Origin of the sequence: Mycobacterium celatum (assembly GCF_002101595.1) — a bacterium.
Classification (GTDB): domain Bacteria; phylum Actinomycetota; class Actinomycetes; order Mycobacteriales; family Mycobacteriaceae; genus Mycobacterium; species Mycobacterium celatum.
Map to the genome: position 1 here is coordinate 1 of NZ_LQOM01000004.1, position 46,806 is coordinate 46,806.

Annotated in this window: 50 protein-coding genes and 1 pseudogene; 14 read left to right on the forward strand and 37 right to left on the reverse strand. The window is 66.3% G+C overall.

The features are described 5' to 3' along the window. Window positions 1–351 precede the first annotated feature (351 nt). The 14 genes from AWB95_RS00045 to fadD5 form a co-directional block, all read right to left on the reverse strand. Window positions 352–1,041: a YoaK family protein gene (locus tag AWB95_RS00045; protein WP_062538216.1), complete on the reverse strand. Its 690-nt coding sequence runs from the start codon at window positions 1,039–1,041 to the stop codon at window positions 352–354. 28 nt (window positions 1,042–1,069) lie between these two features. Further along, the gene (locus tag AWB95_RS00050; protein WP_062538215.1) at window positions 1,070–1,882 is read right to left on the reverse strand and encodes a hypothetical protein; all 813 of its coding nucleotides are present in this window, start codon (window positions 1,880–1,882) and stop codon (window positions 1,070–1,072) included. Continuing rightward, window positions 1,849–2,463 (reverse strand): mammalian cell entry protein, encoded by a 615-nt coding sequence (locus AWB95_RS00055; RefSeq protein WP_084706882.1) that lies wholly within the window; start codon window positions 2,461–2,463, stop codon window positions 1,849–1,851. Before AWB95_RS00055 ends, AWB95_RS00050 begins: the two co-directional genes overlap by 34 nt. After that, complete coding sequence (locus AWB95_RS00060; RefSeq protein WP_062538213.1) at window positions 2,460–3,437, reverse strand: RDD family protein; 978 nt, start codon at window positions 3,435–3,437, stop codon at window positions 2,460–2,462. The genes AWB95_RS00055 and AWB95_RS00060 overlap by 4 nt, the downstream gene beginning before the upstream one ends. Beyond that, on the reverse strand, window positions 3,434–4,138 hold the full coding sequence (locus AWB95_RS00065) for a hypothetical protein (RefSeq protein ID WP_062538212.1): 705 nt from the start codon (window positions 4,136–4,138) through the stop codon (window positions 3,434–3,436). The genes AWB95_RS00060 and AWB95_RS00065 overlap by 4 nt, the downstream gene beginning before the upstream one ends. Beyond that, window positions 4,108–5,673, reverse strand: a complete 1,566-nt coding sequence (locus tag AWB95_RS00070) for a virulence factor Mce family protein (RefSeq protein ID WP_062538211.1) — start codon at window positions 5,671–5,673, stop codon at window positions 4,108–4,110. The genes AWB95_RS00065 and AWB95_RS00070 overlap by 31 nt, the downstream gene beginning before the upstream one ends. Further along, window positions 5,667–6,812 carry a virulence factor Mce family protein gene (locus AWB95_RS00075; protein WP_085167374.1) on the reverse strand — a complete coding sequence of 382 codons (1,146 nt, stop codon included), beginning with the start codon at window positions 6,810–6,812 and terminating at the stop codon, window positions 5,667–5,669. Before AWB95_RS00075 ends, AWB95_RS00070 begins: the two co-directional genes overlap by 7 nt. 8 nt (window positions 6,813–6,820) lie before the next feature. Then, entirely contained in the window at window positions 6,821–8,473 is a 1,653-nt protein-coding gene (locus AWB95_RS00080; protein WP_085167359.1) for a virulence factor Mce family protein, read from the reverse strand. Beyond that, entirely contained in the window at window positions 8,470–10,074 is a 1,605-nt protein-coding gene (locus tag AWB95_RS00085; RefSeq protein ID WP_085167361.1) for a virulence factor Mce family protein, read from the reverse strand. The genes AWB95_RS00080 and AWB95_RS00085 overlap by 4 nt, the downstream gene beginning before the upstream one ends. After that, window positions 10,071–11,111, reverse strand: coding sequence for a virulence factor Mce family protein (locus AWB95_RS00090; RefSeq protein WP_062539384.1), 1,041 nt, complete (start codon window positions 11,109–11,111; stop codon window positions 10,071–10,073). Before AWB95_RS00090 ends, AWB95_RS00085 begins: the two co-directional genes overlap by 4 nt. Continuing rightward, window positions 11,108–12,418 (reverse strand): MCE family protein, encoded by a 1,311-nt coding sequence (locus tag AWB95_RS00095; protein ID WP_062539383.1) that lies wholly within the window; start codon window positions 12,416–12,418, stop codon window positions 11,108–11,110. The genes AWB95_RS00090 and AWB95_RS00095 overlap by 4 nt, the downstream gene beginning before the upstream one ends. 16 nt (window positions 12,419–12,434) lie before the next feature. Next, the gene (locus AWB95_RS00100; protein ID WP_085167363.1) at window positions 12,435–13,304 is read right to left on the reverse strand and encodes an ABC transporter permease; all 870 of its coding nucleotides are present in this window, start codon (window positions 13,302–13,304) and stop codon (window positions 12,435–12,437) included. After that, window positions 13,301–14,107: an MlaE family ABC transporter permease gene (locus AWB95_RS00105; protein WP_062539382.1), complete on the reverse strand. Its 807-nt coding sequence runs from the start codon at window positions 14,105–14,107 to the stop codon at window positions 13,301–13,303. Before AWB95_RS00105 ends, AWB95_RS00100 begins: the two co-directional genes overlap by 4 nt. Window positions 14,108–14,322: 215 nt before the next feature. Further along, window positions 14,323–15,963 (reverse strand): fatty-acid--CoA ligase FadD5, encoded by a 1,641-nt coding sequence (gene fadD5 / locus AWB95_RS00110; RefSeq protein WP_062539381.1) that lies wholly within the window; start codon window positions 15,961–15,963, stop codon window positions 14,323–14,325. A 96-nt stretch (window positions 15,964–16,059) separates the two neighbouring features. Between fadD5 and AWB95_RS00115 the strand changes: the two genes are divergently transcribed. Further along, complete coding sequence (locus AWB95_RS00115; RefSeq protein ID WP_062539380.1) at window positions 16,060–16,752, forward strand: GntR family transcriptional regulator; 693 nt, start codon at window positions 16,060–16,062, stop codon at window positions 16,750–16,752. Here AWB95_RS00115 and AWB95_RS00120 read toward each other — a convergent pair. Beyond that, window positions 16,749–17,192: an SRPBCC family protein gene (locus tag AWB95_RS00120; RefSeq protein ID WP_062539379.1), complete on the reverse strand. Its 444-nt coding sequence runs from the start codon at window positions 17,190–17,192 to the stop codon at window positions 16,749–16,751. The genes AWB95_RS00115 and AWB95_RS00120 overlap by 4 nt on opposite strands. An 87-nt stretch (window positions 17,193–17,279) precedes the next feature. Continuing rightward, window positions 17,280–17,753 carry an acyl-CoA thioesterase gene (locus AWB95_RS00125; protein ID WP_062539378.1) on the reverse strand — a complete coding sequence of 158 codons (474 nt, stop codon included), beginning with the start codon at window positions 17,751–17,753 and terminating at the stop codon, window positions 17,280–17,282. Between the two features lie 14 nt (window positions 17,754–17,767). Here AWB95_RS00125 and AWB95_RS00130 point away from each other — a divergent pair, with 14 nt between their 5' ends. Continuing rightward, a complete protein-coding gene (locus tag AWB95_RS00130; protein WP_062539386.1) occupies window positions 17,768–18,874 on the forward strand; it encodes an alcohol dehydrogenase catalytic domain-containing protein in 1,107 nt (368 codons plus the stop codon). On the opposite strand, the gene AWB95_RS00135 is transcribed toward AWB95_RS00130, so the two are convergent. Then, complete coding sequence (locus AWB95_RS00135) at window positions 18,871–19,380, reverse strand: hypothetical protein (protein ID WP_062539377.1); 510 nt, start codon at window positions 19,378–19,380, stop codon at window positions 18,871–18,873. The genes AWB95_RS00130 and AWB95_RS00135 overlap by 4 nt on opposite strands. Before the next feature lie 69 nt (window positions 19,381–19,449). Then, window positions 19,450–20,619 (reverse strand): CaiB/BaiF CoA transferase family protein, encoded by a 1,170-nt coding sequence (locus tag AWB95_RS00140; RefSeq protein WP_085167365.1) that lies wholly within the window; start codon window positions 20,617–20,619, stop codon window positions 19,450–19,452. A 154-nt stretch (window positions 20,620–20,773) separates the two neighbouring features. Between AWB95_RS00140 and AWB95_RS00145 the strand changes: the two genes are divergently transcribed. Together AWB95_RS00145 and AWB95_RS00150 are read left to right on the forward strand one after the other, a co-directional pair. After that, on the forward strand, window positions 20,774–21,274 hold the full coding sequence (locus AWB95_RS00145; protein WP_062538384.1) for a TetR/AcrR family transcriptional regulator: 501 nt from the start codon (window positions 20,774–20,776) through the stop codon (window positions 21,272–21,274). After that, window positions 21,271–21,999 carry a DUF427 domain-containing protein gene (locus tag AWB95_RS00150; RefSeq protein ID WP_062538385.1) on the forward strand — a complete coding sequence of 243 codons (729 nt, stop codon included), beginning with the start codon at window positions 21,271–21,273 and terminating at the stop codon, window positions 21,997–21,999. Before AWB95_RS00145 ends, AWB95_RS00150 begins: the two co-directional genes overlap by 4 nt. Window positions 22,000–22,017: 18 nt before the next feature. Here AWB95_RS00150 and AWB95_RS00155 read toward each other — a convergent pair whose 3' ends face one another. Further along, entirely contained in the window at window positions 22,018–22,899 is an 882-nt protein-coding gene (locus AWB95_RS00155; protein ID WP_062538389.1) for an acyl-CoA thioesterase, read from the reverse strand. A 60-nt stretch (window positions 22,900–22,959) separates the two neighbouring features. On the opposite strand from AWB95_RS00155, the gene AWB95_RS00160 reads away from it, so the two are divergent. The 3 genes from AWB95_RS00160 to AWB95_RS00170 are packed head-to-tail and all read left to right on the forward strand — an operon-like array spanning window position 22,960 to window position 24,804. After that, window positions 22,960–23,154 carry a hypothetical protein gene (locus AWB95_RS00160; protein ID WP_062538386.1) on the forward strand — a complete coding sequence of 65 codons (195 nt, stop codon included), beginning with the start codon at window positions 22,960–22,962 and terminating at the stop codon, window positions 23,152–23,154. 8 nt (window positions 23,155–23,162) lie between these two features. Continuing rightward, entirely contained in the window at window positions 23,163–23,981 is an 819-nt protein-coding gene (locus AWB95_RS00165) for an SMP-30/gluconolactonase/LRE family protein (RefSeq protein ID WP_062538387.1), read from the forward strand. Window positions 23,982–23,991: 10 nt separating this feature from the next. Beyond that, complete coding sequence (locus AWB95_RS00170) at window positions 23,992–24,804, forward strand: thioesterase family protein (RefSeq protein ID WP_062538388.1); 813 nt, start codon at window positions 23,992–23,994, stop codon at window positions 24,802–24,804. 3 nt (window positions 24,805–24,807) lie between these two features. On the opposite strand, the gene AWB95_RS00175 is transcribed toward AWB95_RS00170, so the two are convergent. Then, window positions 24,808–25,437: an SDR family NAD(P)-dependent oxidoreductase gene (locus tag AWB95_RS00175; protein ID WP_169714616.1), complete on the reverse strand. Its 630-nt coding sequence runs from the start codon at window positions 25,435–25,437 to the stop codon at window positions 24,808–24,810. Window positions 25,438–25,534: 97 nt separating this feature from the next. On the opposite strand from AWB95_RS00175, the gene AWB95_RS00180 reads away from it, so the two are divergent. Beyond that, window positions 25,535–26,062 (forward strand): TetR/AcrR family transcriptional regulator, encoded by a 528-nt coding sequence (locus AWB95_RS00180; RefSeq protein WP_062539888.1) that lies wholly within the window; start codon window positions 25,535–25,537, stop codon window positions 26,060–26,062. Window positions 26,063–26,101: 39 nt separating this feature from the next. Here the strand turns inward: AWB95_RS00180 and AWB95_RS00185 are convergent, their stop codons facing one another. Beyond that, on the reverse strand, window positions 26,102–27,433 hold the full coding sequence (locus tag AWB95_RS00185) for an FAD-binding oxidoreductase (RefSeq protein WP_085167366.1): 1,332 nt from the start codon (window positions 27,431–27,433) through the stop codon (window positions 26,102–26,104). Beyond that, window positions 27,424–29,220, reverse strand: coding sequence for an acyl-CoA dehydrogenase (locus tag AWB95_RS00190; protein ID WP_062541449.1), 1,797 nt, complete (start codon window positions 29,218–29,220; stop codon window positions 27,424–27,426). Before AWB95_RS00190 ends, AWB95_RS00185 begins: the two co-directional genes overlap by 10 nt. 57 nt (window positions 29,221–29,277) lie before the next feature. Here AWB95_RS00190 and AWB95_RS00195 point away from each other — a divergent pair, with 57 nt between their 5' ends. Beyond that, window positions 29,278–30,177: an alpha/beta hydrolase gene (locus tag AWB95_RS00195; protein WP_062541450.1), complete on the forward strand. Its 900-nt coding sequence runs from the start codon at window positions 29,278–29,280 to the stop codon at window positions 30,175–30,177. Between the two features lie 54 nt (window positions 30,178–30,231). Next, complete coding sequence (locus AWB95_RS00200) at window positions 30,232–31,041, forward strand: class I SAM-dependent methyltransferase (protein ID WP_062541448.1); 810 nt, start codon at window positions 30,232–30,234, stop codon at window positions 31,039–31,041. Here the strand turns inward: AWB95_RS00200 and AWB95_RS00205 are convergent. Then, a complete protein-coding gene (locus tag AWB95_RS00205) occupies window positions 31,004–31,660 on the reverse strand; it encodes a TetR/AcrR family transcriptional regulator (protein ID WP_062541447.1) in 657 nt (218 codons plus the stop codon). The two genes, AWB95_RS00200 and AWB95_RS00205, sit on opposite strands and share 38 nt — an antisense overlap. Window positions 31,661–31,800: 140 nt before the next feature. Here AWB95_RS00205 and AWB95_RS22815 point away from each other — a divergent pair, with 140 nt between their 5' ends. Then, window positions 31,801–31,932 carry a hypothetical protein gene (locus AWB95_RS22815; protein ID WP_099539755.1) on the forward strand — a complete coding sequence of 44 codons (132 nt, stop codon included), beginning with the start codon at window positions 31,801–31,803 and terminating at the stop codon, window positions 31,930–31,932. Window positions 31,933–31,958: 26 nt separating this feature from the next. Here the strand turns inward: AWB95_RS22815 and AWB95_RS00210 are convergent, their stop codons facing one another. The 4 genes from AWB95_RS00210 to AWB95_RS00225 all read right to left on the reverse strand — a co-directional run bounded on the left by AWB95_RS00210 (window position 31,959) and on the right by AWB95_RS00225 (window position 35,411). Continuing rightward, on the reverse strand, window positions 31,959–33,383 hold the full coding sequence (locus AWB95_RS00210) for an NAD(P)(+) transhydrogenase (Re/Si-specific) subunit beta (protein ID WP_085167368.1): 1,425 nt from the start codon (window positions 33,381–33,383) through the stop codon (window positions 31,959–31,961). Then, the gene (locus AWB95_RS00215; protein ID WP_045375487.1) at window positions 33,380–33,706 is read right to left on the reverse strand and encodes an NAD(P) transhydrogenase subunit alpha part 2; all 327 of its coding nucleotides are present in this window, start codon (window positions 33,704–33,706) and stop codon (window positions 33,380–33,382) included. Before AWB95_RS00215 ends, AWB95_RS00210 begins: the two co-directional genes overlap by 4 nt. Beyond that, window positions 33,707–34,810, reverse strand: a complete 1,104-nt coding sequence (locus AWB95_RS00220) for a Re/Si-specific NAD(P)(+) transhydrogenase subunit alpha (RefSeq protein ID WP_062541205.1) — start codon at window positions 34,808–34,810, stop codon at window positions 33,707–33,709. Window positions 34,811–34,949: 139 nt separating this feature from the next. Beyond that, entirely contained in the window at window positions 34,950–35,411 is a 462-nt protein-coding gene (locus AWB95_RS00225; protein ID WP_062541204.1) for a nuclear transport factor 2 family protein, read from the reverse strand. A 57-nt stretch (window positions 35,412–35,468) separates the two neighbouring features. Between AWB95_RS00225 and AWB95_RS00230 the strand changes: the two genes are divergently transcribed. Together AWB95_RS00230 and AWB95_RS00235 are read left to right on the forward strand one after the other, a co-directional pair. Continuing rightward, a complete protein-coding gene (locus AWB95_RS00230; RefSeq protein ID WP_169714617.1) occupies window positions 35,469–36,680 on the forward strand; it encodes an acyl-CoA dehydrogenase family protein in 1,212 nt (403 codons plus the stop codon). A gap of 1 nt (window position 36,681) precedes the next feature. Further along, window positions 36,682–37,494 carry a tyrosine-protein phosphatase gene (locus AWB95_RS00235; RefSeq protein ID WP_062541202.1) on the forward strand — a complete coding sequence of 271 codons (813 nt, stop codon included), beginning with the start codon at window positions 36,682–36,684 and terminating at the stop codon, window positions 37,492–37,494. A gap of 85 nt (window positions 37,495–37,579) precedes the next feature. On the opposite strand, the gene AWB95_RS00240 is transcribed toward AWB95_RS00235, so the two are convergent. The 9 genes and pseudogenes from AWB95_RS00240 to AWB95_RS00280 all read right to left on the reverse strand — a co-directional run bounded on the left by AWB95_RS00240 (window position 37,580) and on the right by AWB95_RS00280 (window position 45,856). After that, window positions 37,580–38,548: an NADPH:quinone oxidoreductase family protein gene (locus AWB95_RS00240; RefSeq protein WP_062541201.1), complete on the reverse strand. Its 969-nt coding sequence runs from the start codon at window positions 38,546–38,548 to the stop codon at window positions 37,580–37,582. Between the two features lie 10 nt (window positions 38,549–38,558). Further along, window positions 38,559–39,419 carry an SDR family oxidoreductase gene (locus AWB95_RS00245; RefSeq protein ID WP_062541200.1) on the reverse strand — a complete coding sequence of 287 codons (861 nt, stop codon included), beginning with the start codon at window positions 39,417–39,419 and terminating at the stop codon, window positions 38,559–38,561. Between the two features lie 43 nt (window positions 39,420–39,462). After that, on the reverse strand, window positions 39,463–40,863 hold the full coding sequence (locus AWB95_RS00250; RefSeq protein ID WP_062541199.1) for an aldehyde dehydrogenase family protein: 1,401 nt from the start codon (window positions 40,861–40,863) through the stop codon (window positions 39,463–39,465). A 45-nt stretch (window positions 40,864–40,908) separates the two neighbouring features. Continuing rightward, the gene (locus AWB95_RS00255) at window positions 40,909–41,838 is read right to left on the reverse strand and encodes a class I SAM-dependent methyltransferase (protein ID WP_099539756.1); all 930 of its coding nucleotides are present in this window, start codon (window positions 41,836–41,838) and stop codon (window positions 40,909–40,911) included. A 5-nt stretch (window positions 41,839–41,843) separates the two neighbouring features. Next, window positions 41,844–42,788: a class I SAM-dependent methyltransferase gene (locus AWB95_RS00260; RefSeq protein ID WP_062541197.1), complete on the reverse strand. Its 945-nt coding sequence runs from the start codon at window positions 42,786–42,788 to the stop codon at window positions 41,844–41,846. A gap of 58 nt (window positions 42,789–42,846) precedes the next feature. Then, entirely contained in the window at window positions 42,847–43,476 is a 630-nt protein-coding gene (locus AWB95_RS00265) for a TetR/AcrR family transcriptional regulator (protein WP_062541196.1), read from the reverse strand. A gap of 226 nt (window positions 43,477–43,702) precedes the next feature. Further along, window positions 43,703–44,239: pseudogene (locus tag AWB95_RS00270) on the reverse strand (pirin family protein); the annotation flags it as partial. A gap of 81 nt (window positions 44,240–44,320) precedes the next feature. Beyond that, window positions 44,321–44,869, reverse strand: coding sequence for a Dps family protein (locus AWB95_RS00275; RefSeq protein WP_062541195.1), 549 nt, complete (start codon window positions 44,867–44,869; stop codon window positions 44,321–44,323). Between the two features lie 75 nt (window positions 44,870–44,944). Beyond that, entirely contained in the window at window positions 44,945–45,856 is a 912-nt protein-coding gene (locus AWB95_RS00280) for a DNA-3-methyladenine glycosylase family protein (protein ID WP_085167370.1), read from the reverse strand. A gap of 60 nt (window positions 45,857–45,916) precedes the next feature. On the opposite strand from AWB95_RS00280, the gene AWB95_RS00285 reads away from it, so the two are divergent. Continuing rightward, window positions 45,917–46,312 (forward strand): nuclear transport factor 2 family protein, encoded by a 396-nt coding sequence (locus AWB95_RS00285; protein ID WP_099539754.1) that lies wholly within the window; start codon window positions 45,917–45,919, stop codon window positions 46,310–46,312. A 10-nt stretch (window positions 46,313–46,322) separates the two neighbouring features. Here the strand turns inward: AWB95_RS00285 and AWB95_RS00290 are convergent, their stop codons facing one another. Next, complete coding sequence (locus AWB95_RS00290; RefSeq protein WP_085167372.1) at window positions 46,323–46,703, reverse strand: DUF427 domain-containing protein; 381 nt, start codon at window positions 46,701–46,703, stop codon at window positions 46,323–46,325. Window positions 46,704–46,806: the final 103 nt, after the last annotated feature.

Here is a 46,806-nt window from a genome sequence, read left to right on the forward strand (position 1 = left end):
CCCCAGCCGTGCATCCCGGCAGGCACGCGCCGAGGGGGTACGCGTCTTGGCGGCATAGTAGGTGCTCGGGGCCACCGGTCATTGCGACCCGGCGCATGCGTCCGCACTCGCGAATTTCCTCGATGAGCGGGTAAATGTCGGTCGCCGGATCGATGTCGATTCTCACCAGCCGCGACAAGGGATCACCGCGCCGAGCTTTGCAGTTTCCACACCGGACGCAGCACTCCATAGCCAACCGCCCAATGCGTCCACTCCCGGACGAGCACCGCCTTGTGCTCACTCCCTGCCAATCGGCTTCACATCAGCCTAATGCCACGCAGCCGACCTGGCCCAGCAAAAAAGGGAGCGTCGCTACGAGCAGGCCGGCGTCCGCGGCTTGCCGAACCGGAAGATCAGCATGCTGACCGCGATCACCGCGGCGGCCAGTGCGATTACCGGGGCGACGGTGATCCGCGACAACGTCGCGCCGACAATAGCGCCGCCGCACATCGCGGCGATGACGCTGTAGCGCAGCTTTTCCCGCTCACCGGTGCCACCGGCCAGCCTGCTGTCAAAACCGATACCGACAATCGTCGAGGTCAGCACCGTGGTACTGAGTTCCTGGATCCCGAACTGGCGTGCCGCGACGTTCTGCGCGCCGAAAGTCATTGCCAGCCCGGCAATCAGGATGAGCTTGGTGTTGTCGTGATAGCGCAGCACACCGATGCCTGCCAGTATCGACAGGGCCACTAGCATACCGATCTCGATACTCAGCGCCACGGTGAGCCACCGTCGGGTCTGGTCCCCAAGTATGCGGGTCAGTCGGCCGCCGATCACCGTTCCGCACAGGAATCCCAGGAACGCGACGACGGCAGCAGTCAGGTCGATTCCGGAGCCGGGAACAAACCAGAAGCCCAGGAAGATGACGTTGCCCGTCATGTTGGCCACGAACACGTGGCCGAGGACCAGCACGCTGATCGCGTCCACCAAACCCGTCGCAAACGTCAGCAACAGCAGCGCCACGACAGTGAGCCGGTCGGACACCGGCGAGGCAACTGCCATGGAGTCCAATACCTTTCGGCAGGCTGCCCTATATCTGCGGCGTCAAATCCAACGACGTGATGGTCGTCATCTTGGTCACCAGCCAGCGCGCGTGATCGCGTTTCATGGTCAGCCGGTAAGACAAATACCTCAGCGCCGGAACGTTTTTCGACAGCGGGCTGGTGGATGTCGTGTTGGTGTACACGATCGCGGTAGCGTTGTTCGCATTCAGTGACTCCACCGCCGCCCCGGTTACTTCGGTGGTGTTGGTGATTTGGGCCTGCTTGTTCGGCGCCACAATTGCGTCGATGTACTTGCGATACTGCGCTTCAAAGTCGCCGCTGAGGTACTGGGCCGCCCGATCGGCCAGCTTGTCCATGTTGTCTGGGTTGTAAGTCCACAACGTGGTGATGGCGTTGGCAGCGGTGCTTGCGACTCGCAGCTTGGTGTCCACGGTGGCGCGGTCCTTCACATACGGCTGAACCATCGCGCCGGCGAACGCCGCGGAGGCCACGAACAATACGGCAGCGGCGCCCACCACGATGGCGAGCCGACGACCGACAGGTCGCCTGGCCGCGTCGGTCTCCGTGACCGCCGCTTCCCCGGCTTCGTCGACGGCGGCCCCGTCAGAATCGCTGGCCTCGTCAGAATCGCTGGATTCGGCCGTTGCCGTGTCGCTTTCAACAGCATCGTCGGTCGGCGATTCAGACGCTTCCACCTCAGACTTGTCGGAATCCGGCTCGACGCCCTCGGTCGCAGCAACCGCGGACTTGTCGCGTCCTCGGCTAGGCCACCAGCGGCGCTTCCGCGGCGGCTGCTCGGCATCGGTCAGATCACCTGTTGCAGGCTGCTGATCTTCCACTGGTCGCCTTCCCGCTGAGCGGTTAACACCCAACGATTTGTGCTCTCGATTGTTTGCTTGCCGTCGGGAGTCTTGTAGGTGACTTCGGTAGCCACCAGCACGCTCGCGCTGCCGTCGTCATTCCACCGCTCCACCCCGGCATCCAGAGCTGTGCCTTTGGTCGGCTCCGCTTGCGCGACGTTGAGGAGGACCTCGTTCACTTTGTCCCGGTACTGCTTGGCGAAATCACCTGTGCCGTTGGCTAATATCCGGTCGACGTAGGCGTTGGCGTGAAACGGGTCCAGCGACGTGAACGTTGTCATGAACGATCGAGCGAACCCAAGCACGTCGACTTCCTTCATGGCCAACTCGTGATGTCTGCGATGGTTGACCAGGATGACCGACGACGCGGTGATTGCGCCTGCCGCGACAAATACGGCGACGGTCATTGCCAGCGGCATGACCCACTGCCGGGACGGCTTCCACCACTGGCGCGGTAATTTCCACTTTCGCAACGACATCCGCGACCACAACGGAGTTTTCGGTATCCGCTGGGATAGCAGCGGCTGTTCGCCAGGCTGAACGCGGCGGCGCGGGCTCATTTTTGACCCTTCGCTGGTTTGGGTTTGGTCACCACGGTCAGGTCGTCGACGAGCCAGCGCGCGTCTGGGCTCTTGGCGAACGCAACTCGGACGGTGGCGGTGATGAATCGCTGCTGCTTTTCTCCGCCGCGATGACCCTGCAGAAATAACAGCATCTCCGCCCGATCCGGTGTTGCGGACTTGACCGCGCTGTTGGTCACCCAGTACTCGTTCACCACGGGCTGGCCCTTTTGCACAACCTCCTGTTGTTTGGCGAGCTGGTCGCGGTATTTATCGGTCGTTAGTGAGCGGGCCCGTGCGAAATCCTGCTGCAGTGTTTTCGGGTCGTAGGTCAACATCTCGGCGACGATCTTCGGCCCCTGCGCCTGGATCGCTGCGCGTGTCTGGTCGGAAGCCCGCTCGTGCAAGAACACCACCGTGAAGCTCAATGCGGCACCGCCCGCGCACAGCGCCGCCGCGGTCGCCACGACGATTGCGGCAAGCCGGCGCGCGACCGCGGGGCGCTGATTCGGTTCGACCCGGCGCACCTCGGTGCGCAGCAGCAGGTCGGCAAAGGTCCGTCGGCGCGAATCCCACAGCGGCCAAAGCCAACCCACGAATACGGCTAGGGTGTCCAGCACGTGGGCGAGGTCTCTCAGCAGCAGCCGCCCCACCCCGGGGCAGTTCCCGTCGCGGCGTACCACGGTGATGCCCACCAGGGCACGGCCCAGGCTCCAACCGCGGTTCGCCGGCCACACCGTCCGGTTGATCAAGGTCAGCAGGATCACCGTCGCCGCAACCGCAACGCACAGCGACCACCACGCGCTGCGTAGCGGTACCGCCAACGAGCCCAAAATCATCGTCGCCACCACGGCGACGCTGGGAAGCACGTCGACGGCGAACGCAGCCGCGCGGATGTGCCAGCGCGCCAGGCTATACGGCGCCGTCGCTTCGACTGCCGGCACGGTGTCGGTTTCGGCGACCACCGCCGTCACTTGGCCACCTGGTCGAGCTTGGCAATCCGGTACTGCCCTTCGTCGGGCGCCATCTTCGCCCGCAAGCGGTAGCCGATTTCTCGGTTCTGCGTTTCGGTGTTGGACATTTTGACGCGGAGGGCCACGAGGACGTCGAACGAGCCGTCCGGATTGCGCCGTTCTACCGCCCCGCGCAGATCGGACACCTGGACCTGAACGTTGGCAACCTGATACGCCTGGACGAACAGGCTGCTGTACAGCACCGCCTGGGACCGGAAATCTCCGGTGCTGCAGTCGATGATCTTCTGCGCCCCGGCCGACATCGCCTCGACATCGGGCGCCTGGGTTGCCGCGATGCAGTCCTTCGCGGCCGCTACGGCCTGCGCCTCATGGCGCGCGATAGCCTGGCTCTCCTGATTGGACCGCAGCGCGAAATATCCACCGGTGCCCATGCCGGCGGCCACCAGAAGAAGCGCCGCGGCGATGCCGATCCACCACCTGCGTCCCAGCCGCGACGGATTCTGGTCGTCAACGGAAGCGCCTTCAGCGGCGGGCTCATCCTCGGATTCTGGCGAATCCTCGGCGGCCACCTCCGAACCCGAATCCTCGGCCGTCGTCTCCGACGACGAGTCTTCGCTTGTCACCTCGGTGCTGGTCTGGTCTGACGACGAATCGTCTGTTTCGGCGGGATTCAGCCGGCTGGCGCCAGCATCTCCTTCCATCCGTCGTCTCCTGTGTTGCTCGAGTTGTTGACGGAGTATTTGACTCCGTCGGGGCCCGTCACCTCACCGCTCTGCGGACTATAGACCGCGGTGGGAGGCCCGCCCGGGGTGTAGATGCACGGGTTGGGCTGTTGCCCGTTGCACTGGACGGTACCCGAACCCGGCCGCTGCAGCGGGTCGCTGATCGGTGGCGGCGTCAGCCCTCCCGGCGGGAGCTTACTGGCGGGCAGCGGGTTGAGTCCGTTGTTGATCGACGGCGCCGGTATCACCTGTCCCGGATTCACCGGCTGATCACAGCGGGCGCCGGGCGCCGGGCAGTTGAGGATCTGGTTCGGGTCGCCGTACCAGGGGTTGGTACCGGCCGGCTCGTAGGGCTTGTTGCTGCGGCACTCCTTCGGTGTCGCCGCGCGTTTACCCGGAACGTCGACACACGGAATGTTGCGCGCTCCGCGCACCACGTTGGCGGGAGTCTCCTGCGGGATCTTGCAGTACGCGCCTTCCGGCAGGGGCGCCAGGCTGACATCCGCCGGCGACCGCCACTCCGCTGCAGCAGGCCACCCGGTCAAACACGGCGGCGGCTGGTTAATCGCCACGCCGAGGTCCAGCACCGCGTTGTGTTCTTGCTCGTACGGGGTCGAGATCGTCTGGATGATCGAACCAGCCTGGGGCAACAGCACCAGCACCTGCTCGACGCCGGCGTGGTAACGCTTGAGCATCTCGATCACGACCGCGAGATTGGCCAGAGTCTGCGGCAGTGAATCCCGGACGTCGCTGAATACCGAGTTCAGATCGTCGGCGGTCGGCGCCGCCTTCGGCAGCAGATCCCTGAGGTTCTGGTCCTTCTCGGCGGCCTGTGCACCCAGAACGTTCAGGTTGTGCGCCCAGCGCTCGATCTGCGGGCTGGACGTGGCCTGGCTGTCCAGGATCGGCGCGGAGTTCTGGATGATGTCGTCGACGTCGCGGATATTCGTTCGGAAGTCACCGACGATCGCCTGAGTGGAGTCGACCAGCCGCTGCAGCGCCGGGCCCAACCCGCCGACCGATTGCGCCGTCTCGTCGAGCAACTGGCCGATCTTTTCCTTGGGCAGCACTTCCAGCCCGCGGTTGGCGGTGTCCAGGGCCGGCCCGATCTCACTGGGCACCGTGCCCTTGGTGATGGTCTGGCCGGGCGAGAAGAACCTGCCCGGGTTGCCCGGCGACACCAGGTCCAGGTATTGCTCACCGACCGCCGACACCGAATGCACGTTGGCCGACGCATCGGCGGGGATCTTGTAGCGACTGTCGATGCTCATCGTCGCCTGGGCGCCGTGCTCGGTCGGCTCGACATCGGTGACCTTGCCGATCGTGATACCGCGATAGGTGACGTTGGCGGTGGGGTACAAGCCACCCGACGCGGGCAGGTCGGCCTTCAGCTGGTACTGGCCGATACCCATCAAGGTCGGGATGCGCAGGTAGTACCAACCCAGCACCAGCAGCGCCACCACGGTGATGATGCCGAACAGGACCAGCTGGCGTTTGATCAACCGAGTTAGCATGTCGCCCTCTCCACCAATGGTCCGCCGGGGGCGTCGTTCGGGTTCGGCGTGTAGCGAACGTCGGGAATCATCGTCGCCGGATCACGACCGTACGACTGCTCGAGTGCCCGCAACGCACCGGACAACCCGGTTCCGGTGAGGAACGCGTTGTCGACCGTCGACAACGTCGTGTCGAGATTGAGCGACGCGTTCATGAAGTCGCCGCGAATCAGCTTCGGCGCGGTGTCGATGTCGAACGGGATGGTGGCCAGGATCTTCAGCGTGCCGAGCAGATACGGCGCGGCTCGGCCCAATTCCCTCAACGGGCACTGCAGCAGCTGCAGGTTCTGATGCAGCGGACCCCGCGTTTCCGAGAGGTATTGGTCGGCCGCCAGGCTAAGCCGGCCCAGCGCATTGGTGGCGTCGATCAGCAGTTGCTGCTTTTCGGCGAAATGCTTGATCAGAGGCGGGAATTCGGTCAGCACCCGATCCAGCACATCCGCGCGGTTGCCCGCGTATGCCAGCAGCCGGTTGGTGGAATCGATGGCGTGAGTGATGTCGTCGCGCTGTTGGTTGAGTTCGCGCGTGAAGGTGTCCAGCTTGCCCAGGAACGCGCGGATCTGCGGTCCACGACCGGCCAGGATGTTGTTGACCTCGTTTTGAATCACCTCGAGGTTCGAGATACCGCCGCCGCGCAAAATCATTGCGAGACTGGCCAAGGTGCGCTCGATGTTGGGCCACGCCGACGAATTCTTCAGCGGAATGGTGTCGCCGTCCTTCAGCAGTTGCGGCGACGGGTTGGGCGGTGCTGCCAACTCGATGTGCTGAGTGCCCAGCAAACTGGTCTGTCCGATCTTGGCGGTGGCGTTCTTCGGCAGCTTGACGTTTCCGTCCACTCCCAGCGTCAGGGTGGCCACCCAGTTCTTCAGCTGGATGTCGCGGATCTTGCCGACGAACACGTCGGCGACCAGCACCTTGCTGTTGCCGTTGATCGCCAGCGTGTCCGGCACCTGCACGTAGAGGGTGTAGGCGCCGGCGCCGCTGCCGGGGCCGCCGGGCAGCGCCACGTTCGCGATGCCGCGCCACCCGCACGAGCTCAGCATCAGCGCAGCCAGCACCAAGGCCAACCCCTGCCAGGCCCGGTGGCGGGCCAGGTGAATCACGCGGCTCACGAGCCCCCTCCTGTCGAAGAGGCTGCCTCAGCGGGCAGCGGTGGTCCGCCGGGACCGGGCGCAGGCCCGGCCGGTCCCGAAACCGGCGCCGGGGTCGGCGCGACCGGTCCGGGCACCACGCCGGGTGCGGGCGGCGGCGGTGGTATCGGCTGCGGATTGCCGGGTACACCGACGAACGGCAGCGGACCGGGCTCTTCGTTGTACGCGTTCGGCGGCCCGGGCGGGGTTTGGTACTGCGATTGGACCGGCTCGATGTTCGGGCCGCCCATCAGTTCGGCCAGCGATTCCGGGGTCAGCAAGCCTTCCGTGATCGGGCCGACCTGCGTCCCTTGCATTCCGGGGGCGACGATCCAGCCCGGCTGCGTGTTGCGGTGCGACGTCGGTGTGTCGGGCACCCAGATCCCCGGCACGGTGGTGTCCTTGTAGCCCGGTGGCGGCTGCAGCCGCGGCTCGGAGTAGGCGACCTCCTTGGGCAGCGTCGCGGCGGTGCTGAAGAAGTTCAACCCGAACGGGATGTAGTTGAACTTGATCGCGTCCAGGATCGGCGCCAGGTACTGCGCACACAGTTCGGCGGATTCCTGATAGCCCGCCCGGCTGAAGGCCTGAATCGTGCTGCAGATCAACTGCATCGGGTTCGCGAAGCCGATGCCGCCGAGGATCGACACCGGCTGGCCGACGACGGCGCCGATCGACGGGTGGTAGATCTGGTTGAGGTTCGCCAGCGCCGTCGGTGCCACGTGCAAAACGGTTTCCAAACCATTCAGCGGATCGGGCTGCAGCAGCGTGTTGGTTGCGGTGGCGAGGTTGTTGACGTCGTGCGTCAGCACCTCACGGTTCTTGGCCAGGAACGGCCGAAGTGTGGTGAGCAAACTGTCGAACTGCTGAATGGCGTTGGCCAGGTCCCGGTCGGAGCCGGCCAGGCTGTCGGTGAACTGGGCGAGGTTCTTGTTGAGCGCGACGAACTTCTGGTCGTCTTCGTGCAGCGCGTTGACGAACAGCGCCAGGCTGCGCACCACGGCGAAGAAGTCGCCTCGGCCCTCGTTGAGCGCGTTCAACGACCGCGACAGGGCGTCCAGCGTGGTGTTGATCTTCTTGCCCTTGCCGGCCAGCCCGTTGGCGAACGATTCGATGATGTCGCCGAACGGCCCCTTGGGCTGTTCCTTGGTGGGGCCGAGTTTGGAGATGATGTTGGTGACGGTGTTGCGCAGCTGGTCCCACTCGGTGGGCACCTGGGTGCGCTCGATCGGGATCACCGCGTTGTCGCCCAGCACGGGGCCGCCCTTGTAGGGCGGATCCAACTGGATGTAGCGCGACGCCACCAGGGTGGGGTTGAGGATCTCCGCCGAGGCGTTGGCCGGGACCTTGTACTTGTTGGCGTAGTGGAAGGTCACCTTCATCTTGTCGCCGGCCGGCTCGATCTTGTCGATGGAGCCCACGGGCACACCCATGATCCGGACCTCGTCGCCTTTGTATAGCGCGTTGGCCTCGGGGAAGTATGCGACGACGGTGTTGTTGGTCAGCTTCTTGAAGAGCTGAATCCCGACATAGCCTGCGACCAAGGCAAGCACGATCACCAGCGAGCCGATGATCACCGCCGCCCGCGACAGCTTGGGTAGCCGCAGGTTGCGGATATCGAAGACGGTGCTCAACCTTCTCTACCTCCCAAGCTTCCTCCCCCACCGCCTGGCTGGCTGTTTCCGCCTTCGCCCGGCGGGATGAACGGCGCCGGCAATTGGTTGCCGGGCCCCGGCGGCGCCGGCGGTCCGGGAGCCAGAGGTGGTGGCGGCGGCGCGGCGGCGGGATTCGCAGGCGCGGGACCCGCCACGGGCCCGGGCGGCTCGGAGCGTCCCCCGGGCGGACCCGGTGCGATCGGCACCGGCGTGCCCGGAACGTCGGGTGCGACCTCGCCCGGCCGCCCGCCGATCGAGATCCCCGGAGTGGGCGGCAGGCCGTTGGGGTTCGGTGGCGACGACAACACGTCGGGCAACGCCGGGTACGGCCCGTTTGGCCCGAACGGACCCATGTTCTGGTCGACGCCCGCGCACGGCATCGGGTTCCACGGCCGCGGCAGCAGGTCCGGCGTCGGCGCATACGAGCACGGCGAACCCGGCGCCACGGCCGGTCCCGGATGATCCGGCGTGCCCTCCAACACCGGGGGAGCCGGCGGCGGCGCACCGTTGGGGAATCGGGTGCCGTTGGGGTCGGGGAACCGGAACGCCGGCAGCCCCGCGCTGCGCCAGAACTCCTCCGGATCGAGGCCGCGCTTCTTGAACGCCGCATCCACCCACGGCTGCAGGATCCAGCCCGGCGTCAGCAAAAAGTTGGCCAGCGACACCTTGAAATACGGTCCTGACGCGACAGTTTCGTTGAAGGCGGCGATGGTCTTGGAGAGCAGGGTGACCGCAGTAGCCAGATCGTCCTTGCGTGCCACCAGCAGGTCACTGACGGTGCGCAGCTGCTCGAGCACGTGATTCAGGTTGGGGTTGTCGTTGATGACGCCCTGCAACTGCGTCGAGAGGGCGGAGACATTACCCAGCAGGGCGCCGATGGCCCGGCTTCGTTGGTTGAACGCCGCCAGCAGCGTGTTCGAGTTCACGAACAGGCGGTCGATTTGATCGCTGCGGTCCCCGAGCACACTGGCCACCTGGTTGGCCTGCTTGAGCAAGTGCGTGACCTGCTCGTCGCGCTTGCCGATGGTGTCGGAGAACTTGGCCACCCCGTCGAGGGCCTCACTCAGGTGCGGATAGGTCTCGTCGATGGTCTCCGACAAAACGTTCAGAGACCGCTTGACGGTGTCGATGTCCCAGCCCGCGGCGGCCTTGGTGACGTCGAAGAACGCGTCGTAAATCTGGTACGGGGTGGTGCTTTGCCCCAAGGGGAGTGTGCCGTTAGGACGCAGCGTCTGGGTGCCTCGCGGGTCGATCTCGAGCACTTTGCGGCCCAGGATGGTGTCGGTCTTGATCGCGAGCCGGCTCTCGGTGCCGATGGTTTGGGTGCCGGTCGAGAACCTCATTACGATGTGGTCGCCGTCAATCTTGATTCCCTCGACCTTGCCGACGTTCATGCCGGCGATGCGCACCTTGTCACCCTTGGCCAAGCCGCCCGAATCCGGGAACTGCGCGAAATAGATCGGACTGGCGAACAACATCGGGACACTGGTCAACGTTTGGCCCACGCCGACCACGAGCAGCGTGACGACAATGCCCATCAGGCCGATACGAAGCCGGTTGGCGGGTTCGAGCGTTCTCATTGCGGCGTGCACCTACCCGTCGGCTGCGTCCAGATCCTGACCGTGCGGACCGGCCCGCCTGGCTGTAACCCGTTGGTCTTCAGCGTCACATCGCACAAGTAGAAGTTCACCCAGTCTCCGTAGCTACCGACCGCGCGGCCCACTGTGTTCACCCCGGTCGGCGCGCGTTTCAGCAGATCGTCGTACTGATCGCGCTGATCGATGATCGCCTGCTGGATCGGGTCCAGGTAGTTGATGGTGTCGTGCAACAGGGCCCGGTTCTCAGCCAACAGATCGGCCACTGTTCCCGCGGCGTCACTGATGTGCGCGGTGTTGGCGGCCAGCGAGTCGGCGTGATTGTTCAGCCCGCTGATCAGTTTCTCGAAGTTGTCGACGGTCTCGTCGAACTGTTTGCGGTGCCTGACGGTGGTGTCGAGCACGATGTTGAGGTTCTTGATCACCTCGCCGATGGCCTGGTCACGCTCGGCGATGTGAGAGGTCAGTTGTGCTGTCTGGTCGAGGATGTCGTTGATGGTGCCGCCTTGGCCCTGGAAGACCGTGATGATGGACGAGGCGATGTTGTTGACCTTGTCCGGGTCCAGCGCCCGAAACAGCGGCTTGAAACCACCGATCAACGCGTCGAGGTCCAGAGCTGGCTGGGTGCGCGACAGCGGGATGAATCCACCGGGCGGCAGCACCCGATCGGAACCTTCGCCCTCCCCGCGCTTGAGCTCCATGTAACGGTCACCGATCAGGTTCAGGTAGCGGATCTGCGCGGTCGTCGACTGGTACAGCGGCACCCCGCGGTCGACGTCGAAGTCCACATGCACCTTGTGGCCGTTGTCGACCAGCTTGATCTTCTTGACCTTGCCGATCTCCACCCCGGAGGCGCGGACGAACTGCCCGTTGCGCAAGCCGCTGGCATTGCTGAATTCCGCAGAGTAGCTGTAGGTCCGGTCGAAGCGCATCTGACCGAACACCACGACGAGGAGCGCCGTGAATGCCAGCAACACCGTTCCGATGATGCCGAGCTTGATGACAGTGCCTCTGATACTCATGGGTTGATCGTGTTGTCCCCTACTTGGCGGCCCCAGACGTACTCGATTGCGTACGGCGACCCGACGTCCACGTGGTTGTACGGTGCCAAGCTGACGCCGGTATCCACCACCAGATACGGCGCCGGCCACAGCTCACGCGTGATCTTCTGCCAGCAACCCGGCGCACCGCCGGGCCCACCGCGAGCGTTGATACGCGGCAGGTTCTCCGGGTAGATATAGGGATTCGGCGACCCACCGACGAGTCCAGCCAACCCTGCGAGCCCCTGCGTAGCCGCTAACATCCCGATCCCCGGGAGAGACGCCAGGAGTCCCAACCCGGAAAGCAGCGCGACGTTGGTTCGCAGCTCGTAGCCGCCGAAGCCGCCGGTAAACGCGGCGACCTTCGGTTCGGCCTCGCTGATGTTGCGGACGGCACAGAAAACCTCCGGGGCGTAGGTGCGCAGCAGCTGGGCGCTGGGCACCAGATCGGCGGCGCCCCGGGCCAGGTACGGCCCGCCCCGGTTGACGACGTCGGCGCCGGTGTTGCCAAAGCCCGTCGCCGCCAACAACGCTTGATCCAGGTCCTTTTCGTGCTGGTGCAGTGTGCGCGCGGTGACGACCGCGTTGTTGAGGAAGTCGAACAGGTCCGGCGAGGCGTTGGCGTAGGTGTCGCCGAGGGTGGCCAGTTGCTGAATGTCGTGGCGGATGGTCGGCATCCGTGGGTTGACGTCGTCGAGGATGGCGTTGCCGTTGACGATCGACTGACCGAACTTGTCCCCCAACCCGTTCAACGCCTCCGCGGCCGCGGAGAGGGTCAGGTTCACCTTGACCGGATCAACCTTCTCCGAGATCGACATGATCGTCTGGAACAAGGTGTTGAACTCGGTGGTCACCGACCTGGCGTCGATCACATTATGTGGGGTGATCCGTTGCGGCGTGGGGTTTTTCGGTGATGTGAGCGAAACATACTTCTGGCCGAACACGGTGGTGGCTTTGATGTTGGCATCCACGTTGGCCGGAATCAGCTTGAGGTAGCGCGGGTACACGTCCAGGGTGAACTTGGCCGTTGGCCGACCGTCATTCTGGATCTCGGAGATGCTGGCCACCCGGCCGATCTGCACGCCGTTGTAGGTGACCTTCGCTCCGGGGTCCATCACCAAACCCGCCCGGCCCGACAGCATCGTCAGCTGCGTCTTGGCGGTGAAGTCTCCCTTGTATTGCAGGTACACCAGCCACAGCACCAGTGCACTGACCAACGCAACCACCACACCGGCCAACCTGTACGGCTGCGCCGGTGGCTTGTTTACCTTGCCTTGCAGAGTCGTCATGGCGTATCCCGTTGCCTTACACCGTGAATGCGAAGTTCGGGTCGACGCCGTAGAGCGCCATTTCGGCCAACAGCATGACGACGGGCGTCGAGACCAGCGAGAAACGCATCGAGCGGCCGACTGCCTCACCGACCCCGACCGGACCGCCGCTGGCGTTGTATCCGTAATAGCAATGGGTGAGCATCACGACCCCGGCGATGATGATGACCTCCACGAATGACCAGAACACGTCGTTGGGGCGCAAGAACGTTCGGAAATAGTGCTCGTAGGTGCCGGACGACTGTCCGTACAACACGGTCGTAAGCGCCTGCGGGGACAGGAAGGACAAGATCAGGCCCACCGAGTAGAGCGGGATGATCACCACGAGCCCGGCCAGCGCCCGAGTGGACACCAGGTACGCCATCGACTTGATGCCCATCACCTCCAGCGCGTCGATCTCTTCGCTGATTCGCATGGCGCCGAGTTCGGCGGTGGCGCCGGCGCCGACCGTGGCCGCCAGAGCGATGCCGGTGACGATTGGCGCGACCAGACGCACGTTGATGAACGCGGCGAGGAACCCGAGCAGGGTCTGCAGTCCGATGTGGCCCAGTGACGCGAGGCCTTGAATGGCGACCAGCGAGCCGGCGGACAGCGACACGAACGCGATGATGACCGCGGTCCCGCCGACGACGGCCATGGCGCCGGTGCCCATGCCGATCTCGGCGATCAGCCGCAGGATCTCCTTGCGGTAACGCGTTACCGCCCAGGCCATGTCGCGGCCGCCGATGACCGCGAACCAGCCCAGCTTTCCGGCTTCGTCAAGTGGTCGGGTGACGCTGCCGCCGTAGCGACGAAGGTTCGCGGATGCCCGCGGGAAGCGGGTCCGCAGGACTTGGGCCATGCTCATCCCAGGGCCCCCGTTCCGAATCGCACACCGATGGTGGTCAGCACCACGTTGACAGCGAACAGCGCCACCACACACAGGACCACAGTCTCGTTGACCGCGGTACCCAGACCCTTGGAACCGCCGCGCACCGTCAGCCCGCGGTAGCAACCGACCAGGCCCGCAATGAGTCCGAAGGTCAACGCCTTGACCGTCGCGATGACCACCTCGGGCAGTCCCGTCACCAGTGTCAGCGAGGACAAGTAGGCGCCGGCCGAGATGTTCTGCATGTAGACGCCGAACAAGAAGCCGCCGACAAGGCCGACCATGCACACCAGGGCATTGAGCAACATCGAGGCCAACGCGCAGGCCAGAACCCGGGGAACCACCAACCGATGGATGGGGTCGATGCCCAACACTTCCATCGCGTCGATCTCTTCGCGGATGGTGCGCGCACCCAGGTCGGCGCAGATGGCCGTGGACACCGCTCCGGCGACCACCAGCACCGTGTTGATCGGGCCGATCTGCGTGATCACGGCGATCCCGGCGCCGGCGCCGGAGATATCGGCGGCGCCGACCTGGATCAGCAGGATGTTGAACGTGAAGATGAAAAGCGCTGTCACCGGGACCGAGACCGCCATGGTCGGCAACAGCGCAACCCGCATGATGAACCAGCACTGCAGGATGAACTCGCGCCATTGAAATGGCACGCGGAACAACGCCTTTCCGGTCAGCGTGCACATCCGGAAGAAGCCACCGACGAGCACCAGCGGTGGACCGAGTTGGTCGCGAACATAATCGTGAAGCCGTGGCTGCGTCGTCGTCACCGGAGTCCCCTTACGACGGAACCGCGCGCCTTGCGACGTCGCGGCGGATCATGTCGCACGCCTCCTCCTTGCCCCATCCCAACGTGTGTGACCGCCGCCTCGTTACCCAGGGGTAGTAAGCGAGACCACAGGACCATACCCGATGGCACGCTCGCTGCGCACCGCATCCGCACTATTGACCTTTCGTCAGTTTGACCTGGGACCTTATTGTTATGTCAGCCTCCCGGGCCGCTGGCAGAATCACTTGATGCAGACGCGGTTTGGGAGGCTTTCGGCGCACCGTAGCGAGCCCGCAGTTCGGTCTTGAGCACCTTGCCCGCCGGGTTGCGCGGCAGAGCGTCGACGATCTCCAAGCCTTTCGGATGCTTGTAGCGCGCGAGCCGCTCGGTGAGGAACTCGTCGAGGTCCTTGAGGCTCAAGTTGTTTTGCGAGTGGTCCGCCGCGACCGCGGCCACCGCAATTGGCACCTCACCCCACTTCTCGTCCGGACGACCGATCACAGCGACCTCGACGATCGCGGGATGACTGGCCAGTACGTTCTCCACCTCGGCGCAGTAAATGTTCTCGCCGCCGGAGATGATCATGTCCTTCTTGCGGTCGACCACCCACACATAACCGTCCTCGTCCATCCGGACGAGGTCACCGGAGTGGAACCAACCGCCGGCAAATGCCTCCGCCGTAGCTTGCGGGTTGTTCCAATAGCCGCTCATCAATGTCGGTGCGCGGTAGACAATTTCACCCACTTCGCCGACAGCAACGTCGTTCATGTTGTCGTCGACCACCCGCGCGGAGACGGTCGGAATCACTTTGCCGACCGATCCTCGCTTACGAATCGCATCGTCACCGAGCAGCATGCAGGTGACCGGCGACATCTCGGTCTGACCGAACGCCGCCAGGATCTGGGTGCCCGGGAACGTTTCCGACATCTGGCGCAGCAGGGTGTCCGACGCAGGTGCAGCACCCCACGACATCACCCGCAACCGGACGTCGCGCGGATTCGCCTGCTGCGCAGCGCAAACCGCCTGCCACTGGGCCGGCACCAGGAAAATCCCGGTCACCTTCTCTGCGGCCAGGACGTCGAGCAACTGTCCGGGATCGAACGCGCCCAGTGGATGGATCACGGTCGGGATGCCGAGCAGCATCCCGGTCAGCATGTTGCCGATCCCGGCGATGTGAAAAAACGGCACCCCGATGAACCCGACGTCGTTGTTCAGGTCCGCGCCGCTGGTATAGAGGGCCGTCATTGTCTGCCCGGTCAGATTTGTGTGGGTCAGCACCGCGCCCTTGGGCCGTCCCGTGGTGCCCGAGGTGTACATGATCAGCGCCGGCGAGTCGTTGGGAATGTCGACGGGGTCGGGTGCGTCGCCGGATTCGTTGACCAGTTCTTCGTAGCCGACCACGCCGTCATCGCCGGCGGCCTCGGCGACGATGATCATGTCGAGTACCGGGGTGATGTCGCGGACGCCGGCGGCGACGGCGGCAAGCACGGGTTCGGTGACCATCGCCCGCGCCTGGCAGTCGTCGACCAGGAATGCGAGCTCGGTCGGCGTGAGCCGGAAGTTCACCGGGACCGCGATGGCGCCGAGCATGTTGGCGGCCAGCACCGATTCGACGAACTCGGGCCGGTTCAGCATCAGGATCATGACCCGGTCCCCGAACGCGACCCCGCGGCGGCTCAGCGCAGCGGCCAACGCGGTGACGCGGTCTCGAAGCTGGCCCCAGGTGATGGTTTTGCCCAGGAAACGCAACGCTGTCGCACCGGGCTGCATCAGTGCATGGCGCTCGAGTTGATTCACCCAGTTCTGCCGGCGGGACAGGTAGGGCTGTTCGGTGGTGGCGGTCAACTGCGCGGTCAACTAGCGGTCCCTTCGTCTTGTGGCGAAGTTGATATTTGATAAAACTTGGTGTTGTCTGGGTCACATTATGGTCTTGACGCCGCGAAGACAAGTCCCGTGAACGCGCCCGCTTCCGCGCATCCGCGTAGCCGTCCCCCGCTACGCCGGGCGCAGCTGTCCGACGAGGTCGCAGGGCATTTGCGGGCCGCGATCATGTCGGGCGCCCTGGCGCCGGGGACGTTCATCCGGCTCGACGAGACCGCTGCCAAGCTAGGCGTCAGCATTACCCCGGTGCGCGAGGCGCTGCTGAAGCTGAGCGGCGAGGGCATGGTGCAGCTGGAGCCGCACCGCGGTCATGTGGTGGTGCCGCTGACCCGCCAGGACATCGACGACATCTTCTGGTTGCAGGCCACCATCGCCAAGGAGCTCGCCGCGACGGCTGCGCAACGGATCACCGACGCGGAAATCGACGAGCTTGAACGGATCAACCAGTCGCTGGCGGCGGCGGTCGCGTCCGCCGACGTCGAGGCGATCGCGACCACCGAGTTCGCGTTTCACCGGGCCTTCAACCGGGCCACCGGGCGGATCAAGCTGGCCTGGTTTCTGTTGCATGCCGCGCGGTACATGCCGCTGCGGGTGTACGCCGCGGACCCGAGTTGGGGTGAGGCGGCGGTGGAGAACCACCGCCAGTTGATCGCCGCGTTGCGCCGCCGAGACGCCGCCGGCGTCGTCGAGCACACCAACTGGCAGTTCGTCGACGGCGCACGCCGGCTCACCGAGAAGCTGGACGACAGCGGGATCTGGGACTAAGAGTTGGCGGCGAGCTGCTCGGCGCGTTTTTTGAGATTCTCCGCCAGGTAGTCCAACACGTTGTTGGCCATCGACTTGACCATCGGTTTGGGCACCGACATCTCGGTCTCCACATCCATATCCACGGTCAGCAGCGATGTCGGTCCCATTTCGACGACGCTGAACAACTGCTCCTGTTTGGTGAACAAATCGCCCTGCTGCATGACGGTCTGAATCTGGTTCGGGCTTGGGTAGTACACCGCCTGGATGTAGGTGCCCTCGATGCCTTGCCATGCGGCGTCGAGCCGTAGCTGGCTGGGCCGGCCGTCGTCGTAGCGGGCCAGCACCCACAGACCTTTGATCTCCTCGTTCCATTGGGGATACGACTCGAAGTCGGCGACGATGGCCATGATCGAGGCCGCGTCGGCGGCGACTTCGACGGTCTTGCTCACGATCGGCATTGGGCTAGGTTATCCGACGCGAAACAGAAGCCATGGTCGTGATTTCGCAGGCTCCACAGCCTTGGCTTCTGTTTCGCGGCGGCGGCGCTACTCGACGCAGGCCGTCGAAAGCAGTGCCCTAATGGGGTCGGGTATCGGGTGCGGTTTGCGGCTGGTGCGGTCGACGTAGACGTGCACCCAGTGCCCGAGCGCGGCGATCGCCTGGTCTTCGCCGTCGGCGAGTTCTTCACCGGCCCGGAACACGCCCAGCCGATAGGTGACGCTGCTGCGCCCGAGTCGGGTCACGGCCAGGCCGACGACCAGACGCTGCGGGAAGTGCAGTTCGGAGAAGTAGCGGCAGCCCGATTCGGCGACGATGCCTTGCACCGGCGTCGTGACGGGATCGACGTCTGTGATGGTCGTGTTGATCCAGGCGTTGATCGCGGTGTCGAAGAGCTGGTAGTAGACGGCGTTGTTGAGGTGGCCGAACATGTCGTTGTCGGCCCATCGGGTGAGCACGGGCCAGAGCACCGGAAAGTCGCGGCTGGTCAGATTGTCCGGTGTGGGCGGTACCGACGTCATGGTTGTATTCGAACATGCTGCAAATCCGGGGCGCCGTGCTGGAGCGCATCGGATTGCCGCGGCCGTACGCGCAATCTCGGCCGATCAGTGTCACCGAGGTCGAGCTGGCGCCGCCCGGCGCCGGTGAACTCCAGGTGCGCATCGAGGCAGCCGGCGTATGCCACTCCGACCTGTCGGTGGTCGACGGCAACCGGGTGCGGCCGGTGCCGATGCTGCTGGGCCACGAGGCGGCCGGGATCGTCGAACGGGTCGGCGACGGCGTCACCGACGTCGAGGTGGGCCAGCGGGTGGTGATGGCGTTCCTGCCGCGCTGCGGTCGGTGCGCGGCGTGCGCCACCGACGGGCTGACGCCCTGCGAGCCGGGTAGTGCCGCCAACACCGCCGGGACTCTGCTGGGCGGCGGCATGCGGCTTCGTCGTGACGGGAAACCGGTGTATCACCACCTGGGGGTGTCGGGGTTTGCGACGCATGCGGTCGTCCATCGCGCCAGCGTCGTTCCCGTCCCGGACGACATTCCGCCCGGTGTGGCGGCGCTGCTCGGTTGCGCGGTGCTGACCGGCGGCGGCGCGGTGCTCAACGTCGGCAAACCGATCGCGGGGCAGACGGTTGTTGTCGTCGGCCTCGGCGGAGTGGGCATGGCGGCGGTGCTGACCGCGCTGGCGCACGACGACGTCCGCGTAGTCGCCGTCGACCAACTACCTGAGAAGCTCACGGCCGCAGAGGGTCTCGGCGCGCACCAGACCTACACGCCGAAGGAGGCCGCCGATGCCGGCGTCAAGGCGCCGATCGTCGTCGAGGCCGCCGGTCACCCCGCCGCGCTGCAGACTGCCATCGAGTTGACCGCTCCGGGCGGCCGCACCATCACGGTGGGGCTGCCGCCGCCAGAGGCCCGGATCACCGTGTCGCCGTTGGGTTTTGTTGCCGAAGGCCGGTCGCTGATCGGCAGCTACCTGGGCTCCGCGGTGCCGGCCCGTGATATCCCGCGGTTCGTGCAACTATGGCGTGCGGGCCGGCTGCCGGTGGAGGCGCTGGTGTCTTCGACGATCGCCTTGGACGACATCAACGAGGCGATGGATCGCCTCGCCGACGGCACAACCGTGCGTCAGCTGATCGCCTTCTAGGCGTGGCGATCGCTCCGCAATGTTTCGATCGGGTCGACCACCGCCGAAATCCCCGCCGCGGCGAGCGCATGGCGTTTGAACACGCGCGCCGCGGCGCTGAGCCGATGGTGGACAGCCGTCGTCGCGCGATCGACGCCTAGCGGCCACTCGTCGCCCCACAGCGTCACTTCGGTCAGGCTGTGGTCCAGCGCCTTGAGCACCATGTCGCGGATGCCCGCATGGGCCGCGAAAGCCTCTGCGCCGACGGCCAATCCCGCGCTGCCGTCGAGGTCCGCTTGCCACTGAAGAGTCCGGACGCCCAAGATCCGCAGCGGCAGGGCATCGGAAGGCTCGGGAAGTAGAACGCTGACCTCCCAGCCGGCCATCGCGCGGTCGAACAGCCATCCTCCGGCTGACAGCACGACGTCGGCGACGTCGACGGCCACGACGTCGAGCCGATAGTTCAGGTCACGGCTGCGTGAGCTGCTGGCCGGTGCAGCGGCGAAGGCCACAGTGGACGTCGTCATCGCATCATCCTCGGTGCGTAGCGGGCTGAGCGGCTACAGCGTGACATTCTCGCGCTAATCTGTAAAGTCCTAGTCGCCCCGGGGGGCCGCAAGTTCGGCCCGGATCTCGTCGGTGTGCTCGCCGAGGGCGGGCGCGGTGCAGCGCGGCTCCCAGGGCGTGCCGTGGAAGTCGGCCGGCGTCGCGACCATCGGCACACCGCCGTCGCCGTCCGGCACATGCACGAGGCCGCCGGCCGCGTGGAACTGCTCGTCGGCGATCACGTCCTCGACCGAGTTGATCGGCGACCAGAAGAAATCCGGTTCGGCCGCAAAGGTTTCCGCCCACCCGTCCAGCGGTTTGGTGGCGAAGATCGCGTCCAGTTCAGCGATGAGCTCGGCGGCGTTGGCCGCGCGCGCCCGCGGCTGCGCGAAGCGGGGATCGGTCAGCCATTCGGGGCGGCCCACCGCCCGGCACAGCGGCGGCCAATGCCGCTCGCCCTCGAGCCCCACGATCCAGAACCGCCGCCCGTCGCCGGCGGTGTAGTTGTTCATGCAGGGGTTGCCCATCGACTCGCGCTGCCCGATCGCGATCTGGTGGCCGGTGAGCAGGAAGGTGTTGAGGTCGAAGCTGACGGTGTAGGCGCCCTGCCGGTACAGCGAGGTGGTCACCAGTTGTCCGGCCCCGGTGCGGGTGCGGGCGATCAGCGCCGCGCAGATCGCAGCGGCAAGCGTCATGCCGGCGGTGTGGTCGCCCATCCCGCCGCGCTGGAACGGCGGCGTGTCGCCGGGACGGGTGAGCAGATGCGCCAGCCCGGCGCGGGCCCAAAACGCCGCGATGTCGTAGGCGGCGCGGTCGGCATCCGGTCCGGTCAGCCCGTAGCCGGTGATCAAGCCGTACACCAGAGCGGGATGGCCCGCCGCCACGCTCTCGTAGTCCAGCCCGAGCCTTCGCAGTGCACCGGGACGCACGTTTGTCAGGAAAACATCTGCGTCGCTGAGCAATTCGAGTGCGGTAGTGCGGTCGTCGTTGCTGGTGAGGTCCAGCACGATGCTGCGTTTAGAGCGGTTGTCCATCTCGAACGGCGGACTGGTCCCGTCCTCGACCCCTAGCATCCGGCCGAACATCCGGGCCGGATCACCGGTCGGCGGCTCGATCTTGACGACGTCGGCGCCCCAGTCGGCGAGGATGCCGCCGGTGGCCGGAGCCGCCACCCAGACGCCAAGCTCGATGACCCTCGTGCCTTCCAGTGGTCCCACCACGCAGGCCCCCAATCGTATTTACACTTTTGCTTGGATTTGTAAGCTAACCGGGTACGCTAGCGGAATTAGGAGGCTATCGACCGGTGGCGAGCAATTCCGCGGTTTCGTTGGTGGCGCCGGTTGAGGTGGCGCCGCCCGAGAAGTCGCTGTCGTCATGAGCACCCGGGACCGGATCCTGATGGCCACCACCGAAGTGCTCAGCCGCAACGGCCGGACCAAACTCAGCCTGTCCACTGTTGCTCAGCAAGCCGGGGTTTCGCGGCCGACGCTGTATCGATGGTTCGCGTCCAAGGAGGAGCTGCTCGACGCATTCGGTGACCACGAGCGCCAGATGTTCGACACCGGCATCAGCCGTGCAACCGCCGGCTTACACGGGACTGACAAACTCGACGCCGCATTGCGCTTCATCGTCGAGTACCAACAGTCCTATTCGGGTGTCCGGCTCGTCGATGTCGAACCCGAAGTCACCATTGCCCAACTGTCCGAAGTGATTCCGGTGATGCGGGCACGCCTGCAGCGGCTGCTTCCCGGGCCCAATGGAGCGGTCAAGGCAGCGACCGCAATCCGGGTGGCGGTTTCGCATTACCTGGTGCGTAGCGACGACGGCGACCAGTTTTTAGCACAGCTTCGCCACGCGGTAGGGCTCAAGCCATGAGTCTGGTGGCGGGTAGAGGACCGTTGAGCCCCGACCCGGCCGGCCGGTTCTCGAAGCCGCTGCCGGACGATCTGGTGTACGTCGAGCCGCATCATCGTCGCGTCCAGGCTGTCAAAGGCGGGCGCACGGTCATCGACACCGAGCGGGCATTGCTGGTGCACCGCGCCAATTGCCCGCTGTCCTATGCGTTTCCGGCCGAGGTGGTCGGCGAACTGCCCAGCGAGCCCGAGCCGGAGGCGCCGGGCTACGTCCGGGTTCCTTGGGATGCGGTCGACACCTGGGTCGAGGAAGGCCGCAAGCTCGTGCACTACCCACCCAACCCGTATCACCGGGTGGACTGCCGGCCGACGCGACGCCGGCTGCGTGTCGAGGTGGCCGGCACGACGCTGGTGGACACCGACGACACGGTGATCGTGTTCGAGACCGCACTGGCGCCGAGGCTCTATGTCGAGCCGTCGTTGGTCCGCATCGATTTGCTACGACGCACCGAGACGTCGACCTATTGCAATTACAAAGGGACAGCGACGTATTGGGCGGCGGTCATCGGCGACACGGTGGTCGACGACGTTGCGTGGAGCTACCCGGACCCGCCGCCCGAAAGCCTGCCGATCAAGGGGTTTCTCAGTTTCGACGCGACGCGGGCCGATGTCGTCGCGGAGCTGCCGTCCGCCACCTACTTCCGAGGAGCGTCATCAATTGATGACGACGCCAGGCGGAGACGGTAGTGGTGTTGTCGCGACCCGCTATAGCCGCGACTGGACCGCAATTGAGCTGTCAGTCTGTCGCATCGGGCGGATCAATGCCTCCTGCGTAAACGAGGCCAGCAGCTCGCCCTCTTCGGTGTGCACGGTGCCGCGGATGTACGACATCCCGGCACCGACCTGCGTGCTTTCATGCGAGTACAGCAGCCAGCCGTCCCAGCGCACGGGCTCATGGAAGCTGACCGTGACCGTCATCGGCGCCGTCGACACCGTCAGGTGTGACTGGCTGGTACCGATGCCGGCGTGCGCCCGCATCGTGGTCGAGATGCCCAGGTGGCCGGTGAAGTACGCAAGCAACGCCTTGGCCAGGTCGTCGCGCGCCGGGATCGGGTCGTAGTGCAGCCACGCGTACAACTCCGGCGGCCCCACCTCGTCGGGGCTGTTGACGTCGACGACGTCGACCAGCCGCAGTTCCCGCCCGACCATCGGCATCTCCGAGACGTTGGCCTCCGCGGGCCCGACGACCTCCGGCCGCGGGATGTGGTGGCGGATGACGTCCGGCGACGGGACGTCGGCCAGCACGGTCACCGTCACGCACCGCCGCCCGTTCTGCATGGCCGTCACGACCGCGGTGGCCGTCGACCGGCCCTCGTGCACCACGTCGACCTCGAATTCGACCGGCGGTCCGACGGCGACGGCCCGGGCGAACACCGCGTGCGCGGACCGCACCGATTTCTCCGGAAACCGTTTGGCCACAGCGACAATCGCCTGCGCCAGCACCTGGGTGCCTTCCACCACCTGACGCTCGTCGGCCCCGGCGAGTCCGGTGTCCGCACTGAATCGGCTATCACCGTCGGCGCGCGCGTCGAACAAATCAAGCAGGCCCGTCACGGACCACTGGGTCTGATCGGCATCGGTGCTCATGCCCTCCAGCGTGACACTTTCGGACATATATGTAAAGTTAACGGCGGCGAGCAGAGAGGTATGAGATTGGGCATCGTCACCACCAGTTCCCAGACCGCGTCCACCGACCTGGCCAACTGGACCAAGACCTACCCGGGCCAGGGCGTCACACTGTTCGGGCGCACGATGACGATCGACGCCTACCACGCGGCCGTCGCGCGAGAACTGTGGGCGATCGCAAGCGCGGCGAAGCCGGGCGCCGCGGGTCGCCCATGAGAACTCCGATGAAGCCCACTCCGCTGGCCAAAGGGTTCTGCTTCGGGGAAGGCCCGCGCTGGTTCGAGGGGCTGCTGTGGTTCTCCGACATGCTCGACGAGGCCGTGCACACCGTCACCCTGGGCGGTTCGGTCACCACCTTGCCGCTGCCCAATCACACGCCATCCGGGCTCGGGTTCCGTCCTGACGGATCGCTGCTGATCGCCTCGGCCGAAGACCGGCAAGTGTTGCGCTACGACGGCGAAACCGTCACTCCCGTCGCCGATCTCGCCAACGTGGCGCCCGCCAACCTCGGGGACATGGTGGTCGACGACGCCGGGCGTGCCTACATCGGGTCCCAGGCGTTCGAGGGCGGCGTCATCGTGCGCGTCGACCCCGACGACTCGGTCACCGTCGTGGCCGACGGCCTCGACTTTCCCAACGGGATGGTGATCACGCCCGACCGCAGGACGTTGATCGTCGCCGAGTCGATCAGCCGGCGACTCACCTCATACACCATCGACGAAACGGGCGCCCTGCATGACCGCCGCGTTTTCGCCGACGGCCTCGACGGCCCGCCCGACGGCATTGCGCTCGACGCCCAGGGCGGCGTGTGGACGTCGATGACGCTGGCGCATCAGTTCGAGCGAATCACTCCCGGCGGCAACGTAACTCACCGCATCGACATCGGTGAGCGCTCCGCGATCGCCTGCACGCTCGGCGGCCCGGGACGCCGCACCCTGTTTCTGCTGTCCAGCGCCGACGCCTACCCCGAACGGCTAAAAGGAACCCGCGTCTCCCAGCTCGACACCGTGACCGTCGACGTCCCGGGCGCCGGCCTGCCATGAAAGGCGCAGCATGAGCGACTCGTACTACGAGCTGATCGACGCCGACGACCAGCTCGGCGAAAAGTTCAGGGCCACGGATCTGGTACGCAGCACCTGGTCGGCGGCCATCCAGCACGCCGCACCGGTGTCGGCGCTGTTGGTGCGTGCCCTTGAGCGCTGCGCGCAGCGCGACGACACCCGGCTGAGCCGGGTCGTCGTCGACCTGCTGGGACCGGTTCCCGCCGAGGGAGACATCTGGGTGCGCGCACAAGTCGACCGCGCCGGCAAGCAGATCGAGTTGGTCGGCGCCGAGATGCTGGGCCTCGGGCCGGACGGCCGGCCGCGGCCCGTCGCCCGCGCCAGCGGCTGGCGGCTGCAGCACCTCGACACCCTGGAGATGGCTCACGCAGCGGCGCCACCGCTGCCACCGCTGAGTAAGGCCAAAAGCCGTGACCTCGCAAAGGATTGGGACCGCAACTACGTGCACAGCCTGGACTGGCGGTGGCTGACCGAACCGCTGAACGACGGCGCCGGCGAGTCCTGGATCAGCCCCACCGTCGACCTCGTCAAGGGTGAGACCATGACGTCCCTGGAGCGGCTTTTCGCGGTGGCCGACGATGCCAACGGCATCGGCTCGAAACTCGACATCACCAAGTGGACGTTCCTCAACACCGATCTCGTCGTGCATGTGCACCGAGTTCCCGACGGGCAGTGGATCGGTATCCGCGCCGAAACCAGCTACGGCCCCGACGGGATCGGCACGACGATCGGCACGCTCTTCGACGAACAGGGCGCGGTCGGCGGCATCCAGCAGTCCGTGCTGGTGCGCCGGCGTCCGGACTGAGAGCTATCGAACGTCTGGCTCCTTGCTCAATCTCGGCGCGGCCACTGGCGGGACGATCTCGACGTGCCGCAAGTGCATTCGGCCGCGGGACCCCACCATGGCGGCTAGCAGACGCCCGACGTCGTGCGGCACCGCCCGACTTCCGACCGGTGCCGAGCGGATCAGCGAGGCTCGCACGCCGGTGCCGACGAATTCGGCGTCCAGCGCCGACATCCACGTGTCCAGGTCTCGCCGCGCCCCGCACGGCGGCGCCCCGAAGAGCTCGGGGCCTACCAGGATCACGTCGCCCTGCCCCGCGTCAACCATCGGTGGAATGAGTTGTGCCGCAAGGTGTTGCGCACCGATCCAAGAGCCGTCGGTGAGACCGGCGCCCGTGACCAACACGTCAGCCTCGCCGATCAGATAGCGTGCGGCCTCGACGAATCGGTCGATCGAGGAGGTGTCGGCCAGATCCAGCTGGGCCGCGAACGCCGCCGCGCCGCACGCCCGCAACCGGGCAGCCAGCCGCTCACAGACGTCGGCGCGGCGGGCGCCCATCAGCACCAGGTCGCCGCGGCGGGCCAGTCGCGCAGCGGTCGCGAGCGCGACGGGCGACGCGGCCTCGGTGACCACTACGGCGCGAAACTCGGTCATGACCTGCTTGTCGTGGCTAAAATCTGGGGGTCGACAGCCGTTGACGGTGGCACCAGGCCAGCGTGACATTTCAACGGTATTTTGTAAAGGTTCGGATGTGAGCACGACGTCTGTGGGCGACACCTCCACACAGGAGCGCATCCTTGCCGCCACCGCCGAAGTGCTCGGCCGTAACGGCAAGCGCAAGCTCAGCTTGTCCGACGTCGCGACCCAGGCCGGTGTCTCCCGCCCGACGCTGTACCGCTGGTTTCCGTCGAAAGAGGACCTGCTCTCGGCATTTTCGCGCTACGAGCGGCAAGTGTTCGACAGCGGTTTGGCCCAGGCGACGGCGGGCCTGAAGGGCGTCGACAAGCTCGACGCCGCGCTGCGCTTCATGGTCGAGTACCAGCACTCGTACACCGGTGTGCGGATGGTCGACATCGAACCCGAGCACGTCATCGCCGAGCTGTCCCGGATCATGCCGGTCATGCGGGCGGGGCTGGAGCGGCTGATGCCCGGGCCCGGCGGCGCGGTGAAGGCGGCGACGGCGATCCGGGTGGCAGTCTCGCACTACATCGTGCGAAGCGACGACGCCGACCAGTTCCTCGCCCAGCTGCGCCACGCGGTGGGCATCAGCCACCGCTAATGCCCTGTTCCTCCTCGGGCCGCTTCACGGCCCGCATCGTCACAGGGGCGCGGGACTGAACAGCACCGCCGCGTTGAGGTAACCCGTCGGGTCGAAAGCGGCTTTGATCCTTCGCATCGCCGCGACGTCGGCCGCTTCACGCGACATGCCGACGTAGCCGCGTTTGCGGCTACCGACCCCGTGTTCGGAGCTGACATTGCCGCCACACCTCGCGATCAACTCCATCATCGCCGCGTAGAGCGCGGCTTCCGCGTCCGATGTGCAGCGCAGCACGTTGAGATGCAGATTGCCCTCGCCGATGTGCCCGAACAGCACGGGAAGCGCATCGGGCGCATGCCGGCGGATCAGCTCGTCGGCTGCCGCGGCGAACCCGTCAACCGCCGAAAGCGGGAGGGACACATCGAACTTCAGCGGCGGGCCGTACGCACCTAGCACCTCGGCGACCGATTCCCGCACCCGCCACAGCCGCTGCTGGGCGGCCGGGTCCACGCCGACGGCCGGCTCGCTGCACATCGCCACGCCCGCCAGCGCGCCGGCCAGCCGCTCGGTCTGCTCGTGGTCGGATGCCAGCTCCACCAACAGCAGCCAGTCACCGTCTACCGGCACGGCCGCCGTGGCCCGCCTGTCGATCAACTCCAGCGCGGCAATGCCGTCGAGGTCGCGGAACAACCGCCCGGCGTCCACCAGTGCTGCCAGGTCGGAAAACCCGCACACCGCTGTCACCCGGTGCGTCGGGGTGGGGTGCAGCCGCAGATCCAGTCCGGTGATAACACCCAGGGTGCCTTCGGCGCCGACGAACAGCGCCGGCAGGTCGTAGCCGGTGTTGTCGGCCCGCACTCGGCTGTGCCGGCGCAGCACCGAGCCGTCGGGCAGCGCGACGTCCAGACCGACGACCTGCGCGCTCATGGTGCCGTATCGCACGGTGCGCAGGCCGCCGGCATTGGTGGACGCCATGCCGCCGAGCGTGGCGGTGTCACGCGCGGTGAGGTCGACGCCGAACACCAGGCCCGCGTGGGCCGCGGCGCGCTGCACCGCGGCCAGCGTTGCGCCGGCGCCCACTTCGATGCGGCGTTCGGCGGTGTCGACATCGCCGACGGCGCTGAGCCGTTCGGTGGACAGCAGCACGTCGTCGTGCTCGGGCACGGTGCCGGCCACCAGCGAGGTGCGGCCGCCCTGGATTGTGACGTGCGCTCCCGCGTCGCGGCAGATCCGCAGCACCTCGGCCACTTCGCCGGCCGACCCCGGCCGCACGAGCGCGCTGGCCCGTCCCCGGTAGCGGCCGGTGTGGTCGACGCTGCGGCCGGCCAGCACGTCGGGGTCGGTGCTGACGTGGTGGGGGCCCACCACCCCCGCGAGGCTCGCTAGAACCACCGCGGCTGCATCTCCAGCGTGGTGCGGTCCAGGCTTTCCAGCAGATCGAGTTGCGGTGCGGTCCTGGGTAATTCGTAGCGAAAGAAGTAGCGGGCCGCTTGGCGTTTGCCGTCGTAGAAGTCGCCGGTCTTGCCGTGGGCGGCCAGCAGTTGCTCCAGCCACATCCAGGCGATGACGATGTGGCCGAAGGCTTCGAGGTAGATTGCGCTGTTGGCCATCGCTGCCTCGATGTCTCCCGACGCGAACATCGCCGTGGTCACTGCGGTCAACCGTCGGCGCACCGCGTCCAGTTCCGCGGCGAAGCCCGCCAGGTCGCCGCCCGCCGCCTCGGCCGCAGCGATGCTCTGCCCTACCGCGTCGTTGAGGGCCAGCAGGCTGGCGCCGTTACGTTGAGTGACCTTGCGGCCCAACAAGTCCAGGCTTTGTATGCCATGGGTGCCCTCGTGGATGTGGTTCAGGCGATTGTCACGGTAGTGCTGCTCGACGTCGTACTCGCGGGTGTAGCCGTAGCCACCGTGTACCTGGATCGCCAAGTCGTTGGCCGCCAAACACCACTGCGACGGCCAGCTCTTGGCGATGGGCGTGAGGATGTCCAGCAGCAGCGTGACGTTGTCGCGCTCTTCGGCCGACTCCGCGCTGTGCTGGAGGTCGACAAGCCTGGCGCAGTACAGCGCCAACGCCAGCGCGCCTTCCACATAGGACTTCTGCGCCAGCAGCATCCGTTTGACGTCCGCGTGCTCGATGATCGGAATCTGCGGGACTGCCGGGTCTTTCGACGTCACCGGGCGGCCTTGGGGGCGCTCGCGGGCGTACTGCAGCGACTTGAGGTATCCGGTGTAGCCCAGCGCGATTGCGCCCATACCCACGCCGAGCCGGGCTTCGTTCATCATGGTGAACATGTAGGTGATGCCGCGGTGCGGTTCGCCGACCAGGTAGCCGACGGCCCCGGCTTCCCCGCCGGGCCGGAAGGCTCCTTCACCGAAGTTGAGGACGGTGTTGGTGATTCCGCGGTACCCCATCTTGTGGTTGAGCCCGGCCAGCACGACGTCATTGCGCTCCCCGAGCGAACCGTCCGGCCCGACAAGGAATTTGGGCACGATGAACAGCGAGATACCCTTGGTGCCCGCCGGCCCGCCGGGGATCTTGGCCAGCACCAGATGCACGATGTTGTCGGTCAGTTCGTGTTCGCCGCCGGATATCCACATCTTCGACCCGAACAGCCGGTAGCTGCCGTCGTCGTGAGGTTCGGCGCGGGTGGTGATGTCGGCCAGCGACGATCCCGCCTGGGTTTCAGACAGGCACATGGTGCCGAAGAACCGGCCGGTCAGCATCGGCTTGACAAAGGTCGAGATCTGGTCGGCGGTACCGAATTTCGCGATCAGATTTGCGTTGGCCATCGTCAGCATGACGTAGCCGGCGGTGCTGACGTTGGCCGCCGCCAGCCAGCCGAAGCCGGCTTGCGCCACGGTCGCCGGCAGTTGCGCTCCGCCGAGTTCGGTGTCCATCGCCATGCCGAGCAGATCGGCGGCAGCGAAGGCGTCCAGCGCCTCCTTCACCTCGGGAATGATCGTGACCGTCGCGCCGTCGAAGCCGGGCTCGTGCGCGTCACTCTTCTTGTTGTGCGGCGCGAAGTATCGGGTCGCCAACTGCTCGCACAACTCGAGCACGTCGCAAAACGTCTCCCGGGAGTGCTCGGCAAAGCGTTCCCGCTTGGTCAGTTCCTCGACCCGCAACCACTCGAAGAGCAAGAAGTCCAGGTCTCGCCGCGAGAGCAGTGTCGACTTCACCCGCGTCCTCCACCGTCGGTCTTTCGTGTCACCTCACCGTACGGAATGATGCGGCACATGGCGCAACGGGAGGACGTTTGGTTCAACTCCGGTCACGACCGGATCAGCGCGTGGCTCTACCGACCGGACGGCACCGGCGATGCGCCGCTGCTGGTGATGGCTCACGGGCTGGGCGCGGTGCGCACCATGCGGCTGGACGCCTACGCCGAACGGTTCAGCGCCGTCGGGTATGCGTGCCTGGTGTTCGACTACCGCAACTTCGGCGACAGCGAGGGCCAACCGAGGCAGCTGCTCGACGTGGGTATGCAGTTGCAGGACTGGACCGCCGCCGTTGCCTACGGTCGCACCTTGCCTGGGATCGATGACAGCCGGATCGGCCTGTGGGGCACGTCTTTTGGCGGCGGGCACGTGATCGCCACCGCAGCGCAGCTGCCCGGCATCGCGGCCGTCGTCGCGCAATGTCCGTTCACCGACGGGATCGCCTCGGCGCGGACCCTCAGCCCGCGCGTCACCGCACGCCTCAGTGCGCTGGCGATCCGCGACCTCGTAGCGGCGCGGCTTGGCAGGGATCCGGTGATGGTCGCGACGGCAGGCATGCCGGGCGAGGTGGCGCTGATGAACGCCTCCGACGCGTATGCCGGCTATCTGCGGCTGATGCCCGACGGAGCACAGCCGCCCAACGAGGTCGCGGCCCGGATCGGAGTCAAGATCCTGGCATATCGGCCGGGCCGGCTCACCGCGAGAATCCCGTGTCCGATCCTGTTCTGCGTCTGCGAAACCGACTCGGTGGCGCCGGCCGGCCCCACGCTGCGCTACGCCGCCAAGGCGCCCAAGGGAGAGGTCAAGCTCTATCCCGAAGGCCATTTCGCGATCTACGTCGACGACGCCTTCGAGCGTGTCGTCGCCGACCAGATCGCGTTCCTCGACAAGCACCTGAAGGCCGGCAAGGCGAATTAACGGACGGTGCTCACCTGTCGCTCGGCAATTACTACCGCGCCAAAGGAGGAAGCGGTGACGGACAAGGTCGACTTTTCCGGGGTGCGCTGGGGTTCGGTGGAATGGACGAACCTCTGCACGCTGTACCTGCGCGCCTACGAAAGCCGTTTGGCGCAGCCGATTCTCGGTGACCGGGCGGCCGCCGACGCCGTGGACCGGATCGACTACGACTTTGCCCGCGTGCACCGCAGGGTCCAGCCGTCAGTCTACCAGTTCTTGGTTGCGTTGCGCGCCAAGCAACTTGACGATTGGGCGGCGGACTTCCTGGACCACAATCCGGACGCCGTGGTGCTGCACCTGGGCTGCGGGCTGGATACCCGGTATCTCCGGCTGCAACCGACACAGCAATGGTTCGACGTCGACGTCCCGCAAGTCATCAGCTTGCGTCGCCAGTTGTACGACGACACCGACGGCTACCGGATGATCGGGTCCTCGGTGACCGATCCGCAATGGGTCGACCAGATACCGGCCGGCCGTCCCGGATTGATCGTCGCCGAAGGACTGCTGATGTATCTGAGCGAGGCCGAGATACGGGCTCTGCTGCAGCGGCTGCTCGATCGCTTCGACCACGGCGAACTGCTGGCAGACCTCGAAGCGCCGTGGGCGCCGCGACTGTCCAAGATCTTCACGAAGGGGATCGTCAAATCAGGCACGCGCGACGGCCGCGAATCCAGCGAGTGGAACCCGCGGCTGAAACTCGTCGAGATAACACCGATCGTCGACCCGGCACAGATCCCGTTGCGGCCGCAACGCGCGTTCTACCGGCTCGTCGGCGCGATCCCGGTCGTCAGGAACTTTGACCGGCTGTTTCGATTTCGGTTTTGACCCCGAGCGGTGACTCCGCACGGATCGTCTCGTCACGGATCAGGCCGCGCAGCAGCGCGGTGCTGAACTCGGCGGCGATCTCCTGTGCCGTGCGGCGGCCGTGTGGCCGCAGCCACCGGTAGGCGCCCAGCGTCATCCCGATGTAGCCGAGTGCCAGCACATGGGAGTCGCATTCGTAGAATTCGCCGCTGGCGATGCCGCGGTCGATGAGGCCGTGCACGTGTTCGTAGACCTGGACCTCCTTCTCCCGGACAGCCGCAACCTGCTCCTCGGTGAACCACTCGGTGATGTAGGGCTGCTCCTGGAAGTACACCGCGGCGCCTTCGGGGTTGGCGGCGATCTGGTCCAGTAGCCGGACGGTGTACTGGTACAACGCCTCGCGCGCCGAAATCGACGGGTCGTCGTGCACAGCGGCCAGCGTGCGCTCGGCCGCCTGCTGGTAGATGTCGTAGAGGATCAGCGACTTGCTGGCGTAGTAGTGATAGACCGTGGCCTTGTTCAAGCCGACCACGTCGGCGACGTCGTCCATCCGGGTACCGTGATACCCGCGTGCCGCGAACAGCTTGGTGGCAACGGTCAGCAACTCTTCGCGGCGGGAGAGCCCGTTCTCGGATGGCATGCGTACTCCCTGTCGGCCGGCCGGGTCCACGTGCCGGTATCAATCAACTGGTTAGTAGTCTAGGCAACTACTGTCGCGCCGTCGTGCGATGGGACTAGACTTGCCTGGCGAACCGCGTCGTCAAGTCGAGAGGTGCTCAGATGAATCCCGATCCTGACCCGAGCTACGACGTTTCCGACGAACTCGAGTTCTTCTTCAAGTACATGCCCTGGGGCTTGCGCGGCGTCGTCGACGGCAACGGCTACCCACCGCCCGCGTACCCCCCGGTCTAGGCAGCGCGGGTCTCCGCGTCTGCCCGTCAGAGAGCCTTGAGCTCCTCGGTCACTTCTGACACCGACTTCTTGGCGTCGCCGAACAGCATCGTGGTGCCCTCGGCGTAGAACAGCGGGTTGTCGATACCGGCAAACCCAGAATTCATCGACCGCTTGAGCACGATCACCGACTTGGACTTGTCCACGTTAAGGATCGGCATGCCGTAGATCGGGCTGGACGCCTCGTTGCGGGCCGCCGGGTTGGTGACGTCGTTGGCCCCGATGACGATCGTGACGTCGGTGCGGGCGAACTCGTCGTTGATGTCGTCCATGTCCTTCATCGCGTCGTAGTCGACCTCGGCCTCGGCAAGCAGCACGTTCATGTGGCCGGGCATCCGGCCGGCAACCGGGTGGATCGCGTATTTCACCGGCACCCCACGGCTTTCCAGCAGCGTGGCCATGTCCTTGACCGCATGCTGGGCCTGCGCGACCGCCAGCCCGTAACCCGGCACCACGATCACCTGGTTGGCGTAGGCCATCTGGATCGCGGCATCGGCGGCCGAGGTGGCCTTGACGTGCTTGTCGCCGCCGTCGCCGCCGCCCGGGGCCACCCCGCCGCCGCCGAACCCGCCGGCGACGATCGCCGGGATGGAGCGGTTCATCGCCTTGGCCATCAGGTTGGTCAGGATCGAACCGGACGCGCCGACGATCATGCCGGCGACGATCATCGCGGTGTTGTTCAGCGCCAACCCGGCAGCGGCCGCCGACAGACCCGTCATCGCGTTGAGCATCGAGATGACGACGGGCATGTCGGCGCCGCCGATCGGCAGCACCACCATCAGACCCAGCACACCGGCGGCGGCCAGCAGCCCGATCATCCACCACAACGACGCCCCGCCGCTGCCCGGATGGGCGCCGAGCCCGATGACCACCGCGGCGGCGATAGCGCCGGCCAGCAGCAACATGTTCAGGGGTTGCTGCGCCTTGCCGATCCCGATCGGCCGGCCGGAGATGATCTCCTGCAGCTTGCCGAACGCCACCAGGGAGCCCCAGAACGAAATCGACCCGATGATGGCGCCGAACAACGACGCCACGACGACGTGTGCGGTTGGCGACTCATCCGCCGGGAACGCCGAAAAGCCTTTTGTGTCAATGAATTCCGAGAGCGCGATCAACGCGACGGTGCCACCCCCGACGCCGTTGAAGAACGCCACCAGCTGTGGCATCGCCGTCATCTTGGTCAGCCGCGCCGGCGGCACACCGAGCACAACGCCGAGCACCAGGCCGGCGATGATCAGCGGCCACTGATGGGTATGACGGATCAGGATCAGCGTGGCGGCCACGGCGATCGCCATGCCGACCGCAGCGATCAAGTTGCCGCGCACGGCGGTCTTGGGCCCGGTCAGGCCCATCAGCCCGTAGATGAACAGCGCGAACGAGATGATGTAGAGAACCGTGACGAGGTAGTTCATTTCGCCACCGGCTCCTCTGATTTCACCGGAGCGGGCTTCTTGCCCTTGAACATGCCCAGCATCCGGTCGGTGACGATGAAGCCGCCGATCACGTTCAGTGTGCCGAACACCAGCGCAACGAACAGGATGATCTGCAAAGCCAGCGACGGGTGCTCGATCGTTCCGAGCACCAGCAGCGCGCCGAGCACTACGATGCCGTGGATGGCGTTGGTGCCCGACATCAGCGGGGTGTGCAGTGTGTTGGGCACTTTGGAGATCACGGCAAAGCCGACGAACCCAGACAGCACCAGGATCGCCAAGTTGGCCAGAAGTTCGTCGTACATCTAGCTGTCCTCTCCGCGCGTCACACAGGCGGCGGCCACGACTTCGTCGTCGAAATCCGGGGCCAGTTTGCCGTCCTTGATCAGCAGCTCCAGCAGTGCGGTGATGTTCTTGCTGTAGAGCTCGCTGGCATGCTCGGGCATGGTCGCGGGCAGGTTCAGCGGCGCGGCGATCGTGACGTCGTGTTTGACGATGGTCTTGCCCGGCTCGGTGAGTTCGCAGTTGCCGCCGGCTTCCCCGGCCAGGTCGACGACCACGCTGCCGGGTTTCATGCCTTGCACCGCCGCAGCGGTCACCAGCCGCGGCGCCGGCTTGCCCGGCACCAGCGCGGTGGTGATCACCACGTCGAACCCGGTGATGGCCTCCTCCAAGGCCTTCTGCTGCTGCGCCCGTTCCTCGTCGGTGAGCTCGCGGGCGTAGCCCCCCTCACCGGACGCTGAGATTTTTTCGGCGATGCCTAGCTCGAGCCACTGCGCGCCGACGGACCGGACCTGGTCGGCGACCTCGGGCCGCACGTCGTAGCCCGACGTGCGCGCACCGAGCCGTTTGGCCGTCGCCAGCGCCTGCAGCCCGGCCACCCCGACGCCGAGCACCAGCACGCTGGCCGGTTTCACCGTGCCGGCCGCCGTCGTCAGCATCGGGAAGAACCGGGTCGACTCGGAGGCCGCCAGCAGCACCGCCTTGTATCCGGCGACGTTCGCTTGCGAGGACAGCGCGTCCATCGCCTGCGCGCGGGAGATCCGCGGGATGGCCTCCAGCGCGAACGCCTGGACGCCGGCCTTGGTCAGTGCCTCGATCTGGTTGTCGGCGTTGCGGGGCGCGAGGAACCCGATCAGCGTCTGGCCTTTGCGCAGCCGCCCGACCTCGTCGGCGGTGGGCGGTGCCACCTTGACGACGATGTCGGCGGCCCAGGCATCGCCGATGCCCGCCCCGGCCTCGGTGTAGAGGTTGTCGGGAAGCAGGGCCCGCTCACCGGCGCCGGATTCCACGATCACCCCGATACCACTCTTGACCAGCGGGCCGACCGCTTTGGGTACCAGCGCGACCCGTCGCTCGTCGGCCCCGGACTCGGCGACCACCCCGACCGTCGTCTGCGTTTCCGTCATAGCGCTTCCGTCTTCTTTCCCTGCCCCGTTGGATCGGCACTCACCCTATCTGGCGCCCGCACCGCGCCTCACGAGCAGACAGAGAGTCGCACGATCGGGGCCGGAATCGTGCGAATTTGCGTCTGCTCGCCACCTGCTACTACCAGAGCGGGATGTCCTGGCCGTACTCCGCTTCGGGGCGGGGCCCGAAGTAGCGGCGCTCGGATTCGGAGATCGCGACGTCGTTGATGCTGGCTTCCCGCCGCGACATCAGGCCGGTGTCGGTGAATTCCCATAGTTCGTTGCCATAGCTGCGATACCACTGACCCGCGTCGTCGTGGCATTCGTACTGGAACCGCACGGCGATCCGGTTTCCGGAAAACGCCCACAGGCTCTTGCGCAGGCAGTAGTCCAGCTCGCGCTGCCACTTACGGGTCAGAAACGCGACGATCTCGTCTCGCCCGATGATGTGCAGGTCGCGGTTGCGCCAGTGCGAATCCACCGTGTAGGCCGCCGCAATCTTCTCCGGGTCGCGGGTGTTCCAGGCGTCCTCGGCGGACTGAACCTTCTGCATTGCCGTCTCGAGCGTGAACGGCGGGAGCGGCGGTCGGGTTTCGGTCATGACTGCCATCCTGCTCCGGGACAGCGGTGGCATATCGTGAGCGTCATGGACTTCGCGATGTCGGCCAAGGGCAACGACTACCACAAGCGGCTGTCCGACTTCATGACCGAGTACGTCTTTCCGGCCGAGGCCGAATACGACCGCTACCGCCACGAAGCCGGCCCGGGCGACCACACCGTGCCGCCGGTCGTCGAGGAACTGAAGATCAAGGCCAAAGAGCGCGGGCTGTGGAATCTGTTCCTGCCCGCCGAGTCGGGGCTGACCAACCTGGAATACGCCCCGCTGGCCGAGCAGACCGGCTGGAGTGTGGAGATCGCTCCGGAAGCGCTCAACTGCGCCGCACCCGACACCGGCAACATGGAGATCCTGCACATGTTCGGCACCGAGGAGCAGCGCACGCAGTGGCTGCAGCCGTTGCTCGACGGCCAGATCCGCAGTGCGTTCTCGATGACCGAACCCGCTGTAGCCAGCAGCGACGCCCGCAACATCGAAACCACGATCACCCGCGACGGCAGCGACTACGTCATCAACGGCCGCAAATGGTGGACCTCGGGCGCGGCCGACCCGCGTTGCAAGCTCCTGATCGTGATGGGCCGCACCAATCCGGATGCAGCCAGCCATCAACAGCAGTCGATGGTCCTGGTGCCGATGGACACTCCCGGCGTCACGGTCGTCCGGTCGACGCCGGTGTTCGGCTGGCAGGACCAGCACGGGCACTGCGAGGTGATCTACGACAACGTCCGGGTGCCGACCACCAATCTGTTGGGCGACGAAGGCGCCGGCTTCGCGATCGCGCAAGCCCGCCTCGGCCCGGGGCGCATCCACCACTGCATGCGCGCCCTGGGTGCGGCCGAACGCGCGCTGGCGCTGATGGTCAACCGGGCCCGCAACCGGGTGGCGTTCGGCCGGCCCCTGGCCGAGCAGGGTGTGGTGCAGCAGTCAATCGCGAAGTCCCGCAACGAGATAGATCAAGCCAGGCTATTATGCGAAAAGGCGGCGTGGACCATCGATCAGCACGGCAACAAGGCCGCTCACCTGTTGGTGTCGCAGATCAAGGCGGTGGCTCCTCAGGTTGCCTGCGAGGTCATCGACCGCGCCATCCAGGTGCACGGCGCGGCCGGCGTCAGCGACGACACACCGCTGGCCCGGCTCTACGGCTGGCATCGCGCGATGCGGATCTTCGACGGACCCGACGAAGTACACCTTCGTTCGATCGCTCGCGCCGAAATCGGCCGGGAGAAAAGCGCTTTCGCGGCGGCGGTCACCTAAGGTGCTTTCCGAGATCCGGGAACTGCCCGGCGCGTTGAACTTCCGGGATGTAGCGCTGTCGGCCGGGATTCGCCCCGGCCGGCTGTTTCGCTCCGGTGAGCTGAGCCAACTCGACGACGACGGCCGAGATGCGCTGCACCGGCTGGGAATCACCGATGTCGCCGACTTGCGCTCGCCCCGCGAAGTCGAGCGTCGCGGGCCGGGCCGGGTTCCCGACGGCATCGACATTCACCTGCTGCCGATCCCCGACCTTGCCGCCGAGGAGACCAACGGCGCTGCGCCGCATGAACATGCGTGGCAACGGATGATGACCGAGAAGCCCAGCGAGGAGTCGGTCGCGGACGCCGCCGCCCGCTACATGGTCGACGAGTATCGCCGGTTCCCCACCTACAACGGCGCCCAACGCGCGCTGCGTCGCGTGATCATGTTGCTGGCCGCCGGCCGCCCGGTGCTGGCACATTGCTTCGCGGGCAAGGACCGCACCGGGTTTATGGTCGCGACGGTGCTCGAAACGATCGGCATCAACCGCGACGCCGTGCTGGCGGATTACTTGCGCAGCAACGACGCCGCCCCTGCGCTGCGGGCGCAGATCCTGGAGATGGTCAAGCAGCGCTCGGAGACCGAATTGACGCCCGAGGTGATGACGTTCACCGAGGCACGGCTTTCCGACGAGGTCCTGGGCGTCCGCGAGGAGTACCTCGATGCCGCGCGGCAGACGATCGACGAAACGTTCGGCTCGCTGGAAGGCTACCTGCGCGACGCCGGCATCACCGAGTCCGACGTGGACCGGCTCCGCGAAGCGCTATTGACCTGACGAGCTTTCGGGCCCTTCGTCGAGTGTGCCGTTCTATACGCCTGCATCGGCGTGTCGCGTACGAAACCGCACACTCGGCGCGCAACTACGGCTCGAGGACGACCTTGCCCAGCACACCGCCGTCGGCCAGGGCCTGCAACGCGGCGCGGCCTTCTGACAGCGGATACCGTTGCGGCGGCGGCGGTTTCAAGCCACGGGCCACCAACTGGTTCAAGCCCCAGGCGAACACCTTGGCCGAACCCGGAACCTTGTTGAGGTACTCGCCCCAGGCGACTCCCACCACGCTGACGTTGCGCAGCAGCAGCCGGTTGACCTTGACGGTGGGGATGCTGCCGGCGGCGAACCCGATCACCAGCAGCTTGCCGTCGATGGCCAGCACCCGGATGGCGTCGTCGAACGCCGCCCCGCCCACCGGGTCGACGACGATGTCGACTCCGCGGCCGTCCGTCACGTCGCGCACGGCCTGCGCCCAGCCGTCAGTCAGCGGCAGGACTACGTCGGCGCCCAGCGATTCGACGAAATCCATTGCGTCCGTTCGATGAACCATGGCGATCACCTTGCCGGCGTCCATCGCCCGGGCGACCTGGATCGCCGCGCTGCCGACTCCCCCAGCCGAACCCAGGACCAGCACCGTGTCGCCGGGCCGCATCGCCGCGCGGCGGGCCAGCGCGAAGTACATGGTGTTGTAATTCACCAGCAGCGCAACGGCTTCGGCGTCGTCGAGTTCGGCGGGGCTGGGCATCACATTGTCCAGCGGAACCGCCACCTGTTCGGCGAAGCCGCCGAGAATCCCGAACGCCGACACCCGGTCACCGACGGCGAAACCGGATTCTTCGGGCGCCCAAGCCACCACCCCCGCCGTCTCCGTCCCAGGGATGAACGGCGGCGGCAGCTTCAGCTGGTACTCACCCTTGCTCAGCAGCAGGTCCGGAAAGCACACACCGGCGGCACGTACGTCGATGACCACCGTGTGGTCATTGCCGACGACGTCGTCGACATCGGTGTACACCAAACCCGACGGTCCCGAGAGCTCCTGTACCACACAGGCTTTCACGGCCTAAGGCTCAGAGTGAGAACTTGGCCAGCTGAGCTCCGGACAGGTCGGTGATCTTCGACCACTGCGCGGCGACCTCGTCGACCGACGGCGGATCCTGGAACGTGACACCGTCGTTGGAGAACAGGGCGGTCCGCTGCACCTTGCCGCCGCCGACGATGAACACCGACCCGGTGTCGTCCGACTCCTCGGTGCACAGGTAGGCCACCACCGGCGCCACATACTCGGGCGTGAGTTTCTCGAACACCTCGGGCGGCAAGATGTCCTGGGTCATCCGGGTCGCGGCGATCGGCGCGAGTGCGTTGGCGTGGATGTTGTACTTCGCGCCCTCCTGGGCCAGCGTGTTGATCAAGCCGACCAGGCCCAGCTTGGCCGCCCCGTAGTTGGCCTGGCCGAAGTTGCCGAACAGCCCGCTGGTGGATGTGGCGACCACCACCCGTCCGAAGCTCTGCTCGCGGAAGTGCGGCCACGCCGCGCGGATGACGTTGTAGCCGCCGTAGAGGTGCACTTTGAGCACGGCGTCCCAGTTCTCGAACGACATCTTGTGAAAAGTGCCGTCCCGCAGGATTCCGGCGTTGCTGACCACGCCGTCGACCTTGCCGAACTCGTCGAGCGCCGTCTTTATGATGTTCTCTGCGCCCTCTTGTTCGGCGACGCTGTCGTAGTTGGCGACCGCGCGCCCGCCCGCGTCCTTGATCTCGGCGACCACCTGGTCGGCCATCGAATGACCGGCGCCCGTCCCGTCGCGGGCTCCGCCGAGGTCGTTGACGACGACACTGGCGCCTTCACGCGCCAGGGTCAGCGCGTATTCGCGCCCCAATCCCCCACCGGCTCCGGTGACGACGATGACGCGATCCTGCACTCCGGGCATAACTGTCCTTTCTGGCTACAAGGGGGGGGGGGGACGCGACGGGTCAGAACAGCCGGCGCGCCAACTTCCACGCCTTCTCTGTATACGGCGGGTAGATCATGGCCGACACATCGGGTCGGGTCGGCTTGGTCAACACCGACTTGCGGTGGCTGAACTCCTCGAAGCCGAAGCGGCCGTGGTAGGCGCCCATCCCCGACGCCCCGACCCCGCCGAACGGCAGCTTGGCGGTGGTCACCTGGAACGCGAGATGGTTGACCAGCATCCCGCCGGCGGGCACCTCTTTGATCACCCGTTCCCGGACGGCCCGGGTCTTGGTGAACAGGTACGCCGACAACGGCTTTGGCCGCGAGTTCACGAATTGTATTGCCTCGTCGAGGGACTGGACGGTGATCACCGGCAAGATCGGCCCGAAGATCTCGTTCTTCATCAACGCATCGTCGTGATCGGGATCGACGACCACCGTCGGTTGGATACGTAGATCCGCGGGGTCGGACTTGCCGCCGACAGCGATCTTCCCCTTCGTGTCTGCCAGATAGCTTGTCAGCCGGTCGAATTGGCGTTGATTGACGATCCGCATCCCGTTCGGATCCTGGGATCCGAACGTCGTGATGGCTTCGCCGATCTTGCTGACGAGCTCGTCGCGAATCTTGGCGTCGGCCAGCACGTAGTCGGGCGCGACGCACGTCTGGCCGGCGTTCATCAGTTTGATCCACGCGATCCGCTTGGCCGCGACGTCGACGTCGGCGTCGGCGGCGACGATCACCGGGCTCTTGCCGCCGAGCTCCAGCGTGACCGGAGTCAGGTGCGGTGCCGCGGCTTCGTAGACCTTGCGGCCGATCTCGGTGCCGCCGGTGAACAACACGCGGTCGAAGCCCTGCGCCAGCAACTCCTGGCTGACCGATGCGTCGCCTTCGACCACGGCGATCGCGTCGTTGTCCAGGTACTGCGGCACCAGCTCGGCCATCAAGTGCGCCGACGCCGCCGCAACCTCAGATGGCTTGAGTACCAAGGTGTTTCCCGCCGCGATCGCCCCCACACCCGGACCCAGTGTCAGGTAGAAGGGGTAGTTCCAGGCACCGATGATCAGCACCGTGCCGTACGGCTCGTACTCGATCCAGCCGCGGCCGGGCAGCTGCGAAAGCTCGAGCCGGGTGTACTTACGACGCATCCACTTCTTGACATGCTTGGCGGCATAGCGCGCCTCGCCGGCAGTGGTCGCCACGTCGGCCATCCACGCCTCGAACGGTTTGCGGCAGAGGTCTTCGTTCAGGGCATCGGCGATCTTGGCCTCGTTTTCGGCCATCATGCGTTCGAGGTTGCGAAGCTGCTCGCGGCGCCACTCCACCGGCCGAGTCTTGCCGGTGGCAAACGTTTGCCGTAAGCGAGCGACCGTCTTCGCGACATCGGTCGAGGTGACAGTGGTTTCTGGGGCTTCGGTGGCCATGAGGGCCAATCGTAGCCAACCAGCTAGTTGGGCAACAGGTGGCTACTACGCGCGCTCGGCGGTGACGAACTGGGCGAACGCGTCTTTGTCGTCGGCCATCGGCACGCCTTCCACCCACCGGCCGAGCCGGCGCATTTCGTCGCCCGAGTTCTGCGCGGTGACCTTCCAGCCGTGGTCGGCAAGCCAATCAGCGACCACCGCGCGATTCTCGTCGTGGTAGATCAGGTCCTGCACGTCGACGGTCTGCTCGAGGCCAAGTTGGTCGGCGACCTTCTGGAACCGCTCGCGCATTTCCTGGCGCCGCTCGTCGGCGTGGCTGGCAGCGGTTTCGACCGCGATGCGGCTACCGGCCGGGCTCAATTCGGTGATCTGTGCGAACAGCCGATCCTGGGCCTCGGCGGGCAGGTACATCAGCAGGCCTTCGGCCAGCCAGGCCGTCGGCGCCGCCGGGTCGAAGCCCGCGCCGCGAAGCGCGGCCGGCCAGTCCTGGCGCAGGTCGATCGGCACCTCCCGACGGTCGGCCGACGGCGTGACACCGTGTTCGGCCAGCGTCGAGGACTTGTAGGCCAGCACCTTGGGCTGGTCGATCTCGTACACGACGGTGCCGGGCGGCCACTGCAGCCGGTAGGCGCGCGAATCAAGCCCGGACGCCAGAATCACCACCTGGCGGATACCGGCGGCGACCGCGGCGGCGAAGTACTCGTCGAAAAAATGGGTGCGCACCGCCTGGTAGCTGCGCATGTGCTGGAAGATCGCCGCGGTCTCGGGGTCGAGCGACTCCACTTTGGCGACCATCGACTCGTCGAGCATGGTCTCCCACACACCGGTGCCCGCCCGGCTCACCAAGAGTTTGGCGTAGGGGTCGCGGATCAGCGGGTCAGGCTTGTCGGTCTCGATGGCGCGGGCCGCGGCCACCATCACCGCCGTGGTCCCCACGCTGGTCGCAATGTCCCAGGTGTCGTCGTGGGTGCGCATGACGCTCATCGTCCTCCCAGGCGTGCCCGCAGCAGCGTGCTACTGACCGCCTCCTCGGTCAGATCCCCGGGAACCGGTCGACCCAAGCGGGCCATCTCCTCGCGATTGCCCACCGCGTGCACCTGCCAGCCGTGGTCGGTCAGCCAGGCGGCGGCGTCGGCGCGGTCAGGGTCTCGGTAGGTGAGGGTTTCGACGTTGATGTCCAGGCCGAGTCGCTGCATGCGCAGCCACCGCGCACGCCGAGCGGCCCGGCGCCGCTCGTTGCCGCTGTCGAGGCTGAACACCTCGACGGCGATCTGACTGCCGGGTGCGCTGAGCGCGGTGACCATCTCGAAGAGCCGGTCTTGAGCGTCGGGCGGCAGATAGGGCAGCAAACCCTCGGCCAGCCACGCGGTCGGTTGGGAACGGTCAAAGCCGGCCGCTGCCAACGCAGCCGGCCAGTCCTCGCGCAGGTCGATTGCGACGGCCCGCCGCGTCGCCTTGGGAACGGCACCCGCCGCTTCCAGGGTGCTGGTCTTGAACTCCAAGACTTTGGGCTGGTCGATTTCGTACACCGCGGTTCCGGCCGGCCACTGAAGCCGGTATGCGCGTGAGTCGAGTCCGGCGGCCAGGATCACCGCCTGCCGGATGCCGGTCTGCGTGGCGGCGTCGAAGTACTCGTCGAAGAAGTGGGTGCGCACGGCCTGGTAGTCGCAGGCCACCCGGTGTGAGCGCCGGCCATGCTCGTCGTCGCCGATCCACTCCAGGTCGGGGCTGGCCAGTCGCTCCCACGCCGGGCCCGCCGCCGACACCAACACCCGCGCGAACTCGTCGCGAATCAGTGGATCGGGGGACGCCGTTTCGACGGCGCGGGCCGCAGCCACCATGACGGCGGTGGAGCCGACGCTGGTCGCAATGTCCCAGCTGTCGCCCTCGGTTCGCGCGGAGCGCACTTCGTCCAGATCAGTCATGCCGGCACCATGCTACCTAATAAGTTAGTCAAGCTATATGCCGCTGTGCGCTATCTCACTACGGCTGCCGAAGTGCCGCGGCCAGCAATCGCTCGACCTGGTCGATGATCGCGGCCATTTCATGGGCGCTCTCCACGAAACCCGAGTAGAAGCCGACACCGCACAGGACCGCCACCAACACCTCCGTCAGCGATCCGGCATCGGTGTCGGCTGCGAGTTCGCCCTGCTCGATTGAGTCCCTCACAGCCCAGCCAACGAATTCGCGCGTGCGTCGCAGCGAGTCCGTCTCGGCGTCACCAAGGTCGGGATGCCGCTGCGATTCCAGCACTGCGGTAACCAGAAACCTTGCGGCGGAACGGTTTTCGGAGTCAGCCTCTGCTGCCGCGGCCAGCAACGTCGAAATCCGCTGGACGAGGGTCGCCTCGCGCCGCGCACGTGCGATAGCGGCATTGACGACCAGTTCGTTGGTCTGCTCCAGCACTTCCCGGTACAACATGCGCTTGTGCGAAAAGTAGTGGTTGATCGCCGGGCGCGTCAGGTCCGCGCGCAGGGCAATCTCCTGGAATGTCGCAGCGTCGTATCCGCGTTCGCTGAACACCTCGCGAGCCGCAAGCACGATGCGCTTGCGGGTCTCGGCCGCCTTCGCTGCGGGGGGGCGACCGGGTCCCCGGCTCGCGGGATGCGGCACTCTCTGATTGTGCCACAGATCACTTCACACACCTCGGGAAGGCCGACCTGCCGACGGGCACTCTACGCGCGTCTAACGACGTCAAGGGGTTTCGTTGCCCACGGAGTCACATGCCCCGGCGACGGTTGACGTTGCCCCGGGCTGGCGTCAGCGGGCCCGTCGACGGCCGCGCTCCCGGGTTCGTCGAAGTTTGCCGGATCGGGGCTGCTGTCGAGGTGCACGCGGGTCAGGTCGAGTTAGCCGAGCGGCGGGGATGGTACGGCATCAGCGCGTTCGGCGGGATGCTGCCGAACTTGCCGGCACCAAAGTACTCGAGTGCCTGGATCACCTCGGTCTTGGTGTTCATCACGAACGGTCCGTAATGAAACACCGGCTCGCGAATGGGCCGGCCGCCCAGAATCAGCACCTCCAGCGAGGGCCGATGCGCATCCTGGGACGGTGCGGCGGCGACCGTGATGCGGTCACCGGGGCCGAGAACCGCCAACTGGCCTTGCTGGATCGGGTGAGCAACCGGGCCGACGGTCCCCCGTCCGGACAGGACGTACACCAGGGCGTTGAAGTCGCGGTCCCATGGGATGTTCAGCCGCGCACCGGGCGCGATCGTGGTGTGGGCCAACGTGATCGGCGTGTGGGTGACGCCGGGGCCATGGTAGCCGTCGATGTCGCCGGCGATGATGCGGATCAGCGCTCCACCGTCGTCGGAGGCCAGCAATGTGACGTCGTGAGCCTCGATGGCCTGGTAGCGGGGAAGGGTCAGGGTGTCTGCGGTTATGGCGGGCATGGCTACCTCCTGGTGCCGATACCCGCTTTAATCGGACCGCAGTCCGATTAATTCCCTGCGCCGCTATGCCTTGCCGCGCGCGGCCTTGGCGGCGCCGCGTTCGGTGGGTTTCCCTTCGTGGGCCAGCTTGCCGCCGGCGTTTTCCAGGTGTGCCCGCACAAACCACTGGAACTTCTCGAGCTCGGCGGCCTGGTCGATCAGGATGTCCTGGGTGACCGGGTCGAGTTCCTCGGTCTCGTCGATGGCTTGGCGAATGTCCTCGATGACGCCGTTGTAGACGATGTCGAGCGCCGCCAGATGCGCCTGCACCGTGTCACGGCCGACCGAGTAGTCGTCCCAGCTGCGGTTCCGAATGATCGCCCCCGGGGTGCCCTGCGGTGACGCGCCCAAAGTCGCGATGCGCTCGGCGACCTCGTCGGCGTAGCCGCGCACCAATTCCACTTGCGGATCGATCATTTCGTGTACGCCAATGAAGTTGGGTCCGACCACGTTCCAGTGAATGTGCTTCAGCGTCAGATGCAGATCGTTGTAGGTGCTCAGCTGCTTCTGCAGCAACTCAGCGACCCGGGCGCCCTGCTTGTCGGTCATCCCGGGGACAGTGAACTGCGTCATCGATTGCTCCCTAAGGTCGTTCGCACACGGTCGCTTCCGGGCTGCCGGGTACCCGATGACCGCGCCCGGTAACCACTAAAGCGAATGGATGTTCTGCACCGGCAACCGCGCGCCGCGCCGCGGTTCGTAAGCCAGACCGCTGGCCTCCAGCAGGCGGACCACCCGGTGGCGGTGCGGCCGCATGGGTTCCAGCAACTCGACCATGACGTCGTCGACGATCGGATGGCCCAGCAGCGTCCAGCCGATCATCTTGGGAATGTGGTAGTCGCCCACCGAGAGTGCGTCGGGGTCGCCGAACGCGCGCTGCGTCGTCTCGGCCGCCGTCCATATGCCGACTCCCGGCAGTGTCGTCAGCGCTCCGCGGGCCTGTACGGCGGGCCGCGACACCAGCCGTTCCAGCGACCCCGCCCGCTGCGCGCAGCCGACGACGGTGCGGGCGCGGCCGGGGTCCACGTTGGCGCGGTGAAACTCCCACGACGGGATCCTGCGCCATGCGTCGGCCGACGGGGGCACCCGCATGCGTGCCGGCGCCGGCCCGGGCGCCGGCGTCCCGAACTTGGTCACCAACACCCGCCAGGACCGGAACGCGTCCTTGCCGGGTACTCGCTGCTCGAGGACGGCCGGAATGAGCGCCTCGAGCACTCGACCGGTGCGGCCCAGCCGCAGATGTGGCACCTTCCGGTGCGCAGCGGCGACGGTCGGATGGCTCGGCACGAAATCCGAGGTGTCGTCGTCGGCGCCGAGGAAAGCCGGCAACGCGTCGAGGAACTCTTGCGCGCCGTTGCCCCATGCCGTGCACTCGACCGCGTTGGCCGCCGCGCGGGTCAGCCGCGCCGTGACGGGCCCGCTGGGCAGCAGACTGGTCCGCCAGATCGCGCCGTCGTCGGCTACCTGGAAGCACGGGTCGCCCGGGCCCCGGCGCAGCGGCGCCAGCGTGATCCCGGGACTGACCACGCCCGGGAACGTGACGGTGCGGGCGGTCTTCACTTCCCCAGGATCATAGGTTCCGCCGTGCACAATTGACCCCTTACTGTCTTCCGCGCCAGGATGGCGGTTGTGACCACCCCGTTCGACGACCCGCAAGCCGAACTGGCGTGGATGTTTTTGCAATGCCTTTCTGAGGGCGCGGACGTCGACGAGTGCTTCACCTTGCTCAGCGACGACTTCACCTACTGGAGCATCGTCACCCGCAAATCGGTCGACAAGGCAGCGCTGCGGCGCGAGGTCGAGCGGCGCACGCGCAGCCTGCACCTCAACTTCGACCTCATCCGCTGCCTCAACGACGGCGAAAGCGTCGCGATCGAAGCGCAGGGCGAAGGTGTCACCGCCGACGGGGTGCGCTACGAGAGCCCGTTCGTGTTCATCGTCGAGACCCGCGACGGGCTGATCACCTCGGTGCGCGAATACAGCGATACCCGTTTGGCGGCACAGGTTTTCGGATAGTCGGCGAACCCTAGTCGGGCTCGATGCTGATCTCGGCCTTGTCGGGGTAGAACGCTACGTGCCCGGCGATCGCCGCCACCGCCGGGTACGGCTCCCGGTAGGTCCAGATCGCGTCCTCGACTGTGTCGCCGGCCGCGGTGGTCACGTTGTAATAGCTGGCTTCCCCTTTGAATGGGCAGTAGGTGGTGGTGTCGCTGGGCGTCAGCCGCTCTGACACTACGTCGTCGAACGGAATGTATTGCACCACAGGTATAGTCGCCTCACGCAGGCCCAGCGCTGCGCGCGTGTCCGCCATGACCTCCCCTTTGACGCGAACCCGGACCCGTCCTGTAGTCGGCTCGATCGTGATCGGATGCCCAGCGGTCGGTTCCAGGACGGGACGGTGGCTCATGGTGACATCTCCTTAAAGGTGGCTGTCTAAGTGGTCTGGGTCGGAATTTCGGTGACGTATTTGCGTGTGGCGTTTAGGCGGCTGGCGTCAGCTGAGCGTTCTC

Excerpts from the sequence above, each read along its gene's own strand:
- AWB95_RS00175 (WP_169714616.1), bottom strand. The coding sequence starts at position 25,437 with ATGACCGAGTTTCGCGCCGTAGTGGTCACCGAGGCCGCGTCGCCCGTC.
- AWB95_RS00070 (WP_062538211.1), bottom strand. The coding sequence starts at position 5,673 with ATGCTAACTCGGTTGATCAAACGCCAGCTGGTCCTGTTCGGCATCATC.
- AWB95_RS00210 (WP_085167368.1), bottom strand. The coding sequence starts at position 33,383 with ATGAACTACCTCGTCACGGTTCTCTACATCATCTCGTTCGCGCTGTTC.
- AWB95_RS00165 (WP_062538387.1), top strand. The coding sequence starts at position 23,163 with ATGAAGCCCACTCCGCTGGCCAAAGGGTTCTGCTTCGGGGAAGGCCCG.
- AWB95_RS00225 (WP_062541204.1), bottom strand. The coding sequence starts at position 35,411 with ATGACCGAAACCCGACCGCCGCTCCCGCCGTTCACGCTCGAGACGGCA.
- AWB95_RS00135 (WP_062539377.1), bottom strand. The coding sequence starts at position 19,380 with ATGACGACGTCCACTGTGGCCTTCGCCGCTGCACCGGCCAGCAGCTCA.
- AWB95_RS00130 (WP_062539386.1), top strand. The coding sequence starts at position 17,768 with ATGCTGCAAATCCGGGGCGCCGTGCTGGAGCGCATCGGATTGCCGCGG.
- AWB95_RS00150 (WP_062538385.1), top strand. The coding sequence starts at position 21,271 with ATGAGTCTGGTGGCGGGTAGAGGACCGTTGAGCCCCGACCCGGCCGGC.
- AWB95_RS00045 (WP_062538216.1), bottom strand. The coding sequence starts at position 1,041 with ATGGCAGTTGCCTCGCCGGTGTCCGACCGGCTCACTGTCGTGGCGCTG.
- AWB95_RS00090 (WP_062539384.1), bottom strand. The coding sequence starts at position 11,111 with ATGAGTATCAGAGGCACTGTCATCAAGCTCGGCATCATCGGAACGGTG.
- AWB95_RS00100 (WP_085167363.1), bottom strand. The coding sequence starts at position 13,304 with ATGAGCATGGCCCAAGTCCTGCGGACCCGCTTCCCGCGGGCATCCGCG.
- AWB95_RS00275 (WP_062541195.1), bottom strand. The coding sequence starts at position 44,869 with ATGACGCAGTTCACTGTCCCCGGGATGACCGACAAGCAGGGCGCCCGG.
- AWB95_RS00215 (WP_045375487.1), bottom strand. The coding sequence starts at position 33,706 with ATGTACGACGAACTTCTGGCCAACTTGGCGATCCTGGTGCTGTCTGGG.
- AWB95_RS00245 (WP_062541200.1), bottom strand. The coding sequence starts at position 39,419 with ATGCCCGGAGTGCAGGATCGCGTCATCGTCGTCACCGGAGCCGGTGGG.
- AWB95_RS00255 (WP_099539756.1), bottom strand. The coding sequence starts at position 41,838 with ATGCGCACCCACGACGACACCTGGGACATTGCGACCAGCGTGGGGACC.
- AWB95_RS00290 (WP_085167372.1), bottom strand. The coding sequence starts at position 46,703 with ATGAGCCACCGTCCCGTCCTGGAACCGACCGCTGGGCATCCGATCACG.
- AWB95_RS00160 (WP_062538386.1), top strand. The coding sequence starts at position 22,960 with ATGAGATTGGGCATCGTCACCACCAGTTCCCAGACCGCGTCCACCGAC.
- AWB95_RS22815 (WP_099539755.1), top strand. The coding sequence starts at position 31,801 with ATGAATCCCGATCCTGACCCGAGCTACGACGTTTCCGACGAACTCGAG.
- AWB95_RS00195 (WP_062541450.1), top strand. The coding sequence starts at position 29,278 with ATGGCGCAACGGGAGGACGTTTGGTTCAACTCCGGTCACGACCGGATC.
- AWB95_RS00125 (WP_062539378.1), bottom strand. The coding sequence starts at position 17,753 with ATGACGTCGGTACCGCCCACACCGGACAATCTGACCAGCCGCGACTTT.
- AWB95_RS00205 (WP_062541447.1), bottom strand. The coding sequence starts at position 31,660 with ATGCCATCCGAGAACGGGCTCTCCCGCCGCGAAGAGTTGCTGACCGTT.
- AWB95_RS00055 (WP_084706882.1), bottom strand. The coding sequence starts at position 2,463 with ATGAGCCCGCGCCGCCGCGTTCAGCCTGGCGAACAGCCGCTGCTATCC.
- AWB95_RS00170 (WP_062538388.1), top strand. The coding sequence starts at position 23,992 with ATGAGCGACTCGTACTACGAGCTGATCGACGCCGACGACCAGCTCGGC.
- AWB95_RS00230 (WP_169714617.1), top strand. The coding sequence starts at position 35,469 with ATGTCGGCCAAGGGCAACGACTACCACAAGCGGCTGTCCGACTTCATG.
- AWB95_RS00155 (WP_062538389.1), bottom strand. The coding sequence starts at position 22,899 with ATGAGCACCGATGCCGATCAGACCCAGTGGTCCGTGACGGGCCTGCTT.
- AWB95_RS00260 (WP_062541197.1), bottom strand. The coding sequence starts at position 42,788 with ATGACTGATCTGGACGAAGTGCGCTCCGCGCGAACCGAGGGCGACAGC.
- AWB95_RS00250 (WP_062541199.1), bottom strand. The coding sequence starts at position 40,863 with ATGGCCACCGAAGCCCCAGAAACCACTGTCACCTCGACCGATGTCGCG.
- AWB95_RS00065 (WP_062538212.1), bottom strand. The coding sequence starts at position 4,138 with ATGGAAGGAGATGCTGGCGCCAGCCGGCTGAATCCCGCCGAAACAGAC.
- AWB95_RS00285 (WP_099539754.1), top strand. The coding sequence starts at position 45,917 with ATGGCGGTTGTGACCACCCCGTTCGACGACCCGCAAGCCGAACTGGCG.
- AWB95_RS00220 (WP_062541205.1), bottom strand. The coding sequence starts at position 34,810 with ATGACGGAAACGCAGACGACGGTCGGGGTGGTCGCCGAGTCCGGGGCC.
- AWB95_RS00145 (WP_062538384.1), top strand. The coding sequence starts at position 20,774 with ATGAGCACCCGGGACCGGATCCTGATGGCCACCACCGAAGTGCTCAGC.
- AWB95_RS00095 (WP_062539383.1), bottom strand. The coding sequence starts at position 12,418 with ATGACGACTCTGCAAGGCAAGGTAAACAAGCCACCGGCGCAGCCGTAC.
- AWB95_RS00120 (WP_062539379.1), bottom strand. The coding sequence starts at position 17,192 with ATGCCGATCGTGAGCAAGACCGTCGAAGTCGCCGCCGACGCGGCCTCG.
- AWB95_RS00085 (WP_085167361.1), bottom strand. The coding sequence starts at position 10,074 with ATGAGAACGCTCGAACCCGCCAACCGGCTTCGTATCGGCCTGATGGGC.